The organism is Variovorax soli NBRC 106424, from assembly GCF_001591385.1.
GTDB lineage: Bacteria > Pseudomonadota > Gammaproteobacteria > Burkholderiales > Burkholderiaceae_C > Variovorax > Variovorax soli.
The window spans coordinates 1-43321 of the sequence record NZ_BCUU01000039.1; the positions used below are offsets into that span (position 1 = coordinate 1).

The 43321-nt window shown below is 66.7% G+C and carries 44 protein-coding genes and 1 pseudogene; 19 read left to right on the forward strand and 26 right to left on the reverse strand.

Annotated features, from left to right (window positions below):
* The 6 genes from VSO01S_RS13220 to VSO01S_RS13245 form a co-directional block, all read right to left on the reverse strand.
* A partial coding sequence (locus VSO01S_RS13220; protein WP_153305260.1) for a winged helix-turn-helix domain-containing protein occupies positions 1 to 2054 on the reverse strand: 2054 nt, incomplete at its 3' end.
* A gap of 34 nt (positions 2055 to 2088) precedes the next feature.
* Complete coding sequence (locus VSO01S_RS13225; protein ID WP_068643101.1) at positions 2089 to 3273, reverse strand: lipid-transfer protein; 1185 nt, start codon at positions 3271 to 3273, stop codon at positions 2089 to 2091.
* On the reverse strand, positions 3270 to 4811 hold the full coding sequence (locus tag VSO01S_RS13230; RefSeq protein ID WP_068643103.1) for an acyl-CoA synthetase: 1542 nt from the start codon (positions 4809 to 4811) through the stop codon (positions 3270 to 3272). The genes VSO01S_RS13225 and VSO01S_RS13230 overlap by 4 nt, the downstream gene beginning before the upstream one ends.
* A 6-nt stretch (positions 4812 to 4817) precedes the next feature.
* Positions 4818 to 5948 (reverse strand): DUF5938 domain-containing protein, encoded by a 1131-nt coding sequence (locus tag VSO01S_RS13235; protein ID WP_068643105.1) that lies wholly within the window; start codon positions 5946 to 5948, stop codon positions 4818 to 4820.
* A gap of 33 nt (positions 5949 to 5981) precedes the next feature.
* Positions 5982 to 6752: an SDR family NAD(P)-dependent oxidoreductase gene (locus VSO01S_RS13240; RefSeq protein WP_068643107.1), complete on the reverse strand. Its 771-nt coding sequence runs from the start codon at positions 6750 to 6752 to the stop codon at positions 5982 to 5984.
* Entirely contained in the window at positions 6749 to 7510 is a 762-nt protein-coding gene (locus VSO01S_RS13245) for an SDR family NAD(P)-dependent oxidoreductase (protein ID WP_068643109.1), read from the reverse strand. The genes VSO01S_RS13240 and VSO01S_RS13245 overlap by 4 nt, the downstream gene beginning before the upstream one ends.
* Positions 7511 to 7690: 180 nt before the next feature.
* Here VSO01S_RS13245 and VSO01S_RS13250 point away from each other — a divergent pair, with 180 nt between their 5' ends.
* Positions 7691 to 8470: a transporter substrate-binding domain-containing protein gene (locus VSO01S_RS13250; RefSeq protein WP_068643110.1), complete on the forward strand. Its 780-nt coding sequence runs from the start codon at positions 7691 to 7693 to the stop codon at positions 8468 to 8470.
* Positions 8471 to 8584: 114 nt separating this feature from the next.
* Here VSO01S_RS13250 and VSO01S_RS13255 read toward each other — a convergent pair whose 3' ends face one another.
* A complete protein-coding gene (locus VSO01S_RS13255) occupies positions 8585 to 8923 on the reverse strand; it encodes a hypothetical protein (protein WP_068643112.1) in 339 nt (112 codons plus the stop codon).
* Positions 8924 to 8929: 6 nt separating this feature from the next.
* Entirely contained in the window at positions 8930 to 11554 is a 2625-nt protein-coding gene (clpB, locus tag VSO01S_RS13260; RefSeq protein ID WP_068643114.1) for an ATP-dependent chaperone ClpB, read from the reverse strand.
* A 120-nt stretch (positions 11555 to 11674) separates the two neighbouring features.
* Between clpB and VSO01S_RS13265 the strand changes: the two genes are divergently transcribed.
* A complete protein-coding gene (locus VSO01S_RS13265) occupies positions 11675 to 12658 on the forward strand; it encodes a Bug family tripartite tricarboxylate transporter substrate binding protein (protein ID WP_068643116.1) in 984 nt (327 codons plus the stop codon).
* A gap of 28 nt (positions 12659 to 12686) precedes the next feature.
* On the opposite strand, the gene VSO01S_RS13270 is transcribed toward VSO01S_RS13265, so the two are convergent.
* Positions 12687 to 13163, reverse strand: a complete 477-nt coding sequence (locus VSO01S_RS13270) for a molybdenum cofactor biosynthesis protein MoaE (RefSeq protein WP_068643118.1) — start codon at positions 13161 to 13163, stop codon at positions 12687 to 12689.
* 72 nt (positions 13164 to 13235) lie between these two features.
* Between VSO01S_RS13270 and VSO01S_RS13275 the strand changes: the two genes are divergently transcribed.
* Complete coding sequence (locus VSO01S_RS13275) at positions 13236 to 13574, forward strand: VOC family protein (protein WP_068643120.1); 339 nt, start codon at positions 13236 to 13238, stop codon at positions 13572 to 13574.
* A 291-nt stretch (positions 13575 to 13865) separates the two neighbouring features.
* Positions 13866 to 14756: a 4-hydroxy-tetrahydrodipicolinate synthase gene (gene dapA / locus VSO01S_RS13280; protein WP_068643122.1), complete on the forward strand. Its 891-nt coding sequence runs from the start codon at positions 13866 to 13868 to the stop codon at positions 14754 to 14756.
* Positions 14757 to 14769: 13 nt separating this feature from the next.
* Here the strand turns inward: dapA and VSO01S_RS13285 are convergent, their stop codons facing one another.
* Positions 14770 to 15753 carry a Bug family tripartite tricarboxylate transporter substrate binding protein gene (locus VSO01S_RS13285; protein ID WP_068643124.1) on the reverse strand — a complete coding sequence of 328 codons (984 nt, stop codon included), beginning with the start codon at positions 15751 to 15753 and terminating at the stop codon, positions 14770 to 14772.
* 128 nt (positions 15754 to 15881) lie between these two features.
* Complete coding sequence (locus VSO01S_RS13290; RefSeq protein ID WP_068643126.1) at positions 15882 to 16910, reverse strand: AraC family transcriptional regulator; 1029 nt, start codon at positions 16908 to 16910, stop codon at positions 15882 to 15884.
* A 144-nt stretch (positions 16911 to 17054) separates the two neighbouring features.
* Here VSO01S_RS13290 and VSO01S_RS13295 point away from each other — a divergent pair, with 144 nt between their 5' ends.
* From VSO01S_RS13295 to VSO01S_RS13315, 5 genes are all read left to right on the forward strand, one after another.
* On the forward strand, positions 17055 to 18113 hold the full coding sequence (locus VSO01S_RS13295) for a beta-keto acid cleavage family enzyme (RefSeq protein ID WP_068643128.1): 1059 nt from the start codon (positions 17055 to 17057) through the stop codon (positions 18111 to 18113).
* Positions 18114 to 18127: 14 nt separating this feature from the next.
* Positions 18128 to 18538 (forward strand): carboxymuconolactone decarboxylase family protein, encoded by a 411-nt coding sequence (locus VSO01S_RS13300; RefSeq protein ID WP_068643130.1) that lies wholly within the window; start codon positions 18128 to 18130, stop codon positions 18536 to 18538.
* A 4-nt stretch (positions 18539 to 18542) separates the two neighbouring features.
* Positions 18543 to 19532 carry a Bug family tripartite tricarboxylate transporter substrate binding protein gene (locus VSO01S_RS13305; RefSeq protein ID WP_068643131.1) on the forward strand — a complete coding sequence of 330 codons (990 nt, stop codon included), beginning with the start codon at positions 18543 to 18545 and terminating at the stop codon, positions 19530 to 19532.
* Positions 19529 to 20098 carry an RBBP9/YdeN family alpha/beta hydrolase gene (locus VSO01S_RS13310; protein WP_068643133.1) on the forward strand — a complete coding sequence of 190 codons (570 nt, stop codon included), beginning with the start codon at positions 19529 to 19531 and terminating at the stop codon, positions 20096 to 20098. The genes VSO01S_RS13305 and VSO01S_RS13310 overlap by 4 nt, the downstream gene beginning before the upstream one ends.
* A 104-nt stretch (positions 20099 to 20202) precedes the next feature.
* A complete protein-coding gene (locus VSO01S_RS13315; RefSeq protein ID WP_245684201.1) occupies positions 20203 to 20790 on the forward strand; it encodes a hypothetical protein in 588 nt (195 codons plus the stop codon).
* An 18-nt stretch (positions 20791 to 20808) separates the two neighbouring features.
* Here VSO01S_RS13315 and VSO01S_RS13320 read toward each other — a convergent pair whose 3' ends face one another.
* The 6 genes from VSO01S_RS13320 to VSO01S_RS13345 form a co-directional block, all read right to left on the reverse strand.
* Entirely contained in the window at positions 20809 to 21066 is a 258-nt protein-coding gene (locus VSO01S_RS13320; RefSeq protein WP_068643137.1) for a MoaD/ThiS family protein, read from the reverse strand.
* A 2-nt stretch (positions 21067 to 21068) separates the two neighbouring features.
* Positions 21069 to 22334: a molybdopterin molybdotransferase MoeA gene (locus VSO01S_RS13325; RefSeq protein ID WP_068643139.1), complete on the reverse strand. Its 1266-nt coding sequence runs from the start codon at positions 22332 to 22334 to the stop codon at positions 21069 to 21071.
* Entirely contained in the window at positions 22327 to 22872 is a 546-nt protein-coding gene (gene mobB / locus VSO01S_RS13330; RefSeq protein WP_068643141.1) for a molybdopterin-guanine dinucleotide biosynthesis protein B, read from the reverse strand. The genes VSO01S_RS13325 and mobB overlap by 8 nt, the downstream gene beginning before the upstream one ends.
* A gap of 75 nt (positions 22873 to 22947) precedes the next feature.
* Positions 22948 to 24363 (reverse strand): threonine synthase, encoded by a 1416-nt coding sequence (gene thrC, locus VSO01S_RS13335; protein WP_068643143.1) that lies wholly within the window; start codon positions 24361 to 24363, stop codon positions 22948 to 22950.
* A complete protein-coding gene (locus tag VSO01S_RS13340; RefSeq protein WP_068643145.1) occupies positions 24363 to 25685 on the reverse strand; it encodes a homoserine dehydrogenase in 1323 nt (440 codons plus the stop codon). Before VSO01S_RS13340 ends, thrC begins: the two co-directional genes overlap by 1 nt.
* A gap of 57 nt (positions 25686 to 25742) precedes the next feature.
* Positions 25743 to 26969 (reverse strand): pyridoxal phosphate-dependent aminotransferase, encoded by a 1227-nt coding sequence (locus VSO01S_RS13345; protein ID WP_068643147.1) that lies wholly within the window; start codon positions 26967 to 26969, stop codon positions 25743 to 25745.
* Between the two features lie 67 nt (positions 26970 to 27036).
* Between VSO01S_RS13345 and VSO01S_RS13350 the strand changes: the two genes are divergently transcribed.
* The 6 genes from VSO01S_RS13350 (at position 27037) to VSO01S_RS13375 (ending at position 31997) form a co-directional block, all read left to right on the forward strand.
* Positions 27037 to 27426, forward strand: a complete 390-nt coding sequence (locus VSO01S_RS13350; RefSeq protein ID WP_068643149.1) for an Mth938-like domain-containing protein — start codon at positions 27037 to 27039, stop codon at positions 27424 to 27426.
* Positions 27427 to 27734: 308 nt separating this feature from the next.
* The gene (locus VSO01S_RS13355; RefSeq protein ID WP_068643152.1) at positions 27735 to 28211 is read left to right on the forward strand and encodes a peroxiredoxin; all 477 of its coding nucleotides are present in this window, start codon (positions 27735 to 27737) and stop codon (positions 28209 to 28211) included.
* A gap of 200 nt (positions 28212 to 28411) precedes the next feature.
* Entirely contained in the window at positions 28412 to 30157 is a 1746-nt protein-coding gene (locus VSO01S_RS13360) for a PhoH family protein (RefSeq protein ID WP_068643154.1), read from the forward strand.
* Between the two features lie 135 nt (positions 30158 to 30292).
* Positions 30293 to 30664 carry a VOC family protein gene (locus VSO01S_RS13365; RefSeq protein ID WP_068643156.1) on the forward strand — a complete coding sequence of 124 codons (372 nt, stop codon included), beginning with the start codon at positions 30293 to 30295 and terminating at the stop codon, positions 30662 to 30664.
* Between the two features lie 166 nt (positions 30665 to 30830).
* Positions 30831 to 31283: a GyrI-like domain-containing protein gene (locus VSO01S_RS13370; RefSeq protein WP_068643157.1), complete on the forward strand. Its 453-nt coding sequence runs from the start codon at positions 30831 to 30833 to the stop codon at positions 31281 to 31283.
* Positions 31284 to 31295: 12 nt separating this feature from the next.
* Positions 31296 to 31997, forward strand: coding sequence for a helix-turn-helix transcriptional regulator (locus VSO01S_RS13375; RefSeq protein WP_068643160.1), 702 nt, complete (start codon positions 31296 to 31298; stop codon positions 31995 to 31997).
* A gap of 21 nt (positions 31998 to 32018) precedes the next feature.
* Here VSO01S_RS13375 and dnaB read toward each other — a convergent pair whose 3' ends face one another.
* The 7 genes from dnaB to ppsA all read right to left on the reverse strand — a co-directional run bounded on the left by dnaB (position 32019) and on the right by ppsA (position 38427).
* Positions 32019 to 33425 (reverse strand): replicative DNA helicase, encoded by a 1407-nt coding sequence (gene dnaB / locus VSO01S_RS13380; RefSeq protein ID WP_068643161.1) that lies wholly within the window; start codon positions 33423 to 33425, stop codon positions 32019 to 32021.
* A gap of 168 nt (positions 33426 to 33593) precedes the next feature.
* Positions 33594 to 34046 carry a 50S ribosomal protein L9 gene (rplI, locus tag VSO01S_RS13385; protein ID WP_068643163.1) on the reverse strand — a complete coding sequence of 151 codons (453 nt, stop codon included), beginning with the start codon at positions 34044 to 34046 and terminating at the stop codon, positions 33594 to 33596.
* A gap of 12 nt (positions 34047 to 34058) precedes the next feature.
* Positions 34059 to 34340, reverse strand: coding sequence for a 30S ribosomal protein S18 (gene rpsR / locus VSO01S_RS13390; protein WP_068643165.1), 282 nt, complete (start codon positions 34338 to 34340; stop codon positions 34059 to 34061).
* A gap of 20 nt (positions 34341 to 34360) precedes the next feature.
* Positions 34361 to 34654 (reverse strand): primosomal replication protein N, encoded by a 294-nt coding sequence (gene priB, locus VSO01S_RS13395; protein ID WP_245684202.1) that lies wholly within the window; start codon positions 34652 to 34654, stop codon positions 34361 to 34363.
* 16 nt (positions 34655 to 34670) lie between these two features.
* A complete protein-coding gene (rpsF, locus tag VSO01S_RS13400) occupies positions 34671 to 35051 on the reverse strand; it encodes a 30S ribosomal protein S6 (protein WP_068643167.1) in 381 nt (126 codons plus the stop codon).
* A gap of 255 nt (positions 35052 to 35306) precedes the next feature.
* Complete coding sequence (locus VSO01S_RS13405; protein ID WP_068643170.1) at positions 35307 to 35798, reverse strand: hypothetical protein; 492 nt, start codon at positions 35796 to 35798, stop codon at positions 35307 to 35309.
* Positions 35799 to 36024: 226 nt separating this feature from the next.
* The gene (gene ppsA / locus VSO01S_RS13410; RefSeq protein ID WP_068643172.1) at positions 36025 to 38427 is read right to left on the reverse strand and encodes a phosphoenolpyruvate synthase; all 2403 of its coding nucleotides are present in this window, start codon (positions 38425 to 38427) and stop codon (positions 36025 to 36027) included.
* 209 nt (positions 38428 to 38636) lie between these two features.
* Here ppsA and ppsR point away from each other — a divergent pair, with 209 nt between their 5' ends.
* A complete protein-coding gene (gene ppsR, locus VSO01S_RS13415; protein ID WP_068643173.1) occupies positions 38637 to 39458 on the forward strand; it encodes a posphoenolpyruvate synthetase regulatory kinase/phosphorylase PpsR in 822 nt (273 codons plus the stop codon).
* Between the two features lie 25 nt (positions 39459 to 39483).
* Here the strand turns inward: ppsR and ahpF are convergent, their stop codons facing one another.
* Together ahpF and ahpC are read right to left on the reverse strand one after the other, a co-directional pair.
* Entirely contained in the window at positions 39484 to 41043 is a 1560-nt protein-coding gene (gene ahpF / locus VSO01S_RS13420; protein ID WP_068643175.1) for an alkyl hydroperoxide reductase subunit F, read from the reverse strand.
* 96 nt (positions 41044 to 41139) lie between these two features.
* Positions 41140 to 41703, reverse strand: coding sequence for an alkyl hydroperoxide reductase subunit C (gene ahpC, locus VSO01S_RS13425; protein WP_068643177.1), 564 nt, complete (start codon positions 41701 to 41703; stop codon positions 41140 to 41142).
* A gap of 252 nt (positions 41704 to 41955) precedes the next feature.
* Between ahpC and bfr the strand changes: the two genes are divergently transcribed.
* The 3 genes and pseudogenes from bfr to VSO01S_RS26725 all read left to right on the forward strand — a co-directional run.
* Positions 41956 to 42432 carry a bacterioferritin gene (bfr, locus tag VSO01S_RS13430; protein WP_068643179.1) on the forward strand — a complete coding sequence of 159 codons (477 nt, stop codon included), beginning with the start codon at positions 41956 to 41958 and terminating at the stop codon, positions 42430 to 42432.
* 170 nt (positions 42433 to 42602) lie between these two features.
* A complete protein-coding gene (locus VSO01S_RS26720) occupies positions 42603 to 42872 on the forward strand; it encodes a (2Fe-2S)-binding protein (RefSeq protein WP_084241853.1) in 270 nt (89 codons plus the stop codon).
* A 104-nt stretch (positions 42873 to 42976) separates the two neighbouring features.
* Positions 42977 to 43321, forward strand: a pseudogene (locus VSO01S_RS26725) (energy transducer TonB); the annotation flags it as partial.

Below are 43321 nucleotides of genomic sequence, written 5' to 3' on the forward strand. Positions count from 1 at the left end.
GCCAGGCGCAGGCCGCAGCGCTCGGCCGCGAAAGCCAGCGCCAGGCGCGGCAGCCGGAGCCGGTGGCCCAGCGACTCTCCTTCCAGCAAGCAGCTGTCGGCCTGGGCCACGTCGCCGCGCAGGCGCAGCAGGCGCGAGCGCGTGAGGTAGCCGGCGGTGGTCATCTCGGCCAGGCCATGGTCGTCCACATAGGGCAGGCCCACTTCCAGGTAGTCCTGGGCGGCAGCGAGCTCGCCGCGCTCGTAGCAGACCTCGGCCGCCAGCAGCGCCAGCATGGAGCCCGCGTAGGAGGCCAGCCCCAGGCTGCGTTCCACGATGGCGACGCCCGCGCCAACCTGCGCCATGGCCTCGTGGTAGTCGCCGCGACGCATCGCCGTCATCACGGCCAGGGCGGCCGCCCAGGCCAGGCCGTAGTCGGCATGCGACTCGCCAAAGGCGCGGCGGGCGATCGCCAGAGCCTGCTCGCCCTGCTCGAAGGCATCGGTGGCGCAGCAGCCGCTGGCCAATACGTTGGCTACCACGCCGGTGCAGAAGGCGTCGGCGCGCGGCCAGCTCTTGAGCCAGGTCTCGGCGCTGCCCTTGGCCTGCAGCGGCTCGCCCACGTGCGCCCAGTAGACGCAGCGGATCATCTCGACCATGCAGCGCAGCTCGTCGTCGCCGGTCTCGCCGCAAGCCTGCTCCAGCGCGCGCAGCTCGTGCTCGGCTTCGAGGTAGCGGCGGGTGAGCACCAGCGACCAGGCATGGCCGACGCGGATCTTGGGCCGCGCATGCACCAGCTGCTGCGGCAAGCGCGCCAGCCAGCCCAGCAAGGTGGCATGTTCGCCGCGGTGCTGCACCAGCTCGGCGGAGAAGTCGGCCACCAGGTCGGCGGCCCGCTCGAAGTCCTGCGCGTCGAAGGCATGGCCGATGGCCTCGTGCAGCAGGCCCTGGCGCTGGAACCAGGCGCTGGCGCGCAGGCTGATGGCGCGGCCGGCATCGGTGGGCCGCTCGCGGCTGCGTCCGCGCAGGTAGTCGGCGAACAGGTGGTGGTAGCGGAACCAGGTGCGGCTGCGGTCCAGCCCCGATAGGAACAGGTTGCGCGCCTGCACCTCGGCCAGCATGGCGCGGCTGTCGCTGCGGCCCAGCACCTCGTCGCACAGCTCGGCGCAGAAGCGCTCGAGGCCGGCAGTGTCGAGCAGAAAATCGCGCAGATCGGGCCGCAGGCTGTCGAGCACATGCTCGCCCAGGTAGTCGGTGATGTCGCGGTCGGTGCCCGAGAAATCGCTCACGAAGGCGCCGCGGTCGCCGCTTTCGCGCAGGGCGAGCGAGGCCAGTTGCAGGCCGGCGATCCAGCCCTCGGTGCGATGGTGCAGCGCCTTGAGCTGCGCCCGCTCCAGCGGCGCGCCGCTCACGCGGCCGACGAAATCGGCCGCCTCGTCCAGCGCCAGGCCGAAGTGCGATGCCTCCAGCTCCAGCAGTTGATTGCGCACCCGCCATTGGCTCAGCGGCAGCGGGGGGCGCGTGCGGCTGGCCACGACCACGCCCACGTTCGGCGGCAGGTGCCCCACCAGCCAGGCGACATGCCGGTGCACGCCCTCGTGCTGCACCAGGTGGAAGTCGTCGAGCACCAGCAGCAGCTGGCCCGTGCAGGCACTCAGGTCGCTCAGCAGCGAGGCGGCCATGGTGTCGGACGCGGCCAGGCTGCCGCCCGCGGTCTGCGCCAGCACGCTGCGCCCGAGGCGTGCGTCGGCATGGTTCAGCGCCGCGGCCAGGTAGCGAAAGAAGAGCAGCGGGTCGTTGTCCTGCGCATCCAGGCTCAGCCACGCGACGGTGATGCCGTGCGGCTCCAGCTGCGCCACGAACTGCGCGAGCGCGGTGGTCTTGCCGTAACCCGCCGGGGCGATGACGCTGACCAGCCGCTTGCCCAGGCCCGTGTGCAGCAGGGCCGAGAGCCCCGGGCGCGCCAGCAGCGTGGAAGACGAGAGCTGGGGCGCCACGAGCCGAGACTCCACCAGCACGCCGGCCGATGCCTTCGATGCGGCTGCTTCGGCGGCGGATCGGCGAGGCCGTGCCATGGCGGAGGGCTCCTGCATGCGTTGAGCGGGCCTTTCAGTGTGCCTGATACAGCGTGACCACGCACGCCCCGCCCAGGCCCAGGTTGTGCTGCAGGCCCAGGCGCGCGCCTTGCACCTGGCGCGCCTCGGCCGTGCCGCGCAACTGGTGCGTCAGCTCGAAGCACTGCGCCAGCCCGGTGGCGCCCAGCGGATGGCCCTTGGACAGCAGGCCGCCCGACGGGTTGGTCACGACCTGGCCGCCGTAGGTGTTGCGGCCATCGGCAATGAAGGCGGCGGCCTCGCCCTCGGCGCACAGGCCCAGCGCCTCGTAGCTGATGAGCTCGTTGTGGGCGAAGCAGTCGTGCAGCTCGACCACGTCCAGCTCTGCCGGCCCGACGCCCGCCGCTTCGTAGACCTGGCGCGCTGCCGCCTGGCTCATGCCGTAGCCCACCAGGGCCATCATGTCGCGGCTGTCGAAGGTGTCCGGCGTGTCGGTGGTCATGGCCTGGGCGCGGATGGAGACGTCGGTGCGCAGGCCCTGGCGGCGCGCGAAGTCCTCGCTCACCAGCACCGCCGCCGCCGCGCCGCAGGTGGGCGGGCAGGCCATCAGCCGCGTAAGCACGCCGGGCCAGAGCATGGGCGCGTTCATCACGTCTTCGGTCGTCAACTCCTGGCGCAAGAGCGCCAGCGGGTTGCGCGCCGCATGCCGGCTGGCCTTGGCGCGAATGGCCGCGAAGGCTTCGAGCGGCGTGCCGTGGTTGCGCATGTGTGCCAGGCCCGCGCCGCCGAAGTAGCGCAGCGCCAGCGGCAGCTCTGGCATGCCGACCAGGTCGGCCGCGAGTGCGTCGAATTTCTCGAAGGGGCTGGGCCGGTCGTCGAACACGGTGCCCAGCGCGCCGGGCTTCATCTGCTCGAAACCCAGCGCCAGCACGCAGTCGGCCGCGCCGCCTTCGATGGCCTGCCGTGCCAGGTACAGCGCGGTGGAACCGGTCGAGCAGTTGTTGTTGACGTTGACCACCGGGATGCCCGTCATGCCCAGGCCGTAGAGCGCGCGCTGCCCGCTGGTGGAGTCGCCATACACATAGCCCGCGTAGGCCTGCTGCACGGCTTCGTAGCCGATGCCGGCATCGGCCAGCGCCAGTTGCCCTGCCCTCGCGCCCATGGCCGGATAGGGTTCGTTCGCCCCCGGCTTGACGAAGGGGATCATGCCCACGCCGGCGATGAACACGCGCCGACTCATTGGCTACCTTTCTGCAGCATCGCGGCCCGCACGTCCTTCTTCATCACCTTGCCGACCTTGGAACGCGGCAGCTGCGGCCAGAACTCCACCTGCTTGGGCGCCTTGACGCTGCCGATGCGCGCCTTGACGAAGGCCATCACTTCCTCGGCCGCCAGGCTGCAGCCCGGCCGCAACTCCAGCACTGCCACCACGCGCTCGCCCCACTTGTCGTCGGGCAGGCCGATGACGGCGCTGTCCTGCACGTCGGGGTGCTGCATGAGGGCGGATTCCACCTCCACCGAATAGACGTTGAAGCCGCCCGTGATGATCATGTCCTTGGCCCGGTCGACGATGTAGAGAAAGCCGTCTTCGTCCAGGTAGCCGATATCGCCCGTGTGGTGCCAGCCGTGGCGCGAGGCCTCGGCGGTGGCGGCCGCGTCCTGGTAGTAGCCGGCCATCACCAGCGAGGAGCGCACCACGATCTCGCCACGCTCGCCGCTGGGCAGCAGTTGGCCATTCGCATCCATGGTGGCCACCTGCACCAGCGGCCCGGGCCGGCCGGCGGAAGACAGGCGCTGGCGCGCCACCGTGCCGTCGGCGTTGAAGTGCTCGGCCGGCGGCATCATCGAAATCATCATCGGCGCCTCGGTCTGGCCGAAAAGCTGCGCCATCACCGGGCCGATTTTTCCCAGCGCCTCTTCCAGCCGCGCGGCTGCGATGGGCGCGGCGCCATACCAGAAGCATTGCAGCGAATCGCGCCGGGTGCCGGCCAGCTTTTCATGCTGCAGCAGCATGTAGATCAGCGTGGGCGGCAGGAAGGTATGGGTGACGCGATGGCGCTCGATGAGCGCGAGGAAGTCACCCAGGTCCGGTTTGGGCATGATGACGATTCGCCCGCCCAGTGCCATCACCGGCAGGCACAGCACACCGGCCGCATGGGTGAGCGGCGCCAGCGCCAGGTAGCAGGGCCGGCCGCGGAAGGGATAGCCCATGAGCGTGAGGGCCGACATGGTCTCCAGGTTGCGGCCGGTGAGCATCACGCCCTTGGGCCGGCCGGTGGTGCCGCCGGTGCCGGCGATCATGGCCACGTCGTCGGGCGGCGCAATGTCGATGGGCTCGTCGGCCAGGCCCTCCAGCCATTCGTCCATGGACGGGGCGAAGGGCTGCTGCTGGTCCAGGCACACCATGGCGCGCAACTTCGGAAGCTGCGCGCGCATCTGCTCCACCATGGGTGCGTAGTTGCCGTGGAAGACCAGGCAGGCGCAGTCGAAGGCATCGAGCACATAGGCGTTCTCGCTCGCCTCGTTGCGCGGGTTGATGGGGCACCACACGCAGCCCGCGCGCGAAATGCCGAACACGGTGGCGAAGGCATGCGCATCGTTGCTCGACAGCACCGCCACCTTGTCGCCGGGCCGGATGCCGGCGCGCTGCAGGCCGCGCGCCACGCGCCAGCTCAAGCGCTGCACCTGCGCATAGCTCAGGTCGCGCTCGCCCATCGTGAGGCAAGGCGAATCGGCGCCCAGCTGGGCGCCCTTGTCCAGGTAGTCGACGAGGCGCACTTCGCGTCAAGCCATATGGCGGGTGATGACCGGTGACTGCACCAGCCCGAAGCTGCGCAGCGCGCCCAGCAGCTCGTGATGCCCGAAAGCCTGGCAGCCCGAGGCGAAGCCCGCACGGCGCGGCGGCTGCTGCAGCAGCGTGGCCGCGGCATAAGCCTGCAGCAGCCCGGTCTGCTTGTAGTTGCAGTTGCCGAAGATCACGCAATGCACCCGGCCCAGCGGCCCGCTCGCATGCACCGAGTCGACCGACTTGTTGATGCGCGGGTTCTCGCGCGGCGGCATGGTGTTCATCACGCCGGCCGCGGTCTGGGCCAGCGCCGCGTAGCGGTCGTCGTCGTTCATGCCCTCGGTGGCCTTGAGCGCCGCCGCCACGATCTGCGGCACGCCCATCATCAGCGGCTTGTTGAACACGCCGCCCAGCACCTTGACGTTGGCCACGCGCGGATCGCGCCTGAACCACACCGGGTGCGAGGTGCCGCCCCAGGGCAGCGCCAGCGCCATCTCGTGCTGACCCGGAATGGCCAGCTGGTACAGGCCCGCATCCGGCTGCCACTCCTTGTACTGGTTCTGCTCCAGGTAGAAGGCCTTGGAGGTCGCCGCGTTGACCAGGATGGTCTGCGTCGACGCGATGGTGGGGCTGCCGCCCCAGAACACCGCGATGTCCAGCGTGTCCAGCCCCGGCGTCTCCAGGCACAGCTGGGCCGCGATCTCCCCAGTCGTGTACATCTGGGCCAGGCCCGGTGACAGCAGCAAACCCTTGTCGGCGAACTTGGCGCCCCATTCGTTGTCCAGCGTGATGAGCCAGTCCTGCTCGCCGGTGGTGTCGGTGTAGTGGCATCTGGCGGCCAGGCAGGCCTCGACCACTTCAGGGCCGAACCGGGCGAAGGGGCCCACGGTGTTGAGCACCACCGAGGCGCCGGTGAACAGCTCGGTGAGCGCCTTGACCGAATGCGCCACCTCCACCACCTCATAGCTCGCGGTCTCGATGCCGGGCACGTTGGACTTCATCGCCGCCTCGATCTTCTCGGCGCTGCGGCCTGCGGCAATGAAGGGGATGTTGTATTCGCGCAGGTATTCGCACACCAGGCGCCCGGTGTAGCCCGAGGCGCCGTAGACCACTACTGGTTTCTTGCTCATTGCACTTGTCTCCTTGGAATTGGGTTGCTGCGTTCACAGCAGCGACGAACTGATGCCGCCGTCCAGCACGAAGCCGCTGCCGTTGGAAAAGCTGGAGCGTTCCGAGGCCAGGAACACGGCCAGGTGGGCCACCTCTTCCACCTTGCCGTAGCGTCCCTGGCGCTGCGCCACCACCGCGCCGAAGTCGGGCAGGTTGAGCTGCGCCTCGAACTCGGGGATGTGCGAGGTCACCAGCTCGGTGTCGATGAAGGCCGGCAGGATCGCGTTGACCCGCACCTTGTGCGCGCGCAGCTCGATGGCCGCCGTCTGCGTGAGCGAGACCACGCCCGCCTTGGCCGCCGCATAGCTGCCGATGAGCGGGCACGCCGCCTTGGCCGTGACCGAGGCCATGTTGACGATGCAGCCGCCGCCCGCCGCGATGATGGCCGGCGCCGCATGGCGGATGCACAGGAACACGCCGTCCAGGTTGACCGAGGTGACCTCGCGCCATTCCTCGTAGCTGGTGGCCACCAGCGGCGCCACGCGTGCCACGCCGGCATTGGGCACCATGATGTCCAGGCGGCCATGCCTGGCCACCGCCGCGTCGACCAATGCCTGGACCTGCGCCGAGTCGCGCACGTCGCAGGCCACGGCCATGGCACCGCCGGGCAGCGAATCGGCCACCTTCTGCGCCGCGGCCGCGTCGATGTCGGACACCACCACCTTCGCGCCTTCGGCGGCATAGGCTCGCGCCACCGCCTCGCCCAGGCCGCGCCCCGCGCCGGTGACGATGGCGACCTTGTCTTGCAACAACTTCGTGCTCATAGCAATCCGGCGGAAAGCCCGCCGTCCAGGATGTAGTGGGAGCCGGTGGTCCAGCTGGCGGCGTCGGAGGCGAGGAACGCAACCATCTCGGCCACCTCCTGCGGCGTGCCCAGGCGCCCCTGCTTGGCGGCGACCAGGGCATCGAAGGGAACGCCCACGGCGGCTTCGACCGTGGGAATGAGGCGCTCCACCATGGCGGTGCCCACGAAGCCCGGGCACACCGCATTGACGCGCACCCCGGCCGGCTTGAGCTCGGCCGCCGCGGTGCGGGTGAGCTGCAGCACCGCCGCCTTCGAGGCCGCATAGCAGCCGAAGAGCGGTACGCCGTTGGTGCCCGCCAGCGAGGAGATGTTGACGATGCTTCCCCGCCCCGAGGCCACCAGCGCGCCCAGCGCCTCTTTCATGCCCAGGAACACGCCCTTGACGTTGATGGCCATGAGCCGCTCGTATTCATCCTCGCTGTGGTCCAGCAGCGGCTTGACGATCTCGATGCCGGCGTTGTTGATGAGCGTGTCCATGCCGCCGAAGGCCTGCGTCGTGGCCTCGACGGCGCGCCGCAGGTTGGCCGCCGAGGTCACGTTGCAGCGCACCGAGCGGGCCATGGGCCCGATGGCGTCGGCCGCCTTGGCCGCGCCCGCCTCGTCGATGTCGGCAAGCATCACCTGCGCACCGCGCTGGGCGAACAATCGGGCAATGGCCAGGCCCAGGCCCTGCGCCGCACCCGTCACGAGGGCTCGTCGGCCCTGCAGTTCGATCATGGGGTTGTCTCCTGTCCGCGTTCGGTTCACGCGTGACAGGAATTGCATCAGCGCGGGCGCTGGCGGGGCCCCAACAAAAGGTTGGTTTTTCTTGCTGCGACGCAGCAGCGGGCAGGGTTAAGCTGCGCCCGCGCCGCATCCGGCGACTCGCCATTCACACCACGAAGGAGCTACACGCCCATGTTCCCCAAGAAAATCCTCGCCCTGGCCACCGTCGCGCTGGCCGCGCTCGGCTTCACGCACGCCTCGCAGGCCGGTCCGCGCCTGGACAAGGTCATGGAAAGCAAGGTGCTGCGCGTGGGCACGCCGGGCGACTACCGGCCCTTCGCCATCAAGGCCGATGCCGGCTTCGCGGGCCATGACATCGACGTGATCGAGGCCATGGCCAAGGAGCTGGGCGTGAAGGTGGAATACGTGCAGACCAGCTGGCCGAACCTGATGAAGGACATCCAGTCCGACAAGTTCGACGTGGCCGTGGGCGGCATCACCCGCAACGTGACGCGCATCCGCCAGGTGGCCATGCTGCCGGGCTATGCGCCCTTCGGGAAGGTGGCCCTGGTGCGCGCGGCCGACAAGGCCAGGTTCACCAAGCCGGACGACCTCAACCAGCCCGGCGTGCGGGTGATCAAGAACCCGGGCGGCACCAACGAGGCCTACGTGCTGGCCAACCTGAAGGCCGCGCAGGTGAGTACGCACGAGAAGAACGCGGAGATTCCCGGCCTGATCGCCGAAGGCAAGGGCGACGCGATGATCACCGAAACCTACGAGGCCCTGCACTACAGCAAGGCCGACCCGCGCCTGTACGCCGCCTACCTGGACGCACCGCTCACGCCCACCAACTGGCTGGGCTTCATGCTGCCCGCGGACGACGCGGACTACACGCGGGTGATGGGCTTCACCTGGGACCTGCTGGACAAGCGCGGCACGCTCAAGCAGGCCGCGGACAAGTGGCTGAAGTAGGAGCATTTCTCCTTCCCCCTTTGGGGGAAGGCCGGGATGGGGGCATGGGCTGCGCCGGCAATTGGCGCCGTGCGTGCCCCCACCCAACCCTCCCCCAGCGGGGGAGGGCTTCAATCAAGAGTCGACGGGACGGGAGCGCACGTCGGTCACGTCCGCCACGCCGGGGCGGCCCAGGTTGGCCACCGGGCTGCTCACGGATTCGCCGCGCGCACGGGCGGCGGTGACGTCGGCGGCAGACGGCTCGCCCTGGCGGGCCGCCGCTGCACGAAAGCGCTCGAAGCCCTGCCCCGGATGAAAGCGCATGACCCAGGGGTTGACCGGCTGCCCGGTCAGCTTGGCCCAGCCATAGCGCAGGGCCCACAGTGCCGCCAGCAGCAGCACCGCAAAGGCGATGCTGGCGGCGAACACCAGGCCCATCAGGAACAGGGCGACGCGAAGTAGGAAATTGAACATCCGTGTTTAGGCTGCCTCGACCGCCCCAGGTTCCCCGGTTTTCACGAAACCGAACTGGCCGGGGCTGCGGATCGGGTCCGTTTCCACCCGGATCGTATCCTTGGGCGCGAACGCCCCTTCCAGCAGCAGCTTGGACAGCGGGTTCTCGATGCGGTGCTGGATGGCCCGCTTGAGCGGACGCGCGCCGAACACCGGATCGAAGCCGACCTTGGCAATTTCGGCCAGCGCCGCCGGCGTGACCTCCAGCGCCAGGTCCATCTTCGCCAGGCGCGCCTGCAGCACCTTGAGCTGGATCTGCGCGATGGCCTCGATGTTCTTGGCGTCGAGCGCGTGGAACACCACCGTCTCGTCAATGCGGTTGAGGAACTCGGGGCGGAAGTAGTTCTTCAGCTCTTCCCACACCGCGTCCTTGATCTCCTCGCCCGGCCGGCCGACCATCTGCTGGATGATCGGCGAGCCGATGTTGCTGGTCATGACGATCACCGTGTTCTTGAAGTCCACGGTGCGGCCCTGGCCATCGGTCAGGCGGCCATCGTCCAGCACCTGCAGCAGCACGTTGAACACGTCCGGGTGCGCCTTCTCCACTTCGTCGAGCAGCACCACGCTGTAGGGCTTGCGGCGCACCGCCTCGGTGAGGTAGCCGCCTTCTTCATAGCCCACGTAGCCCGGGGGCGCACCGATGAGGCGCGCGACCGAGTGCTTCTCCATGAACTCGCTCATGTCGATGCGGATGAGGTGGTCTTCGCTGTCGAACAAAAAGCCCGCCAGCGCCTTGCACAGCTCGGTCTTGCCCACGCCCGTGGGGCCCAGGAACAGGAACGAACCCGTCGGGCGGTTCGGGTCGGACAGGCCCGAGCGCGAACGGCGGATGGCGTTGGACACCGCGGCAATCGCCTCGTCCTGGCCCACCACGCGTTCGTGCAGCTTGTCTTCCATCTGCAGCAGCTTCTCCCGCTCGCCCTGCATCAGCTTGGACACCGGAATGCCCGTGGCGCGCGCAACCACCTCGGCGATCTCTTCCGAGCCCACCTGCGTGCGCAGCAGCTTCGGGCCGCTGCCGGCGCCGCCCTTCTTCTCTTCGGTGGCGAGCGCCTCCTTCAGGCGCTTTTCCAGGCCCGGCAGCTGGCCGTACTGCAGCTCGGCGACCTTGTTGAAGTCGCCCTTGCGGGTGAACTCGTCGATCTGCGTCTTGAGCTTGTCGATTTCCTCGCGCACCTGCGCGCTGCCCTGGGCCTGCGCCTTCTCGGACTGCCAGATCTCTTCCAGGTCGGCGTATTCCTTCTGCAGGCGCTGGATCTCTTCCTCGATGAGGGCCAGGCGCTTTTGCGAGGCTTCGTCCTTTTCCTTCTTGACGGCTTCGCGCTCGATCTGCAGCTGGATGATGCGGCGGTCGAGCCGGTCCATCACCTCGGGCTTGGAGTCGATCTCGATCTTGATCTTGGCCGCGGCCTCGTCGATGAGGTCGATGGCCTTGTCGGGCAGGAAGCGGTCGGTGATGTAGCGGTCGCTCAATTCGGCCGCAGCCACGATGGCCGGGTCGGTGATCTCCACGCCGTGATGCACTTCGTACTTTTCCTGCAGGCCGCGCAGGATGGCGATGGTGGCCTCCACGCTGGGCTCGCCCACGAGGATCTTCTGGAAGCGGCGCTCCAGCGCGGCGTCCTTCTCGATGTACTTGCGGTATTCGTCCAGTGTGGTGGCGCCCACGCAATGCAGCTCGCCGCGCGCCAGCGCCGGCTTGAGCATGTTGCCCGCGTCCATGGCACCCTCGGCCTTGCCGGCGCCCACCATGGTGTGCAGCTCATCGATGAAGACGATGGTCTGGCCTTCTTCCTTGGCCAGCTCGTTCAGCACGTTCTTCAGGCGCTCCTCGAACTCGCCGCGGTACTTGGCGCCGGCCAGCAGCGCTGCCATGTCGAGCGAGAGCACGCGCTTGTCCTTGAGCGTGTCGGGCACCTCGCCGGCCACGATGCGCTGGGCCAGGCCTTCGACGATGGCGGTCTTGCCCACGCCGGGCTCGCCGATGAGCACGGGGTTGTTCTTGGTGCGGCGCTGCAGCACCTGGATGGCGCGGCGGATTTCCTCGTCGCGGCCGATGACCGGGTCGAGCTTGCCCAGGCGGGCGCGCTCCGTGAGGTCGAGCGTGTATTTCTTCAGGGCTTCGCGCTGGCCTTCGGCGTCGGCGCTGTTCACGGCCTGGCCGCCGCGCACCGCGTCGATGGCGGCTTCGAGCGACTTGCGGGTCAGGCCGTTGTCCTTGGCCAGCTTGCCGATGTCAGCCTTGCTGTCGGCCACGGCCAACAGGAACAATTCGCCAGCGATGAACTGGTCGTTGCGCTTGATGGCCTCCTTCTCGGTGGCCTGCAGCAGCTTGGCCAGGTCCTGGCCGACCTGGACCACGTCGTGGCCCTGCACCTGCGGCAGCTTCTTGATGGCGGCCTCGCTGGCCTTGATGAGCCCGGGCACATTGGCGCCTGCACGCTCCACGAGCGCGCGCGGGCCGTCGTCCTGGCGCAGCATGGCCAGCAGCAGGTGGACCGGCTCGATGTAGGCGTTGTCATTCCCCAGCGCGAGCGATTGGGCGTCGGCCAGGGCTTCCTGGAATTTGGTGGTGAGTTTGTCTTGGCGCATTTGGCTTGATTCCTGCAATCAAAATAGGGGTTTGCCGGGCCGATTCAAGGGTGCCGCAGCATCCAGGGCGGCTTTTTGATCCATCTCAATCAACAACAACCGAAAGCATTGGAGTCGACGATGTCCTTTTCAAGACGTGGTGTACTGACCGCAGCCATGGCCCTGGGGCCCCTCTGCGCGCTGCCCGGGCTGGCCAAGGCCCAGGGCAGCGGCACGCCCATTCGCATCCTGGTGGGCTTTCCGGCCGGCGGTGGCACCGATGCCATTGCCCGGTTGCTGGCCGAGAAACTCAAGGACGAACTGGGCTCGCCCGTGGTGGTCGAGAACCGCGGCGGCGCGGGCGGGCAGATTGCCGCGCAGGCGCTGAAGGCGGCCACCCCCGACGGGCACACGCTGTTCCTCTCGCATGACCACAGCATCTCCATCCTGCCCCAGGTGGTCAAGAACCCCGGATTCAACCCCGCGAGCGACTTCGTGCCGGTGGCCGGCTTCGCCACGTTTGCCAACGCGCTGGCCCTGGCGGGCGGCACGCCGGCCAAGTCGATGCCCGAATACGTGGCCTGGGTACGCAACAAGAGCGGCGGCAAGGACACCATCGGCATTCCGGCGCCGGCGTCCATCCCGGAGTTCCTGGTGAAGATGGTGGGCGAGAAGTACAAGCTGGACCTGCAGAGCGCCCCCTACCGCGGCAGCGCACCGATGATGGCCGACATGCTGGGCAACCAGATCCATGCCGGCATCGGCTCGGTGCCCGACTTCATCGAGAACCACAAGGCGGGCAAGCTGCGCATCGTGGCCACCATCGGCGCCAAGCGCCAGGCGCTCTTGCCGCAGGTGCCCACCTTTGCCGAACTGGGCTTCACCAACCTGGACGACCTGCCCTACTACGGCATCTTTGCGCCGGTAGGCACGCCGCAGGCCTTCATCGACCGCTTCGGCGCGGCGCTGGCCAAGGTGGTGGCCATGCCCGATGTGAAGGAGCGGCTGACCGCGCTGGGCCTCACGGTGGGCTACGAACCGCAGGGCCAGTTCTCCGGGCGCGTGCGGACCTACACGCAGACCTGGGAGCGCATCATCAAGGCGAGCGGCTTCAAAGCGCAGTAGCTGCTGCGCGCCCCCAGGCGCTGTTGAATCAGGCGTTCGTGGACTCGATGCCCCAGCGGGCCAGCGCCTTGTCGTCGGCCACGCGGGCATCGACCCAGCGCGCGCCTTCGGGCGTGTCTTCCTTCTTCCAGAACGGCGCCTGGGTCTTCAGGTAGTCCATGAGGAACTCGCAGGCCTGGAAGCTTTCGCCGCGGTGGGCGGAGGTGACGGCCACCATCATGATCTGGTCCAGCGGCTGCAGCAGGCCCACGCGGTGGATCACCCGGGCGCCCAGGATGTCGAAGCGCCGGTGCGCCTCGTCGATCATGGCCTCGATGGCTTTTTCGGTCATGCCGGGGTAGTGCTCCAACTCCATGGAAGCCACCGCACTGCCATCGTTGCGGTCGCGCACGGTGCCGATGAAGCTGCACACCGCGCCCACCTGGGCGTCCTGGCCGCGCAGCGCCGCGATCTCGGCCTGCAGGTCGAAGTCCTGTGTCTGGATGAAAACGCGCGGCTGGCTCATGGTCCGAATTGTGGCACCTGGGAGAAACCGCACCCGGGTCGATAAGATGAGGTCGACACCGGGAGCCCAGACATGTCACTCACTCTGCTGCTGCGCTGCCGCGATCTCGAAGAGACGCGCGAGTTCTATCACGCGGTGCTGGGCTTCCACACCATGGAGTCGGCGCAAAGCACACTCACTGTCGAGAAGGAAGGCGGCAAGCTGATCTTCACCACACAGGACCTTTGGGCCACCGGGCCCGGGTTCTCGGGCACCATCTATTTCTCCGTGGCCGATGTCGAAGGCTTCTGGAACGCGGTCAAGGACAAGACGCCGGTCGCCTGGCCGATTCAGGACATGCCCTACGGCGCCCGCGAGTTCGGTCTGCGCGACTGCAACGGCTACCTCCTTGCCTTCCGGCAGGCGGAGTAGCCCGATCGCAACACCGTCGGCCGCACGGGGCCGTTACACTGCCGCCATGCCCGCCCGCATTGCCCAGCTGCCAGCACCCTCGTTTGAGGGCTGTGCATCCGTGCTGGTGCGCATCTCGGGCAAAGCCTCCAAAAAACCTGAGCTCGTCTGACCGGAGCTCCGGTTCCGTCGTCGGATGAGCGACGGAACCGGCTGGTTTTCCTCACCCCATTTCCCCGCCTGTGCTGTGCGCGCGTTCGACGATGGTTCTTCCATCGGTCGATTCATCCTGTTCGAAACAAAGGACTTCGCGTGCAACCACAGCAACCCACTTCAAGCGCCGCCCCGGATTTCTCCGGCCTCTGGATTCCCCTGGTCACACCCTTTCGCGGCGGCGCGGTGGACCACGCGGCGCTGGCCGCCCTCACCCGCCGCCTGGCCGCCACCGGCATCGCCGGCTTCGTGGTCTGCGGCTCCACCGGCGAAGCCGCCGCGCTCGATGAAGACGAGCAGCTGGCCGTGCTCGACACAGTGATCGAAGCCGCGCCCGAACTGCCGCGGATGATGGGCGTGAGCGGCTACCACCTGGGCAAGATGCTGGCCTGGGTCGACCGCCTGTTCTCGCGGCCGCTGGCCGGGCTGCTGGTGCCTGCGCCGAGCTACATCCGCCCGTCGCAGGCCGGCTTGATCCATTGGTTCGAGACGATTGCGCAGGCCAGCGAGGCGCCGGTCGTCGTCTACGACATTCCCTACCGCACCGGCGCCACGCTGTCTCTCGAGACCCTGCTGGCGTTGGCGGCGCATCCGCGCATCCGCGCCATCAAGGACTGCGGCGGCGATGCCCGCAAGACGCAGGCGCTGATCACCGACGGCCGCCTGCAGGTGCTGGCCGGGGAAGACGGGCAGATCTTCACCACCATGGCCCTGGGCGGCGCCGGCGCGATTGCGGCCAGTGCCCACCTGAAGACGGAGCGCTTCGTGCAGGTGATCGACGACATCCGGCAAGGCCGGCTGGCACGCGCCCGCGAACACTGGCAGCCCCTGCTGCCGCTCGTCGAGCTGCTGTTCGCAGAACCGAACCCCGGCCCGCTCAAGGCGGCGCTGGCGCACGAAGGTTGGATTGCCGACGAACTGCGCCTGCCGATGACGCCGGCAGGCGCTTCGCTGCGGGTGCAGGTGGAGCAGGCGCTGCGCCGGCTCTAGAAGCGGCCACGGCTCAGTTGTTCAGGCGGATGTCGAAGGCCTTGACGATGGCGCCGTTGCGCTCGTACTCGGCCTTCACCGACTGGGCCAGCTTGTCGGCCGGCTGGTCTTCGACCGGGTCGAAGCCGTTGGCGGCCAGGCGCTCGCGCACCTTGGGGTTGGCGCCGATGCGCGCCAGAGCCGCGTGCATCTTCGCGACGAGTTCGGGCGAGGTTCCGCTGGCGGCGATCACGCCCATCCAGTTGCCGAAGTCCAGCTCCGGATAGCCCTGCTCCGCCATCGTGGGCACGCCGGGCAGCTGAGGCGAACGCGACTTGGCCGCCACGCCGAAGACCTTGAGCTTGCCGCTGGCAATCATCGCCTTGGAGGTGGTGAGGCCGTCGAACATGACCGGAATGCGGCCGGCCATGAGCTCGACCAGCGCCGGCGGCGACCCCGGGAAGGGCACGTGCTGCAGGTCCAGGCCCGCCTTCTGGCTGAAGATCAGCCCGGCGTACTGCGAACTCGTGCCGGCGCTGTAGGACGCGAAGTTGCCGCCCGGGTGGCTCTTGAAGTAAGCCACCAGGCTCTTCACGTCCGTGGCCGGCAGCGTGGGCGAGCCGACCAGCACCATGGTGCCCTTGGCCAGCGCCGCGACCGGCGTCACGTCCTTGAGCGGATCGAAATTGCTCTTGAGCACATGCGGCACCTCGGTCAGCACGTTGCTGGCGCACACCAGCAGCGTCTGGCCGTTGGCCGGCGCGGCGCGCAGCGCCTGCACGGCGATGGCACCGCCGGCACCGGGCTTGTTCTCCACCACCACCGGCTGGCCGATCTCGGCGGACAGCTGGTCGCTGATCAGGCGCGCGAACACGTCGGCCGTGCCGCCGGCCGGCGCGGGCACCAGCAGCTTCACGGGCTTGTCGGTCCACGCCAGCGCGTTCTGGCCGGCCAGCAGGGCTGCGGCGGCCAGGGCGAGCGCGCAGCGGCGGTTGATGAGGGCGGTGGGGAATTTCATGATGGCTTGTCTCCTGTTTTCCTTGGGGCCGAATCTTCGGGGCGAGCCGCTCCAGGTCCTTTGCTTTTCGCGCCACCGGCTTTGCTTTTCGTGCCAGTGAGTGAAAACACCAAGAGGGAGAGCCGGCCTCAGATCGGCCGTGCCGCCTTGCGCCGGACCTGCTTGGCACCGGTGCCTGCGCGCCACGCTTCGGGCGAACAGCCGAAACGCGCGCCGAACCAGCGCGTGAAGGCGCTGTGCGTGGTGTAGCCCAGCAGCGAGGCCACCTGCCCCAGGCTGTAGCGGGTGCTGCCGACATAGCGCTGCGCCAGTTCGTGGCGGACTTCGCCCAGCAGGTCGCTGAAGCTCGCCCCCCGCTCGTCCAGCGCACGCTGCAGCGTGCGCATGCTCAGGCCCAGGCCCTGCGCCACCGACTCGCAGGTCGCGCGGCCGGAGGGCAATATCAGGTAGATGGCCTTGCGCACCGCCTGGTCGATGGGTTGCTCCTGCGCCGCCGGCAGGGCGTCGACCATCGTCAGCGCATAGCGCGCCAGCACCGGATCGGCGGAAGGGTTGGGCACGTCCAGGTCGGCGGCGCGGCAGACGATGCCGGTGAACTCCGCATCGAATTCCACCCGGCAGCGAAACAGCCGCCGATGTGTGGTGGTGTCGGCCGGCGCCCCGTGCGCGAAACACACGCTCACCGGCTTCCAGCGCTCGCCCAGCAGCGCCCCGCACATGCGAAAGAGCACGCCGATGGCCAGCTCCACCGACTGGCGCGCCGGCACCGGTGCCATCAGGTCCTCGCGCAGGATGACCATCTCACCCGCATCTTCCAGCTGCATGGCCAGCGACTCGTTGAGCATGTGCACATGGCCGATGAGCGTGAGCAGCACGTGCCGCAGCGTCGGCTGATGGATGAGCAGCAGGCCCACCACGCCGAAGTTCGACAGCTGCCGCTGCTCGGCCATGCGCAGTCCGATGGATTCGCAGCCCGTTGCGCGGGCGGTGTCTTCCAGCAGCTGGGCCACGACGCGCGACTCGATGAGCTGGTCCGGGTCGCGGATCTGGGCGCTGCGCAGGCCGGCGCGGCGCAGCGCCGCGGCCGGGTCGTAGCCCAGCTCGCGAACAACCTCTGAAAAGTTGGTGAGGGCTGCCGCACGCACCCGAGCGCCCATCGCGGTACCTCCTGTGGCTGCCGGCCATTCTGGCATGAAAAGCAAAGCGGCTGGCATGGATTGCAAAGCGCGGCCGCGCGGCAATTTCTACAGTGCGGCACACGGGACATCCACCGATCCACATCCACCCAACGGAGACATGCAATGAACTTCCTCGACGGCCACCTCTACCCCGAAAACCAGCAGCCGCTGATCATCACCGCCGCGCCCTACGCACCGTCGTGGGTGCCTTCCGACTTCCCGGAAGACATCCCGGTCACGATGGAGCAGCAGATCCAGAAGGCGGTGGACTGCTACAACGCCGGCGCCACCGTGCTGCACCTGCATGTGCGCGAGCTGGACGGCAAGGGCTCCAAGCGCCTGTCCAAGTTCAACGAGCTGATCGCCGGCGTGCGCAAGGCGGTGCCCGAGATGATCATCCAGGTGGGCGGCTCCATCAGCTTCGCGCCCGAGACCGAAGGCGCCGCCGCCAAGTGGCTGTCGGACGACACGCGCCACATGCTGGCCGAGCTCGAGCCCACGCCCGACCAGGTGACGGTGACCATCAACACCTCGCAGATGAACGTGGTCGAGCACTGGGACGACGCCGACACCCGGGGCACCTCGATGGAAGACCCCGAGGTCTACAACGCCTACAAGGAAATGACCGTGCCGGCGCAACCCGGCTGGGCCGAGGAGCACATCCGCCGCCTGAACAAGGCCGGCATCCAGAGCGCCTTCCAGTGCTACAACATCAACAGCTTCGAATCGGTGGAACGCCTGATGCGCCGCGGCATCTACAAGGGCCCGCTGGTGATGAACTGGGTGGCCATCGGCGGCGGCATGGACGCGCCCAACATCTACAGCCTGGCCCACTTCGTGCGCGCCGTGCCGGACGGCGCCGTGCTCACCGTGGAAAGCTCCATGCGCAACGTGCTGCCCGTCAACATGATGGGCATCGCCATGGGCCTGCATGTGCGCACCGGCATCGAGGACAACCTCTGGAACCAGTCGCGCACCGAGAAGATGAGCACCGTCAAGCAGGTGGAACAGCTGGTGCGCATCTCGCGCGAGTTCGGCCGCCCCATCGCCACGGCCAAGGAAGCGCGCGAGATCAGCAAGATCGGCGTGTTCTACGAAACGACGGAAGAGTCGCTCCTGGCCAACGGCTTCGCGCCCAACCGCAAGGGCGCGCAGCAAGGCTTCCTGCGCAAGGCCGCCTGAGGAGGGTTCGAGCGATGCGAAGCGACCAATCCCCGCCGCCGCCCGCCACGCCCATCTGCGACGCCATGCGTGCCGCCGGCCAGTGGAACCGCAACTGGGAGCCCATGGCGCAGCTGGACGCGCAGTGGACCGAGAAGTTCATGTCCATGGTGAGCGCGCCTTTGAATTCCGGCGTGATCGATCCCAAGACCTTCGAGCTGCTGGCCATTGCCGTCGACGCATCGGTGACCCACATGTACGGCCCCGGCGTGCGCCGCCACATCCGCCGCGCGCTGGCGCTGGGCGTGACGCCGGAGGAAATCACCGCCGTGCTGCAGCTCACCGCCACCCTGGGCCTGCACACCATGAGCCTGGCGGCGCCGATCCTGGTCGAGGAGATGGAGAACCATCGCCGCGGCGAGTTCTCCGACGTGAGCGAGGGCTGAAGCCATGCGCACCTTGCTGCCCAATGCCGCGCGCCGCGCGTGCGTGGTGGCGCTGCTGTCCACGCTCGCGTGGAGCGGTGCCCATGCCCAGGCCGCCTGGCCCAGCCGCCCCATCCGCCTGCTGATTCCGGCGCCCGCCGGCGGCGCGTCGGACATGATCGCGCGCACTGTTGCCGAGAGCGTTCGCGCCAGCACCGGCCAGGCCGTGATCGTCGACAACAAGCCGGGCGCCGGCGGCCTCATCGCCGTGGACGCCATGCTGAGCGCGCCGCACGACGGCTACACCTTCGTGCTCTCGCCCAACTCGCTGGTAACCGAAGGCCCCTACAGCTACAAGTTCCGTATCGACCCGCACAAAGACCTGGCACCGGTGGCCGAGGTGGCCAAGGTGGCGCTGGTGCTGGTGACCAACCCCAGCCTGCCGATCCGCAACATGGCGGAGATGGTGGCGTACGTGAAGGCCAACCCCGGCAAGGCCACCTACGCGTCGTACAGCCCCGGCTCGCTGTCGCACATCGAAGGGCTGCAGCTCAACCGCGCCGCCGGCCTGGACATGGAGCACGCCGGCTACAAGGGCTCGCCGCCTGCGCTGCAGGACGTGATGGGCGGGCAGGTGCAGTTCATGTTCGACGGCATGGGCACGTCGCTGCCGCTGATCAAGGCCGGCAAGCTCAGGCCGCTGGCGGTGACTTCGCCGCAGCGCTCGCCCTTCCTGCCGGAGGTGCCGACGCTGGCCGAGCTGGGCTATGCGGGCCTCACGCAGACCATGGGCACGGGCGTGTGGTCCACCCCCGATGTGCCGGCCGAGATCCGCGGCAAGCTGCGCGCGGAACTGCAGAAGGCCATCGCCACGCCGGCCGTGCGCGAACAGCTGCAGGCCCTGGGCATGGAAACCGCCAACCCCGCCCAGAGCACCGAGGAATGGACCCGCGCACTGAAGCGCGACTACGAGCACACCGGCCAGCTGCTGCGCTCGATCGACTACAAGCCATGAGCGACAAGACCACTTCGCCGACCATCCTGATCGTCCCCGGCCTGCGCGACCATGTGCCGCTGCATTGGCAGACCTTGCTGGCCGAGCGCCTGCCGCGCGTGCACACGGTGCCGCCCATGGGCCGCGACGACCTGGATTGCGCAGCCAAGGTGCAAGCGATCGAACTCGCCGCGCAAGCCATCGACGGCCCGCTGGTCATCGTTGCGCACAGCGGCGGCGTGGTGATGCTGATGCACTGGGCGCACCGCACGCAGCGGGCCGTGCAAGGCGCGCTGCTGGCCACGCCGCCCGACTTCGAGCAGCCGATGCCGGCGGGCTACCCGAGCATCGAAGCCCTGCGTGCGGGCGGCTGGTTGCCGGTGCCGCGCGCGCGGCTGCCTTTTCCGAGCATCGTGGCCGCCAGCCGCAACGACCCGCTGGCCCGCTTCGAGCGGGTGGAGAAGATGGCCAAGGACTGGGACAGCCAACTGGTCGACCTGGGCGAAGTGGGCCACCTCAATCCGGCCTCCGGCTACGGCGAGTGGCCGCGGGCCGAAGCATTCATCGCCGAACTCTCGGCCGGCTGAGCGCCTGCGCAGCCCCGCCATAATGCCGGGCCCCGTTGTCGCCAACCAGAATGAGTGCCGCAGATTTCCTCCTATCGCCCGAAGTCCAGAAGTTGTTGAAGGCCGTGTTCGCCAAGCCCGCGGCCAGGTTGCCGGTGAATGAGCTGGCGAAGGCGTCGAAGCTCGATGCGCAGGAGGTGGAGCAGACCCTGGAGCACCTCGTCAAGAACGGCATCCTGAGCCGGCACAAGGCGCAGGGCGACGAGCCGGAAACGGTCGGCGCGAATGCGTCCTTCGTGTTCTACGGCGAACTGCGGTCCATCGCCCTCAAGTCCTTTGCCGCGGCGGAGCCCATCCGCGCCATGCTGCGCTCGAAGTTCAAGAATTCGGTCCTGCGCGCCTTCTTGCTGGGCGAGGACGGCGAGGCCACGGTGGAACTGCTGGTGGTGCACGGCGAGCGGGTGCCGGACGAATCGGACATGGCCGCGGCGTGCCAGAAGCTCTCGAAGTCGCTCGGCCGGCACCTCAAGGTGCATGTCATTTCCAGCAGGAAGTTCGCCGGCCTCGCAGCACACGAAGGGTTCGGTCAGAAGCTGGCGGCCCCCGGTGCCATCGAAATCATTGCGCAGGGCGATACCAGGGCCCAGCCGGCCGCCGAGCGAGGCGGCCTCCTCGAGAGCGCCCGGAAGAAGCTGGCCGCGCTGGGCCGGTAGCCGCAGCGCTCGCCCGTCTCAACCGCCGGTGACAGGCGGGAAGAACGCGACTTCGCTGCCCTCGTCCAGGGCCGCGGTTTCCGCACTCATCACCTGGTCGAGCGCCATGCGCACCGCCTTGCCGCGGGCCAGGGCTTCGGCATAGGGCGCGCCGCGGCCAATCAGCTCGTCGCGCAGGGCCGCCAGCGTGGGCGCGCCCGTCTGCAGCGTCTCGCTGCCTTTGCCAAGCATCTCCCGCACCGAGGCGAAATAGCGGACCGTGACTTGTTTGCTCATCGTCACGCCAGAAGTGAAGCGAAGGAAATGAACTGCACCGTGTCGCCCGCCTTGAATGGCTGCCCTGCGGGCGTGTCGATCACGCCGTCGCCCCACACGGTGGAGGTGAGCACGCCCGAGCTCTGGTTCGGGAACAGATCCAGGCCGCCGGCCGCGTTGCGCCGCGCACGCAGGAATTCGCGGCGGCGATCCGCCCTGGGCCAGTCGAAGTCCGCACGCATGGGTACCGGCTGCGGCGCGACGCGGCTGGCGCCCTGCAGCGTCAGCACGAAGGGCCGCACGAGCAGAAGAAAGGTGAGAAAACTGGACACCGGATTGCCCGGCAGGCCGCACACATGCGCATCGCCGATGCGGCCGTAGGCGAAGGGCTTGCCCGGCTTCATCGACAGCGACCACAGCTCCAGCGAGCCCAGCCACTGCACGGCGGCCTTGATGTGGTCTTCCTCGCCCACCGACACGCCGCCCGTCGTCACGATCAGGTCGTTGCTGGCCGCCGCCTGGCACAGCGCCTCGATGGTGGCTTCGCGCTTGTCGGGCACGATGCCCAGGTCGCTCACCTCGCAACCCAGGCGGTGCAGCAGCGCGCGCATGAAGAAGCGGTTGGAGTTGTAGATGGCGCCGGGCTTCATGTCCTGCGGGGCCACCTCGCCCGGCATGACAAGCTCGTCGCCCGTGGACAGCAGCGCCACGCGGGGCCGCCTGGACACTTCCAGCATGTCCATGCCGACACTGGCCGCCAGGCCCAGCGCCTGGGCGGACAGGCGCTCGCCGCGATGCAGCACCACGTCGCCGGCCGCCACGTCTTCGCCGGCGCGGCGGATCCACTGGCCAGCCGCGGGCGGCGTCTCGATGCGCACACGGCCGAAAGCGTCCTGGGCGCTCTCGCCGTCGAGCAGCGCCGTGTCTTCCTGCATGACGACGGCATCGGCGCCTTCGGGAATCGGGGCGCCGGTGAAGATCCGTGCCGCCGTGCCGGCCGCCAGCGGCGCACCTACCGTGCCGGCCGGAATGCGCTGGGCCACCGACAGGATGGCACCCGGCGCCTCGCAATCGGCAGCCCGCACCGCGTAGCCGTCCATCGCGCTGTTGTCGCGCGGCGGCACCGTCAGGGCCGACACCACGTCCTGCGCCAGCACGCGGCCGTCGGCCTCGAAGGTCGAGACCCGCTCGGTGGCCAGGCGCGGCCCGGCGTTCTCCAGCAGGCGCGCGAGCGCTTCGTCCAGGGGCATCAGCGGGGGCCGCGCGCCGGGGGTCTTGGTGTCAGACATAGAGTTCGGAGTCGTATTCGAAGCGGTCCGCGCTGTCGAGCAGCCACTGGCCGATGGCATCGGCATCGTTCAGGTCGAACACCGGCAAGGCGGTGGGATGGGGCAGCGCGCCGGGGACGTCGGTTGCCACGGCGCAGATGAAGGCGTCTTCAGGGTACAGCAGCGGGCGGGCCACCGAGCCCGGCTCGGGCTGGCGCCAGACCTCGATCTTCAGCAGGTCGCTGTGCTTGAAGCCCTCGACCAGCACCCAGTCCACGCCGTCGTACAGCTCGGCGATGAGATGGTGCACGCTCAGCTGGGTCGGTTGCTCGAACTCGCGGATGAGCGCCAGCCGCTTGTCCGACGCCACCACCACCTCGAAGGCGCCCGCCTCGCGGTGCCGGTAGGTGTCCTTGCCGGCATGGTCGATGTCGAACTTGTGGTGCGCATGCTTGACCACCGACACGCGCTGGCCCTGCAGCTTGAGCACGGGAATGAGGCGCTCGACCAGCGTGGTCTTGCCGGAACCCGAATACCCCGAAAAACCGATGACTTTCATCGCACCGCTACCTCGTTGTCTCCGGCCGGCAAAGGCGGTGCCGCTGCACCTGCCGAGCCGGCTCTTTCTCAATGTTCAATCACAGTGCTGCGAAATGTATCGCTTGACGGCGTCCACGTCCTTGGGCAGGCGCGTAACCCTCTTTGGCAGTGACTCGATTCCCACGAAGCGTGCCGGCCGGTCGGGCTCGTGGCCCAGGGCTTCGACGATGCTGGCGGCGAACTTGATGGGCAGGGCCGTCTCCAGCACGATCATCGGCACGCCCGGGGTCAGGTGCTCGCGTGCGGCCTTGAGGCCGTCCGCGGTGTGGGTGTCGATGAGCGTGGCAAAGCGCTTGTCCGTGTCGCGGATGGTGGCAATGCGGTCGGCATGCGTGCTGCGGCTGCTGACGAAGCCGAAGCGGGCGCTGGCGCCGGCAAAGACCGGGTCGGCACTCAGGTCGAAGCGGCCGGACTGGCCCAGCTCGCCCTCGAACAGCGCGCGCGCCTTGGCGGCGTCGCGGCCCAGCAGGTCGAACACGAAGCGCTCGAAGTTGCTGGCTTTGCTGATGTCCATCGACGGGCTGGACGTCTCGTGCGTGTCGGCGGCGCCGCGCACCCGGTACACGCCGGTGCGGAAGAACTCGTCCAGCACGTCGTTCTCGTTGGTGGCCACCACCAGCTGGTGGATGGGCAGGCCCATCATGCGCGCCACATGGCCGGCGCAGACGTTGCCGAAATTGCCCGAGGGCACGGCGAAGCTGACCTTCTGATCGTTGCTGCCCGTGGCCTGGAAGTAACCGGCGAAGTAGTAGACCACCTGAGCCAGCAAGCGCGCCCAGTTGATCGAGTTGACCGTGCCGATCTTGTACTTGCGCTTGAACTCCAGGTCGTTGCTGACCGCCTTGACGATGTCCTGGCAGTCGTCGAACACGCCTTCGATCGCCAGGTTGTGGATGTTCGGGTCCTGCAGGCTGAACATCTGCGCCTGCTGGAACGGGCTCATGCGGCCGTCGGGCGAGGTCATGAAGACGCGCACGCCCTTCTTGCCGCGCATGGCGTACTCGGCTGCGCTGCCGGTGTCCCCGCTGGTGGCGCCCAGGATGTTGAGTTCCTCGCCGCGGCGCGCCAGTTCGTACTCGAACAGGTTGCCCAGGAGCTGCATGGCCATGTCCTTGAAGGCCAGCGTCGGGCCGTTGGACAGGGCCTCGAGGTACACACCGTCTTCCAGTTCGCGCAGCGGAACGATGTCTTCCGTGCCGAACACTTCCTCGGTGTAGGTCTTGGCGCACAGGGCGCGCAAGTCGGCCGGCGGAATGTCGTCGATGTACAGCGACAGCACCTCGAAGGCCAGCTCGGCATAAGGCAGCTTGCGCCAGCGCTCGAGGGTCGCGGCATCGACCTGCGGATAGCGCTCGGGCAGGTAGAGGCCGCCGTCGGGCGCCAGGCCTTCGAGCAGGATCTCGCAGAAGCGCCGGCGATCGGGGTGGCCGCGCGTGGACAGGTAGCGCATCAGGACAGCTCCTCCTTGCGCAGGCGGACGATCGGCGCCAGCACCGAGGGCAGCGCCTGCAGCTGCGCCAGGGCGTCGTCCAGCGTGCCTTCGCGCGTGTCGTGCGTGAGGATGATCACGTCGGTCTGGGTGGATCCCTCGCCGCCCACTTCGTCGGCCTCGCGCTGCAGCACGGCGTCGATGCTGATGCCGGCATTGGCCAGCAGGCCGGTGACCTTGGCCAGCACGCCGGCCTCGTCGGCCACGCGCATGCGCAGGTAGTAGCTGGTCACGACCTCGCTCATCGGCAGGATCGGCAGGTCGCTCATCGCGTTCGGGTGGAACGCCAGGTGCGGCACGCGGTGGGCCGCGTCGGCGGTGTGCAGGCGGGTGATGTCGACCAGGTCGGCGATGACGGCGCTGGCCGTGGGCTCGCTGCCGGCGCCCTTGCCGTAGTACAGCGTGGTGCCGACGGCGTCGCCGTTGACCACCACGGCGTTCATGGCGCCTTCCACATTGGCCAGCAGCCGCTTGGACGGCACCAGGCTCGGGTGCACGCGCAGCTCGATGCCCTTGGCCACCCGCTTGGTGATGCCCAGCAGCTTGATGCGATAGCCCAGCTGCTCGGCGTACTTGATGTCCTGCGCGGCCAGCTTGGTGATGCCTTCCACATGCGCCTTGTCGAACTGCACCGCCGTGCCGAAGGCGATGGCGCTCATCAGCGTGACCTTGTGCGCCGCGTCCACACCTTCGATGTCGAAGGTCGGGTCGGCTTCGGCATAGCCCAGGCGCTGCGCCTCCTTGAGCACCGTGTCGAAGTCCAGGCCCTTGTCGCGCATCTCGGACAGGATGAAGTTGGTGGTGCCGTTGATGATGCCGGCGATCCACTGGATGGAATTGGCCGTGAGGCCTTCGCGCAGCGCCTTGATGATCGGGATGCCGCCGGCCACGGCGGCTTCGAAGGCCACCATCACGCCCTTCTCGTGCGCGGCGGCAAAGATCTCGGTGCCGTGCACCGCCAGCAGGGCCTTGTTGGCCGTCACCACGTGCTTGCCGGCCGCAATGGCTTCCAGCACCAGCTGGCGGGCGATGCCGTAGCCGCCGATCAGCTCGATGACGATGTCGATGTCCGGGTTGGCGATGACCGCGCGGGCGTCGCTCACCACCTGCACGCCGTCGCCGGCCACCGCCTTGGCGCGCGCGGTGTCGAGGTCGGCCACCATGGCGATCTCGATGCCGCGGCCGGCGCGGCGCTTGATTTCTTCCTGGTTGCGGGCCAGGACCTTGAAGGTGCCGCTGCCGACGGTGCCGGCGCCCAGAAGGCCGACCTGGATGGGTTTCATGGATTCAGTCATTTGGGGTTCAACGCGCGTCAGAGGCAGGAAAAGGTAAGGGAAGAATCAAGCGCTGTGTCGCTTGCGGTAGCGTTCGAGGAAGCGGGCGATGCGGCCGATGGCCTCGCGCAGGTCTTCCTCGTGCGGCAGGAAGACGATGCGGAAGTGGTCGGGCGCGCCCCAGTTGAAGCCGGTGCCCTGCACCAGCATGACCTTGGTCTCGCGCAGCAGTTCCAGGAAGAACTGGCGGTCATCCTCGACCGGATAGACCTTGGGATCGAGCTTGGGAAACATGTAGAGCGCCGCTTGCGGCTTGACGCAGCTCACGCCCGGAATGGCGGTGATCAGCTCGTAGGCCAGGTCGCGCTGGCGGCGCAGCCGCCCGCCTTCGCCCACCAGTTCGTTGATGCTCTGGTAGCCGCCCAGCGCCGTCTGGATGGCCCACTGGCCGGGCACGTTGGCGCACAGCTTCATGTTCGAGAGCATGTTCAGGCCCTCGACGTAGTCCTGCGCGGCCGACTTGTCGCCCGACACCACCAGCCAGCCCGCGCGATAGCCGCAGGAGCGGTAGCTCTTGGACAGCGAATTGAAAGTGAGCGTGAGCACATCGCTCGACAGGCTGCCCAGCGCCGTGTGCTTCACGCCGTCGTACAGCACCTTGTCGTAGACCTCGTCGGCCAGGATGACCAGCCCGTGCTCGCGCGCGATGCGCACGATGCCCTTGAGCAGTTCGTCCGAATACACCACGCCGGTGGGGTTGTTCGGGTTGATGACCACGATGCCCTTGGTGCGCGGCGTGATCTTGGCGCGGATGTCGTCCAGGTTGGGCATCCAGTTGTTGGCCTCGTCGCACACGTAGTGCACCGGCCGGCCGCCCGACAGGCTGGTCACGGCCGTCCACAGCGGATAGTCGGGTGCGGGCAGCAGCAGCTCGTCGCCGTCGTCCAGCAGTGCGTTGGTGGCCATGGCGATCAGCTCGCTCGCGCCGTTGCCCAGGTAGATGTCGTCCAGCGTCACGCCCGCAATGCCCTGCTGCTGGGTGTAGTGCATCACCGCCTTGCGTGCCGCGAAGATGCCCTTGCTGTCGGAGTAGCCCGCCGAATTGGGCAGGTTGCGAATCATGTCCTGCTGCACTTCCTCGGGCGCATCGAAGCCGAATACAGCCAGGTTGCCGATGTTCAGCTTGATGATCTTGTGCCCTTCTTCCTCCATCTGCTTGGCGGCATCCATGATCGGGCCACGGATGTCGTAGAGCACGTTGGCCAGCTTGGCGGATTTGGAAATGGTCTTCAAAGGCCCTCCGGGGCGTACTTTTACTGGGGAAAACCTATAATTTGACCACAGAAAGCGCCTCTTCTCGATGAAGCTCCAGCCCGACAAGTCCGACGTCCAGACCCTGACCGCACATGGCCCCGGCTGGGTGGCCGTCAACAACGAAAAGGTGGACGGCAGCGTGGTCGTCGGCTCGCGCGGAGAGCGCTTCGCCTGGGACTGTCCGCGCTACGAGGACCTCGGCCCTGCGCACTTCGAGCGGCTGGTCGAGTTGGGCGCCGAACTCATCATTTTCGGCTCCGGCAGCAAGATCCGCTTTCCCAAGCCCATGTGGCTCACCGGCCTGATGGCCAGGCGAACGGGCGTGGAAACCATGGACACAGGCGCCGCTTGTCGTACCTACAACATTCTCGCGGCCGAGGGCCGACATGTCGTGGCCGCGCTGATCGTCGAGCCCCTGAACGGGGACGGCGCGTAGGCGGCTTGCATGGCCCTTCACGGTACCCGATCACATCAGGCGGGCGACGTTTCAGGGTAAAATCACGGGTTGCAAACTCAACGGCCGGCCCCAAATGCATTGGGATTCCTGCGTGTTTTTCTGAGCGCGGAGTTTCGCAATACCTCGAATGCGTAGGGGCGCATTCGAGCGGTGCTGCAAATGTATCGGAAATGCCTGCCGTCGCGTTGCGTCCGGGTGCTCCGTTCTTTTGCCGGGAGCCCGGACTCACAGGTGAGCAACGACCAAACCTTCCCTTGCAGGGAATCTAAGCGGAGATACAAAGTTTCATGGCGATCGTTGTCAATAAACCAATTCCAGAATTCGAAGCCAACGCTACCGGCGGGATCAAGGTCTCCAACACCTCGCATCTGGGCCACGTCGTCGTGATGTACTTCTATCCCAAGGACAACACGCCCGGCTGCACCACCGAAGCCATGCAGTTCCGCGACCGCTTCAAGGACTTCGAGAAGGCCGGCGCCACGGTGTTCGGCGTCTCGCGCGACAACATGAAGTCGCATGACGAATTCAAGGCCAAGCTCGAGCTGCCCTTCGAACTCATCGCCGACACCGAAGAAAAGATGTGCCACATGTTCGGCGTGGTCAAGAACAAGATCATGTACGGCAAGAAGGTCAAGGGCATCGAGCGCAGCACCTTCCTCATCGGCGCCGACGGCATCCTCAAGGCCGAATGGCGCGGCCTGAAGGTCCCCGGCCATGTCGACGACGTGCTCAAGGCGGTCAAGGCGCTCAAGAAGGCTGCCTGATCGTCCTGATTCGTGTTCTTTTGCGCAATCACGTTGGTGGTTCGCAACGGCAGCGGTTGCTGTCACACGCGGTGTGCATAATGGGCTCATGCCGTTGACGCCCGCAACCGCATCCAACGAACAAAGCCGCCTTAGGTCTAAGGCGGCTTTTTCGTTTTCTGGCCTTCACTTCCCCTCATTTCCAGCGAGCGAACCGCCACATGCCCCTGCCTCCCGCCCCCACGAAACGCGCTGCCTTCCTCTCGCCGGACGCGCTCGACGCACCGGCCCGCACCTCGCACAAGGGCTCACGCCGCGCCACCGATCGTCGCTCTGACGATCGAGCCCCCGCCGGCCCGCAGGCACTGGAACTCTTCGACCGCCACAGCGAGGATGCCGGCGGCGCAGTCCAGGACAACACGCCGGCGCTGCTGAAGGCGCCTGCCCCGGCCGCTCCCGCGGCAAAGACCAAACGCCGCAGCGGCGACGCGCAGGCGCCGGTGCCCTCTTTGGCGCCGCAGCAAGCGCCGCGCGCCAAACGCGCCAAATCGGACGGCGCCACCAAGCTCTTCGTGCTCGACACCAACGTGCTGCTGCACGACCCGACCTGCCTGTTCCGCTTCGAGGAGCACGACATCTTCCTGCCGATGATCGTGCTGGAAGAGCTCGACGGCCACAAGAAAGGCACCACCGAAGTCGCCCGCAACGGCCGCCAGAGCAGCCGCACGCTGGACGCGCTGGCTGCCGCCCAGGGGGCCGACATCGCCAAGGGCCTGCAGCTCGACTCCACCGGCCACCGCGAAGCCGGCGGTCGGCTGTTCTTCCAGACCTCCCCCCTGGAATACACGCTGCCCACCAGCCTGCCGCAAGGCAAGGCCGACAACCAGATCCTGGGCGTGGTGCAGGCCCTGCGCGACCGCTACGCCACCGAGGCGCCCGACCGGCCCAAGCGCGACGTGGTGCTGGTGTCCAAGGACATCAACATGCGCGTCAAGGCGCGCGCCTTGGGCCTGGCCGCCGACGACTACCAGAACGACAAGACGCTGGAAGACGGCGACCTGCTCTATTCGGGTTCGCTGGCCCTGCCGCCCGACTTCTGGACCCGCCAGAGCAAGACGGTGGAAAGCTGGCAAAGCGGCAGCAGCACCTTCTACCGCATCAGCGGGCCGCTGGTGCCCAGTCTGTTCATCAACCAGTTCGTGTATTTCGAGGCACCCGGCGAGCCGAGCATGTATGCCCGCGTCACCGAGATCCGCGAGAACACCGCCGTGCTCAAGACGCTGAAGGACTACTCGTCCGGCAAGAACGCGGTGTGGGGTGTGACCACGCGCAATCGCGAGCAGAACTTCGCGATGAACCTGCTGATGGACCCGGACGTCGACTTCGTCACCCTCACCGGCACGGCCGGCACCGGCAAGACGCTGATGGCCCTGGCCTCCGGCCTGACGCAAGTACTGGACGACCGCCGCTACACCGAGATCATCATGACCCGCGCCACCGTCAGCGTGGGCGAGGACATCGGTTTCCTGCCGGGCACCGAAGAGGAAAAGATGGGCCCGTGGATGGGCGCGCTGGACGACAACCTGGAGTTCCTGGCCAAGGGCGACGGCAGCGGCGCGGGCGAATGGGGCCGCGCCGCCACCAACGAGCTCATCCGCAGCCGCATCAAGATCAAGAGCATGAACTTCATGCGCGGACGCACCTTCATGAACAAGTACGTCATCATCGACGAGGCGCAGAACCTCACGCCCAAGCAGATGAAGACCTTGATTACGCGTGCGGGGCCCGGCACCAAGATCATCTGCATGGGCAACATCGCGCAGATCGACACGCCCTACCTCACCGAAGGCTCCTCGGGCCTCACCTACGCGGTGGATCGCTTCAAGGGATGGCCGCACGGCGGGCACATCACGCTGGCGCGCGGCGAGCGCTCGCGCCTGGCGGATTTCGCGAGCGACGTTCTCTAGGCAACGCCTCCCATTCAGTCCGGCGGTTGGCCGGAAGCTGCGACGCCATGCTCCTGACAACACGTTGTCAGGAGCTGGCGCGCAGCATCACGCTCTCGGTTTTTCCACACCATTCCCGGAACAAGGAGCGCTCTCATGGCCAACACCATCAACTGGTTCGAAATCCCCGTCGCCGACATGGACCGCGCCCAGCGCTTCTACGAGGTCATGCTGGCCCGGGCGCTTCGGCGCGAGCAGTTCGGCGACCAGAACCTCGCCGTGTTTCCGTATGAAGAACCGGCCGCCGGCGGCTGCCTGCAGGCCAGCCCGGATGCCGGTTCGGCCAATGGGCACGGGGTGCGCATCTACCTGGACTGCGAACCCAGCATCGATGCCGCACTGTCGCGCGCCAAGACGGCCGGCGGCGGCATCGTCGTGCAGAAAACCGCGCTGCCGCCCGGCATGGGCTTCTTCGCCCACGTCCGCGATACGGAAGGCAACGTGGTGGGCCTGCATGCGCTGAAATGAAGCACGGGCAGCCACCTGCGCATGGCGCGGATGGCCGGCAAGACCCCAGTCGTTCGGGGTCATTGGCAAGCCCGAACCACAACGAGTACAAAGTGCGGCCCGCCTGCGTGCACCACGAGTGCGCGCGGCCGGGCTGCCTTTGATCGATCCCAAGAGGAGTCTGGAAATGCAACCGCAACTTCGACGACGCGAGGCCTTCAGTGTCGCCGGCCTCACCACGCGCACCTGCAATAAGGACGAGCGCGATCCCCAGTCCGCACGCATCGGCAAGCTCTGGGACCAGTTCTTCGACGAGTGCGCCTACGAGGCGCCGCACCGCGTGGGCGACATGCGCCTGTACGGCGTGTACTCCAGCTACGAGTCGGGACATGACGGCGCCTTCGACATGACCGCGGGCGTGGCCGTCGCCGGCGAGCCGGCCACGGTTCACATCGAGGCGGGCGACTACCTGGTCTTCAGCGGCCAGGGGCGGATGCCGCAGATGGTGCTGGCCGTGTGGGACGCCGTCTGGCAGTATTTCGACGAGCACCCCGAGATCCGCCGCACCTATCGCAGCGACTTCGAGTCCTACGGCGGCCCCGACCAGGTCGACGTCCACATCGGCGTGCTGTTCAACTGACGTCCCCCAACGATGCGCCGTGCCGACCGCCTGTTCCAGATCGTCCAACTCATCCGGGGCCGCCGTCTCACGACCGCGGCCTTCCTGGCCCAGCGGCTGGAGGTGTCGGAGCGAACCATCTACCGCGACGTGGCCGACCTCCAGGTGCAGGGCGTGCCCATCGAGGGCGAAGCCGGCGTCGGCTACCGCCTGGGCACGGGCTTCGACCTTCCGCCGCTGATGTTCACGCAGGACGAAGCCACCGCGCTGGTGGCGGCGGCTCGCCTGGCGCAAAGCTGGGTCGACCCGGCCATGGCACGCGACATCCAGACGGCCATCGGCAAGGTGGTTTCCGTCTTGCCGCCGGTGGCGCGCGCAACGGCCGAAAGCCTGGCCTTGTTCGCACCCACGCCCTCCTGGGCGCTGGACGACGCGACGCGCATGCGGCTGCAGACCTTGCGCGAGGCCGTGCAATCGCGCCACAAGCTGCGCATGCGCTATCACGACGTGATCGGCGCGCCTACGCAGCGCGTAGTGCGGCCGCTGGGCTGCTTCTACTGGGGCAAGGTGTGGACGTTCTCGGCGTGGTGCGAGCTGCGCGAGGACTTCCGCGGATTTCGCATCGATCGCATCGACGACATCGAGGTGCTGCCCGAGCGCTTCCGCGACGAGGAAGGCAAGACGCTGGCCGAGATGCTGCGCCGGCTCGAGGCCGACCCCATGCGCATGGCCTAGCGGCCGCCCCGCTTCAGAACTTCAGAACTCGGCCCCGCCGCCAGCCAGGTTCTCGAACTTGGTGAGCGGCTTCAGGAAGGCCAGCTTGACGGTGCCGGTGGGCCCGTTGCGGTGCTTGCTGATGATCACCTCGGCCACGCCCGGCTCCTTCGAGTCCTTGTTGTAGTAGTCGTCGCGGTAGATGAACATGATGATGTCCGCGTCCTGCTCGATGGCCCCGGACTCGCGCAGGTCGCTCATCATCGGGCGCTTGTCGGTACGGCTTTCCACGCCGCGGCTGAGCTGCGACAGCGCGATCACCGGGCACTTGAGTTCCTTGGCCAGCATCTTCAGCCCGCGCGAGATTTCGCCCACGGCGGTGGCACGGTTCTCGTCGCTCATGCCGCTGGACACGCTCATGAGTTGCAGGTAGTCCACCACGATCAGGCCCAGCCGCCCGTACTGGCGCGCCAGCCGCCGCGAGTTCGCGCGCAGTTCGCTGGTCGACAGGCCCGGCGTCTCGTCGATGTGCAGCGACACGGTGCGCAGCTTCTCGATGGCCTCGGTCAGGCGCGGCCATTCCTCGTCGGTGAGGCGGCCGGTGCGAAGGTGGCCCTGGTCGATGCGTCCGATGGAGCCCACGATACGCACGGCCAGCTGCGAGGCGCCCATTTCCATGGAGAACACCGCCACCGGCAGCCCTTCCTCGATGGCCACATGCTCGGCGATGTTGATGGCGAGCGAGGTCTTGCCCATGGAAGGACGCGCGGCCAGCACGATCATGTCGCCCGGCTGCAGGCCCGAGGTCATCTTGTCGAATTCGTAGAAGCCCGTGCGAACGCCGGTGATGTCGTTCGGGTTGTCGGCCATCTCGGTCACGCGGTCCAGCAACTCCACCACCAGGGTGTCCATGCTCTGGAAGCCCTGCTGCGAGCGCGCGCCCTCTTCGCCGATGTTGAAGATCTTCTGCTCGGCCTCGTCCAGGATCTTGTCGACCCCCTTGCCTTGGGGATTGAAGGCATTGGTGGCGATCTCGTCGCTGGCGCTCACCAGCTTGCGCAGGATGGAGCGCTCGCGCACGATCTCTGCGTAGCGGCGGATGTTGCTCGCGCTGGGCACGTACTGCGCCAGCGTGTTCAGGTACACCAGGCCGCCCTGGATTTCCTCGATCTTGCCCAGGTTCTGCAGCTTCTCGTAGACGGTGATCACATCCGCCGGCTTGCTGGCGTTGATCAGCTGCTCCATCGCCGTGAAGATCAGCTTGTGTTCGTGCCGGTAGAAGTCGCCTTCCACCAGCAGGTCGCCGACGCGGTCCCAGGCGCCGTTGTCGAGCAACAGGCCACCCAGCACGCTGGATTCGGCTTCGATGGAATGGGGTGGAACGCGCAGTTGAGCCACCTGGCGGTCGCTCGACGGGTCGTTGTCTGCGTAAGAAAAAACTGCTGACATAGATTTCTTGAAGCCCTGCATGCTAAGGCGCCGGACGCCTGCCGTCACTGGACAAGGCTGTGCATAACCGGTGATCTTCCAGTGCACCGGCCGGGACAACTCGGCATGCAAAAAAACAAAGGCCGCCCGGAGGCGGCCTTTGCATCGAAGCGCACGAGGCGCTCGGAATCAGGCGCTTTCGCCGTAGACCGTGACGTTGATCTCGACGGTCACGTCGGTGTGCAGCGACACCGACACAGTGCTGTCGCCAACGATCTTGATGGGGCCGTTGGGCATGCGCACCTGCGACTTCACCACCTTGTAGCCGAGCTTGTTCAGCTCTTCGGCCACGTCGTGGTTGGTGACCGAGCCGAACAGGCGGCCGTCCACGCCGGCCTTCTGCGTCAGCTTGATCGAGGCGCCGGCGAGCTTCTCGCCCTGGGCTTGGGCTTCGGCCAGCTTGGCGGCGGCAGCCTTCTCGAGTTCGGCGCGCTTGGCGGCGAATTCGGCCTTGTTGGCTTCGGTGGCGCGGCGAGCACGACCCGACGGAATCAGGAAGTTGCGGGCGTAGCCGTCCTTGACCTTGACGATGTCACCCAGGGCACCCAGGTTGACGACCTTGTCCAGAAGAATGATTTGCATGTGAACCTCTCCTTAGACGCGGTGCTGGTCGGTGTAGGGCACCAGCGCGAGGAAGCGGGCGCGCTTGATCGCGGTGTTCAGCTGGCGCTGATAGATGGCACGCGTGCCGGTCAGGCGCGCGGGGATGATCTTGCCGTTTTCGCTGATGAAGTCACGCAGCGTGTCGACATCCTTGTAGTCGATTTCTTCGACGCCAGCGACGGTGAAGCGGCAGAAGCGCTTGCGCTTGAACAGCAGCGACTGGGTGTTGCGCTTCGGGCGCTTGTCTTTGTTGAATTTCTTGAACGTGGCCATTTCGGGACCTCTTTCGAAAATTAATCTTGCTGAAAATCCTGGATGTGCAGAACCGGGTGCTTGGCCGAACCGGGAGTGGCGAGAAAGCCCTGGAATGTCCAGATGCTTCCCAGTGCCTGCCCTGCGAGCCTCTCGGCATTGCTGCCGAAGGCGACGGCCTTCAAGGCCGCCTTCACCTGCCTGCGTTGCCCGGCGTCTTCGACCTGCGACTCGTGTTCGAGCTTGAGGTCAAGGGCCGGCAATCCGGCGGGCGTGTATCGCAAGGATCCGCGTTCGGCGAGGCAGGCAGTCAGCACCAGCTGATTGGCTGCCACAGCGGGGCCCTTCGCATCAACCGTTGTTGTTCGCGGCAGCGTACTCGGCTTGCTGGGCCTTGCGGGCTTCTTCGCGCTCGACGGTCTTCATCATCGACGAAGGAGCGGTCTCGGCCTTCTTCTTCTGCACGGTCAGGTGGCGCAGGACGGCGTCGTTGAACTTGAAGGCGTGCTCCAGTTCAGCCATCACAGCCTGGTCGGCTTCGATGTTGACGCACAGGTAATGGGCCTTGCTCAGCTTGTTGATCTGGTAGGCCAGTTGGCGGCGGCCCCAGTCTTCCACGCGATGGATCTTGCCGTTGCCGGCGGTGATCATGCCCTTGTAGCGCTCCAGCATGGCGGGAACTTGCTCGCTCTGATCCGGGTGGATCAGCAAAATGATTTCGTAGTGACGCATGGCACTCCTTTTGGATGTGGGCCTGGCGTTGGGCCGCTTCCTGGAGGCGAAAAGTCGGGTGGCGTGCGCCACCTTGCCGCTGTACGCAATGCCAAGGCAACGGGGCCGGATTGCTTGCGGAAATTTCGCGCCCCTTGGTTGCAACCTGTCCGCCAGGCGGAGATTGAAAGCCACCCGCAGCGTCAAATGCAGTGTGGCAAGGCGAAGCCCGCGATTATAGCAGCTTCTGCCGACTTGCCCAAGTGGGCCAGGCGCTCAGATGCCCAGGGCACGGTCCAATTCGACCGCCCGGTCTGTGCCGACCGCGGCACGGATCTTGGGCGCCAAGCCCACCAGTTCTTCCCAGTTGGCCGCCGCCTCGACGGCAAGGTTGAGCTTGAAGCCCCGAAGCCCGAGGGCCGCCGTGAGCCGGGTCGCGATCGGGTAGGCCGCCTGATAACGCTGCTGGTGGCTCATGGGCGCGGCGGCCGGGGTGTCGGCAGGGACCGGCGAAGGCGCCGCAACGGCTGCCGGGCTGGGCGCCGCGGCGGTTTGCACAACAGGCGCCGCCCCATCGGCAGGCACCAGCAGCCCCAGCGCCACCATCTGCTCGACATCTTCCCGCGTCACCCCCAAGCCCGCGGCGACCACCTCGTCCATCGACCGTTTGCCGTCGAACAGGATGAACGCCGAGCGCTGGCGGGGCGTCACGATGACGGAGCGGTCCTTGATGGCCCGCTGGCCCGCTTCGGTCTTGAATAGGATCATTGGCTGTTTTCTCGAAGTGAATGCTGGCCTGTTAGCGAGACCCCACGTTGAGGGCCTTCTTCGTGAAAACTCAGCAAAACTCCCCTGTGGCGCCAAATGTGACACAGGTAAGCTTTCGCATGCAATGCCGAGCCGCCTGACGCGCCGCTGACGGCAGGGAAATCGTGAAAAAAAATGTGGCCCGAGGGCAACAGCCGCCGGGCCACATTCCATGCGCCAAGCAGCGTTACTTCTTGGCCGCCGAAGCCAGCTGCTGCCAGGTGTCGATCACGCTGTCCGGGTTGAGCGAAATCGACTTGATGCCCTGCTCCACCAGCCAGACGGCAAAGTCGGGGTGGTCGCTGGGGCCCTGTCCGCAGATGCCGACATAAGCGTCCCTGGCATTGCAGGCCTTGATGGCACGCGCCAGCATCGCCTTGACCGCCGGATCGCGCTCGTCGAAATCGGCCGCCAGCAACTCAAGGCCGGAGTCGCGGTCCAGGCCCAGGGTGAGCTGCGTCAGGTCGTTCGAGCCGATGGAGAAGCCGTCGAAATACTCGAGGAACTCATCCGCCAGGATGGCGTTGCTCGGCACCTCGCACATCATGATCAGCTTGAGGTCGTTCTCGCCGCGCTTGAGGCCCTGGGCCGCCAGCAGTTGCGTCACGCGCTCGGCCTGGCCGAGCGTACGCACGAAGGGCACCATGATCTGCACATTGGTCAGGCCCATGTCGTTGCGCACGCGCTTGAGCGCCTCGCACTCCATGGCGAAGGCCTCGCCGAAGTCCTTGCTGAGGTAGCGTGCCGCGCCGCGGAAGCCCAGCATCGGATTTTCTTCCTCGGGCTCGTAGCGCGAGCCGCCGATGAGCTTGCGATATTCGTTGGACTTGAAGTCCGACAGGCGCACGATCACCTTCTTGGGCCAGAACGCAGCCGCGATGGTGGCCACGCCTTCCGCGACCTTGTCGACGTAGAAGGCACGCGGCGAGGCGTGGCCGCGCGCCACCGACTCCACCGCCTTCTTCAGGTCGTTGTCGACATTGGGATAGTCGAGGATGGCCTTCGGATGAACGCCGATGTTGTTGTTGATGATGAATTCCAGCCGCGCCAGGCCCACGCCGTGGTTGGGCAGCTGCGCAAAGTCGAAGGCCAGCTGCGGATTGCCGATGTTCATCGTGATCTGCACGTCGATGGGCGGCATCTCCCCGCGCTTGACCTCCGTCACCTCGGTTTCGAGCAAGCCGTCGTAGATGTGGCCGGTGTCGCCTTCCGAGCAGCTCACCGTCACCAGCGTGCCGTCCTTGAGCAGTTCGGTGGCATTGCCGCAGCCCACCACGGCCGGAATGCCCAGCTCGCGCGCGATGATGGCCGCGTGGCAGGTACGGCCGCCGCGGTTGGTCACGATGGCGCTGGCGCGCTTCATCACCGGCTCCCAGTTGGGATCGGTCATGTCGGTGACCAGCACGTCGCCGGGCTGCACCTTGTCCATTTCGCTGATGTGGTGCACCAGGCGAACCGGGCCGGTGCCCACTTTCTGGCCGATGGCGCGGCCCTCGGCCAGCACGCTGCTGCGGCCCTTGAGCTTGTAGCGCTGCTCCGACTTGCCCTGCTGCTGGCTCTTCACCGTCTCGGGGCGGGCCTGCAGGATGTAGAGCTGGCCGTCGGTGCCGTCCTTGCCCCACTCGATGTCCATCGGACGGCCGTAGTGCTGCTCGATCACGAGCGCGTACCTGGCCAGCTGCTCGACGTCGGCATCGCTGAGCGAGTAGCGGTTGCGCTGCTCGGTCGGCACGTCGGTGGTCTTGACCAGCTTGCCCGTGGCGGCCTTCTCGGCAGCGGTGGCAAATACCATCTGGATCAGCTTGGAACCCAGGTTGCGTCGGATCACGGCGCGCTTGCCGGCCTTGAGGGTGGGCTTGTGCACATAGAACTCGTCAGGGTTCACGGCGCCCTGCACCACCGTCTCGCCCAGGCCGTAGCTGGAGGTGATGAAGACCACGTCCTCGAAGCCGGACTCGGTGTCGATGGTGAACATGACGCCGGCGGCGCCCAGGTCGGAACGCACCATGCGCTGCACGCCGGCCGACAGGGCCACCACGTCATGCGCGAAGCCCTTGTGCACACGGTAGCTGATGGCGCGGTCGTTGTAGAGGGAGGCGAACACCTCCTTCATCTTGTGAAGGATGTCGTCGATGCCCACCACGTTCAGGAAGGTCTCCTGCTGGCCGGCGAAGGAGGCGTCGGGCAGGTCTTCTGCCGTGGCGGAGGAACGCACGGCAAAGCTGGCATTGGGGTTGCCCGCGCTCAGCTTGGCGAACGCGTCGGCGATGGCCTTTTGCAGGTCGGCCGGGAAAGGCTGGGCTTCGACCATGGCACGGATCTCGGCGCCAGCGGCTGCCAGGGCGCGCACATCTTCGGTATTGAGGTCGGCCAGGCGCTTGTTGATGCGATCGGCCAGGCCGTCGTGCGCCAGGAACTGGCGGAAGGCATGCGCCGTGGTCGCAAAGCCCGTGGGCACGCGAACGCCCTGCGGCAGTTGGGAGATCATCTCGCCGAGGCTGGCGTTCTTGCCGCCAACCGCCTCGACGTCGGTCATTCTCAGGTTTTCGAACGGTACGACCAGGGCGGTCGCATCGAAAAGTGCAGACATGGGAAAGCTCCTAAAGTTGAAAGCGGTATCCCACGCGGGCGGCGGCGCACGATCGTTCTCGTTGCTCTGGGTGCAGTGGCGGCGCGCATGGATGAGAAGTGCGGAATGCTGGCAGGGTGCCAGCCGGACGACCGGAAGTCCTGATAATCCCCGGAATTGTAGGCGCGCCCGGCCCATGGGGCGCGGCCACGGACAAGGCCACCGCTCACATGACCAACCGCACCGTATTCTTCGTCTCCGACGGCACCGGCATCACCGCCGAAACCTTCGGCAACGCCGTTTTGGCGCAATTCGAGATCAAGCCGCGCCACGTGCGCCTGCCGTTCACCGACACGGTCGACAAGGCGCACCAGGCGGTGCGGCAGATCAACCACACGGCTGAAGTCGAGGGCGTGCGCCCGCTGGTCTTCACCACGCTGGCCAACATGGAAGTGCTGGAAGTGATCGAAAACGGCTGCAAGGGCATGCTGCTGGATATGTTCGGCACCTTCGTGCGCCCGCTGGAGATCGAGCTGGCGATGAAGTCCAACCACCGCATCGGCCGCTTCAGCGACGCCAGCAAGAGCAAGGAATACAACGAGCGCATCGCCGCCATCGACTTCAGCCTGGCGCACGACGACGGGCAGAGCAACCGCGACCTGGAAGGAGCCGACGTCATCCTGGTGGGCGTGAGCCGCAGCGGCAAGACGCCCACGTCGCTCTACCTGGCCATGCAGCATGGATTGAAGGCGGCCAACTATCCGCTCATTCCGGAAGACTTCGACCGGCGGCAATTGCCACCGGCGCTGCTGCCGCATCGCAAGAAGATCTTCGGCCTGACGATCCAGCCGGAGCGCCTGGCCGAGATCCGCAACGAGCGGCGCCCCGGATCGCGCTATGCCAGCCTGGAGAATTGCCGCAACGAGGTCTCGGAAGCCGAGGCCATGATGCGGCGCTCGGGCATCCGGTGGCTGTCCACGACCACAAAGTCGATCGAGGAGATCGCCACGACCATCCTGCAGGAACTGCGGCCGGAGCGGCTCATCTACTGAGCCGCCCCGCCCGGCCGGCGCGCGCTCAGGCCGGCGCCGAGGTGCGGATGAGGTGATCGAAGGCACCCAGCGCGGCCTTCGCACCGTCGCCGGCCGCGATGATGATCTGCTTGAACGGCACCGTTGTGGCATCGCCCGCGGCGAACACGCCGGGCACCGAGGTCTGGCCGCGCTCGTCCACCACGATCTCGCCGTGGCGCGACAGCTCGATCGTGCCCTTGAGCCAGTCGGTGTTGGGCACCAGGCCGATCTGGATGAACACGCCTTCCAGTTCCACGCTGTGCGTTTCGCCGCTGGCGCGGTCCTTGTAGGTCAGGCCGTTCAGCTTCTGGCCGTCGCCGGTGATTTCCGTCGTCTGGGCGTTGGTGATCACCTTCACGTTGGGCAGGCTGCCGAGCTTGCGCTGCAGCACGGCATCGGCACGCAACTGCGTGTCGTACTCGATCAGCGTCACGTGGCCCACGATGCCCGCCAGGTCGATGGCCGCCTCGACACCCGAGTTGCCGCCGCCGATGACTGCCACGCGCTTGCCCTTGAACAGCGGGCCGTCGCAGTGCGGGCAATAGGCCACGCCCTTGTTCTTGTATTCCTGCTCGCCCGGCACGTTGATGTTGCGCCAGCGCGCACCGGTGGAAATGATCAGCGACTTGGCCTTGAGCGTCGCGCCGCTTTCCAGTTGCAGCTCGATCAGGTCATTGCCCGGCACCAGCGCCTTGGCGCGCTGCAGGTTCATGATGTCGACGTCGTAGTGGCGCACGTGTTCTTCCAGGGCCAGCGCGAACTTGGGGCCTTCGGTCTCCTTGACCGAGATGAAGTTCTCGATGCCCATGGTGTCCAGCACCTGGCCGCCGAAGCGCTCGGAGGCCACACCTGTGCGAATGCCCTTGCGAGCCGCGTAGACGGCCGCCGCGGCACCAGCCGGGCCGCCGCCCACGATCAGCACGTCGAACGGGTCCTTGGCATCGATCTTCCTGGCTTCGCGCTCCACGCCGCTCACGTCGATCTTCGCGAGGATCTCTTCCAGCGTCATGCGGCCCTGGCCGAACTCGGTGCCGTTGAGGAACACGGTGGGCACCGCCATGATCTGGCGTTCCTTGACCTCGTCCTGGAACAGCGCGCCGTCGATCATGGTGGCGCGGATGCGCGGGTTCTGCACGGCCATGAGGTTCAGGGCCTGGACCACGTCGGGGCAGTTGTGGCAGGTGAGCGAGATGTAGATCTCGAACTCGAAGTCGCCGTCCAGCTCGCGGATCTGCTGCAGCACCTCGGGCTCGACCTTGGGCGGATAGCCGCCCACTTGCAGAAGCGCCAGCACCAGCGAGGTGAATTCGTGTCCCATCGGCAGGCCGGCAAAGCGGGGGCCGTGGTTTTCGCTGGGACGGTTGATGGAAAAAGAGGGCTTGCGCTGGTTGTCGTCGCGGCTTTCCGTCACCTTGACCAGCGGCGATGCCTCCGCAATGTCCTTCAGCAGCGCCTGCAGTTCGCCCGAGGCCTTGCTGTCGTCGAGCGAGGCGACGATCTCGATCGGCTGCGTGGCGCGTTCGAGGTAACTCTTCAGTTGGGCTTTGGTGGCTGCGTCGAGCATGAAGGACTCACTTTCTCAGGTGCAAAAGAAACAAAAAAGCCCGGGCACGGGAGTGCACCCGGGCTTCGTCATCGAACCAGTGTTCTTTGAGGGTGCTTAGATCTTGCCGACCAGGTCGAGCGAAGGCTTCAGCGTGGCAGCGCCTTCCTCCCACTTGGCGGGGCAGACTTCACCGGGGTGGGCAGCCACGTACTGGGCGGCCTTGACCTTGCGCAGCAGGTCCTTGGCGTCACGGCCGATGCCTTCGGCGGTGATTTCCACGGCCTGGATCACGCCTTGCGGGTCGACGATGTAGGTGCCGCGGTTGGCCAGGCCCTGGTCTTCGCGCAGGACTTCGAAGTTGCGGCTGATGGCCAGTGTCGGGTCGCCGATCATCGGGTACTTGATCTTGCCGATGGTTTCCGACGAGTCGTGCCAAGCCTTGTGGGTGAAATGCGTGTCGGTCGATACGGAGTAGATCTCCACGCCCAGCTTCTGGAATTCAGCGTAGTGATCAGCCACGTCGCCCAGTTCGGTCGGGCACACGAAGGTGAAGTCGGCCGGGTAGAAGAAGAAGACCGCCCACTTGCCCTTGACGTCTGCGTCGGAGACTTCGACGAACTTGCCGTTCTTGAAAGCGCTGGCCTTGAAGGGCTTGATTTGGGTGTTGATCACGGACATTCAGTAGTTCCTCTGAGTGGTTAAAAAACGCTTGCGAAGGCATAGTATAAACACTAATGACAGTCACATTTGATAGTAATCTTCTATTCAACTCATTGGGGGCACCTATGTTTTCGGCCGCCTGGCCCGATTCGCAAACACGAACGCCTATCACCCTCAAACGCATGCAGACCGGCTGCACGTGGGATTGGCTTGCGTGGCGCCAGGGCGACCCGGGACAATGACCTATTCACCCAATAAGAAGGAAAAACCATGAAGGGCGACCCCAAGGTCATCGAACACCTGCAAGCGCAGCTCAAGAACGAGCTGACCGCCATCAACCAGTACTTCCTGCACTACCGGATGCTCAAGCACTGGGGCCTGGACAAGCTGGGCAAGAAGGAATACGAGGAGTCGATCGGCGAGATGAAGCATGCCGACATGCTCATGGACCGCATCTTCTTCCTGGACGGCCTGCCCAATCTGCAAGACCTGGGCAAGTTGCGCATCGGCGAAGACGTTCCCGAGATCCTCTCGTGCGACCTCGCTTCCGAACAGGGCGCGCAGGCCACCATCAAGGACGGCATCGCCTATTGCGAATCGGTACGCGACTATGTTTCGCGCGACCTGCTGCAAAAGATCCTGGACGACACCGAGGAGCACATCGACTTCCTCGAGACCCAGATCGACCTGGTCGGCAAGGTGGGGCTGCAGAACTACCTGCAATCACAGATGGGCGAGATCGAATAATCGCCAGAAACAACAGCACTGACCAAAGGGCCCCTCGGGGCCCTTTTTGTTTGTGTGGCACCCAGGGGCGCAGCAAATACCAGGTGGGCGTCATATTTATTGCAAATGCGAGAGATTCGTATTTATAATCGCCACACCATCAACAGCCAGCCAGTCTTCGCTCCCTTGCCATGATCGTCTGTGTGTGCCGTCGAGTCTCTGACCGCGAAATCGCTCGCCATGCGCGCGCCGGGATGAGCTTTGACGAAGTCCAGCTCGAACTCGGCGTGGCCACCCAGTGCGGCCAGTGCGAAGGATGCGCGCGGGATGTCGTTGCCCAGTGCAACGCTTCGCACCCGGTCGCTGCCCTGCATTGCGACACCACCCCGGTTGCCATCCAGCTTGCCAGCTCCATCACGGAAAGCCGGGCATGGCACTCTTCTCCATCGGTTGCAGCTTGATCCTGGTTCTCGGGGCAAGCTGGTGGATCCTTCATAAATAACAGTGGCCCGCACTGGCCGCTGCTGGCGGGCGCTTCGCGTGTCCGCACCTCGTCATATGGTTCATCGTGTCTGACCGCTTCCAATCGACGCCGACCGGGATTTCGCGCAATGCACTGATCGCCGGTGGGGTGGTGCTGTTTCACGTAGCCGCCCTCTGGGCCATGCAAAACGGACTGTTGCGCCGCGCCGCCGAAGTGGTGCTGCCGGAGGTGATCATGACGGAGTTCATCGACCCGCCCAAGCCGGTCGAACCTCCGCCGCCCCCACCCCCTGCACCACCCCAGCCCAAGCGGGAAATCGTCAAGGCGCCTCCCCCGCCGCGGCCCGTGGCCATTCGCGATCCGAAACCTGCGCCTGCGGCGCCGGTCGGCGTGGTCGAGCCGCAGCCTCCGGCGCCCCCCGTTTCG

Bases quoted from the DNA above. Each gene is read 5' to 3' on its own strand.
- VSO01S_RS13235 (WP_068643105.1), bottom strand. From the start codon at position 5,948: ATGAGCAAGAAACCAGTAGTGGTCTACGGCGCCTCGGGCTACACCGGG.
- rpsR (WP_068643165.1), bottom strand. From the start codon at position 34,340: ATGGCCACGTTCAAGAAATTCAACAAAGACAAGCGCCCGAAGCGCAAC.
- VSO01S_RS13340 (WP_068643145.1), bottom strand. From the start codon at position 25,685: ATGAAACCCATCCAGGTCGGCCTTCTGGGCGCCGGCACCGTCGGCAGC.
- VSO01S_RS13225 (WP_068643101.1), bottom strand. From the start codon at position 3,273: ATGAGTCGGCGCGTGTTCATCGCCGGCGTGGGCATGATCCCCTTCGTC.
- rplI (WP_068643163.1), bottom strand. From the start codon at position 34,046: ATGCAAATCATTCTTCTGGACAAGGTCGTCAACCTGGGTGCCCTGGGT.
- ahpC (WP_068643177.1), bottom strand. From the start codon at position 41,703: ATGTCCGTGATCAACACCCAAATCAAGCCCTTCAAGGCCAGCGCTTTC.
- VSO01S_RS13375 (WP_068643160.1), top strand. From the start codon at position 31,296: ATGCGCCGTGCCGACCGCCTGTTCCAGATCGTCCAACTCATCCGGGGC.
- bfr (WP_068643179.1), top strand. From the start codon at position 41,956: ATGAAGGGCGACCCCAAGGTCATCGAACACCTGCAAGCGCAGCTCAAG.
- clpB (WP_068643114.1), bottom strand. From the start codon at position 11,554: ATGCGCCAAGACAAACTCACCACCAAATTCCAGGAAGCCCTGGCCGAC.
- VSO01S_RS13245 (WP_068643109.1), bottom strand. From the start codon at position 7,510: ATGATCGAACTGCAGGGCCGACGAGCCCTCGTGACGGGTGCGGCGCAG.
- VSO01S_RS13310 (WP_068643133.1), top strand. From the start codon at position 19,529: ATGAGCGACAAGACCACTTCGCCGACCATCCTGATCGTCCCCGGCCTG.
- VSO01S_RS13370 (WP_068643157.1), top strand. From the start codon at position 30,831: ATGCAACCGCAACTTCGACGACGCGAGGCCTTCAGTGTCGCCGGCCTC.
- VSO01S_RS13265 (WP_068643116.1), top strand. From the start codon at position 11,675: ATGTCCTTTTCAAGACGTGGTGTACTGACCGCAGCCATGGCCCTGGGG.
- mobB (WP_068643141.1), bottom strand. From the start codon at position 22,872: ATGAAAGTCATCGGTTTTTCGGGGTATTCGGGTTCCGGCAAGACCACG.
- VSO01S_RS13305 (WP_068643131.1), top strand. From the start codon at position 18,543: ATGCGCACCTTGCTGCCCAATGCCGCGCGCCGCGCGTGCGTGGTGGCG.
- VSO01S_RS13325 (WP_068643139.1), bottom strand. From the start codon at position 22,334: ATGTCTGACACCAAGACCCCCGGCGCGCGGCCCCCGCTGATGCCCCTG.
- VSO01S_RS13360 (WP_068643154.1), top strand. From the start codon at position 28,412: ATGCCCCTGCCTCCCGCCCCCACGAAACGCGCTGCCTTCCTCTCGCCG.
- VSO01S_RS13350 (WP_068643149.1), top strand. From the start codon at position 27,037: ATGAAGCTCCAGCCCGACAAGTCCGACGTCCAGACCCTGACCGCACAT.
- VSO01S_RS13275 (WP_068643120.1), top strand. From the start codon at position 13,236: ATGTCACTCACTCTGCTGCTGCGCTGCCGCGATCTCGAAGAGACGCGC.
- VSO01S_RS13365 (WP_068643156.1), top strand. From the start codon at position 30,293: ATGGCCAACACCATCAACTGGTTCGAAATCCCCGTCGCCGACATGGAC.
- VSO01S_RS13405 (WP_068643170.1), bottom strand. From the start codon at position 35,798: ATGATCCTATTCAAGACCGAAGCGGGCCAGCGGGCCATCAAGGACCGC.
- ahpF (WP_068643175.1), bottom strand. From the start codon at position 41,043: ATGCTCGACGCAGCCACCAAAGCCCAACTGAAGAGTTACCTCGAACGC.
- thrC (WP_068643143.1), bottom strand. From the start codon at position 24,363: ATGCGCTACCTGTCCACGCGCGGCCACCCCGATCGCCGGCGCTTCTGC.
- VSO01S_RS26720 (WP_084241853.1), top strand. From the start codon at position 42,603: ATGATCGTCTGTGTGTGCCGTCGAGTCTCTGACCGCGAAATCGCTCGC.
- VSO01S_RS13295 (WP_068643128.1), top strand. From the start codon at position 17,055: ATGAACTTCCTCGACGGCCACCTCTACCCCGAAAACCAGCAGCCGCTG.
- VSO01S_RS13300 (WP_068643130.1), top strand. From the start codon at position 18,128: ATGCGAAGCGACCAATCCCCGCCGCCGCCCGCCACGCCCATCTGCGAC.
- rpsF (WP_068643167.1), bottom strand. From the start codon at position 35,051: ATGCGTCACTACGAAATCATTTTGCTGATCCACCCGGATCAGAGCGAG.
- dnaB (WP_068643161.1), bottom strand. From the start codon at position 33,425: ATGTCAGCAGTTTTTTCTTACGCAGACAACGACCCGTCGAGCGACCGC.
- VSO01S_RS13255 (WP_068643112.1), bottom strand. From the start codon at position 8,923: ATGTTCAATTTCCTACTTCGCGTCGCCCTGTTCCTGATGGGCCTGGTG.
- VSO01S_RS13355 (WP_068643152.1), top strand. From the start codon at position 27,735: ATGGCGATCGTTGTCAATAAACCAATTCCAGAATTCGAAGCCAACGCT.
- VSO01S_RS13240 (WP_068643107.1), bottom strand. From the start codon at position 6,752: ATGAGCACGAAGTTGTTGCAAGACAAGGTCGCCATCGTCACCGGCGCG.
- VSO01S_RS13285 (WP_068643124.1), bottom strand. From the start codon at position 15,753: ATGAAATTCCCCACCGCCCTCATCAACCGCCGCTGCGCGCTCGCCCTG.
- VSO01S_RS13320 (WP_068643137.1), bottom strand. From the start codon at position 21,066: ATGAGCAAACAAGTCACGGTCCGCTATTTCGCCTCGGTGCGGGAGATG.
- ppsR (WP_068643173.1), top strand. From the start codon at position 38,637: ATGACCAACCGCACCGTATTCTTCGTCTCCGACGGCACCGGCATCACC.
- VSO01S_RS13270 (WP_068643118.1), bottom strand. From the start codon at position 13,163: ATGAGCCAGCCGCGCGTTTTCATCCAGACACAGGACTTCGACCTGCAG.
- VSO01S_RS13290 (WP_068643126.1), bottom strand. From the start codon at position 16,910: ATGGGCGCTCGGGTGCGTGCGGCAGCCCTCACCAACTTTTCAGAGGTT.
- ppsA (WP_068643172.1), bottom strand. From the start codon at position 38,427: ATGTCTGCACTTTTCGATGCGACCGCCCTGGTCGTACCGTTCGAAAAC.
- VSO01S_RS13250 (WP_068643110.1), top strand. From the start codon at position 7,691: ATGTTCCCCAAGAAAATCCTCGCCCTGGCCACCGTCGCGCTGGCCGCG.